This is a genomic window from Sphaerotilus sulfidivorans (assembly GCF_013426975.1).
GTDB lineage: Bacteria > Pseudomonadota > Gammaproteobacteria > Burkholderiales > Burkholderiaceae_C > Sphaerotilus > Sphaerotilus sulfidivorans.
The window spans coordinates 112780-166614 of sequence record NZ_JACCPY010000007.1; the positions used below are offsets into that span (position 1 = coordinate 112780).

The window sequence follows — 53835 nt, forward strand, 5'->3', positions numbered from 1 at the left end:
CGCGCGACGAGCGGCAGGAGGGTTCTGCCTGGAAGGTGCACGAGGAGCGGCTGCCGTCGGCCTGGCGGGCCTACTACGCCTGGCTGCCGCGCGGCACGCACACGGTCGAGTACACGCTGCGTCTCAACACCGCCGGCCGCTTCCAGCTGCCGCCGGCGCGGGTCGAGGCGATGTACGCGCCGGAGAACTTCGGCGAGGCCCCGGTCGGGGCGTTCGAGGTGGTCACGCGGAAAGAGTGAACGCTTGTGCGGCGATGGGCTGATGCGCTGGAGCTGAATCGCGCGCAGCCTGCGCCACACTGTCACCCGTTCTGCACAAATCACGGGGACGGCACCATGAGCGATCGGCGAACGCTGCGCATCCTGCATCTTTCGGACTTGCACATCGGCAAGGAGCGCACTTCTGGCTGGCGCATGCGGCGCGTGCTCGGTGAAGCGTGGACGCGCAACCTGCACGACATCGCCGCCGACGGTCCGGTCGATCTGGTGTGCTTCACCGGCGATCTGGCGCAGTCGGGGCAGGCGGCGCAGTACGAGGAGGCCTCGCGCTTCGTCGACGAAGTGCTGCGGGTGCTGAAGGTGCCCAAGGCGCGTTTCTTCTGCGTGCCGGGCAACCACGATGTTGACCGGACCATCGCGTCGGACGCCTGGCGCGAGATGCGCGATGGCGCCTGGGAGGTCAGCCCGCAGGCTTACGCTCGGTGGCTGGCGGGCGGTCGGGCGCCGCGTGGTTTCGACGCGGCGTGGCCCGACGCGCTGTTGCGGCGACAGGCGGCCTACCGCGACTGGCTCGACGCTGCCGGCCTGTCGGCACAGCGGCCCGAGCATGGCCCGCACGGCCGTTTCGGCTACCGCATCTCGCTGGACGACCTGGGGCTGGAGGCGCCGCTGCACGTCGTCGGGCTCGACAGCGCGTGGTTGGCTGGCGACGACGATGACGCGGGCAAGCTGCGGCTGACCGACGAACAGGTCGTGCGCCTGCTCACCGACGAGCGCGGCGAGCGATTGCCCGGCTGGACGATCGCGCTGGTGCATCACCCTCTGTCCGACCTCGCCGATGGCCGCGAGGCGCAGCGGCTGCTGAGCGAATTCGGTGTCAGCCTGCTGCTGCACGGCCACCTGCACGACGCCGAGGTGTCGCGCTGGACGACGCCGGCGGCGAGCCTGCATGTCTCTGCTGCGGGCAGCCTCTACGAAACCGACCAGTTTCCGAACGGCGTGCAGTTGCTGGATGTGCAACTGCCCAAGGGACGTCCGATCGAGCCGCGCCACCTCTGGGCTCGGTGCTGGTCGGGACGCTCGGGACGTGGGCACTGGCACAACGACGACGGCCTCTATCCGGGCAGCGTCGGCGGCAAGCTGCGGCTGGTGCCGCCGGATCCGCCGGATCACCCGTTCACGCCCGGCAAGTTCATCGGCCGCGATGACGAGCTGGCCAAGCTGCAGCGGGCGCTGCTGCCCGAGGATGGTTCGACGCGGCACCCCACGGTGCTGTGCTGCGCCATCGAGGGCATGGCGGGCGTGGGCAAGACGCGGCTGGCCGAGCATTTCATCGCCGAGCACTGGCTGCCGGCGCTCGGCCTGCCGGAAGACACGGATCCGGCGACGGTCTGCCAGCGCCTGATCCTCGACCCGCAGGCGCTCGAGCCGCCCACTGCGCTCGGCCTGGGCCGCACGCTGACCGACCGCCTGCGCGCCCACGGGCCGGACGAGGGGCTCTGGGATCGGCTCAAGGCGGCGCTGTCGATGGGCGGTCCGCAGGGCGGGCCGTGGCTGCTGCTGATCGAGAACGTCGATGCCGCCGCGCAGGCCCAGGCCGTCGGCGAACTCGTCAACCGCCTGCCCGGCGTGCCGATCCTCGTCACGGCGCGCTATCAGAAGCTCGGCAGCACCGGCTGGACACGCGTGCCGGTGGCGCCGATGTCGGCACACGACGCCCGCAAGCTGCTCTTGGCGGAGGTCGAACCGGACGGTCACCCGCTCACCGACGCCGAGGCCGACGACCTCGCCCAGCGCCTCGGCCGGCTGCCGCTGGCGCTGCACATTGCCGCCAGCCACCTGAGCCTGGGCCTGACGCCGCAGGCCTTCCTCGACGAGCTGCGCCGCGCCGGTCTGGACCTGCCGCCGGCCGAGCCTGGCGATCCCCGCCTGAGCGCTGACCGTGCCCGCGCCGTCGTGCGCAGTTCCTTCGAGCTGTCGTGGCGCCACTGGTGCGCGGGTGGGCCGGGCGCCGATCCGGCATGGCAGCAGGCCCTGGTCGCCCTGGCCCACGGCCCGGCCAACCCGACCGGCCTGTCGCTGTCGGCCGCCATCACCGCGATCGACGAGGCCCTCTACCCCGTCTTCGCCGTCGCGGCGGCGCGCCTGAGCCTGCTGCAGTACCAGCCGGCGGCGCGCATGACGCAACTGCACCCGCTGATCGCCGAGTTCCTGCGCCAGCAACCCGAGCCGACCGAGGCCACCGTGACCGAGCGGCTCGGCGGCTGGTTCCTGCCCCTGCTGCCCGAGACCGGCGACGAGCGCCAGCGCGACGCCTGGGCGCGGGTCGAGCAGGAGGTCGAGTCGCTGGCGCACTGGCTGGCGGCCGTCCCGGTCGAGCAGGGGCCTGCCGTCGAGCGCGCCGCCAAGGACTACGCCACGACACGCGGCCCTTATGCCCTGTGGCAGCAGTTCTGCGAGCGCCTGATCGCGTCCCATGACGACCCGGCGATCCTGAGCAACGTGCTGTGGACCCAGGCGCAGGTTCTGGAACGTGGCGGGCAGCTCTCGGCTGCACAGGATGCCGCACGCCGCAAAGCCGATCTCGACCAGGCCCGAGGCGAGGAGCACGGGGCTGCGCTGGCGCTGGGCCAGATCGCGGACGTGCTGCAGGCGAGAGGGGAGCTGGAGGAGGCGCTGAGGATCCGGCGGGAAGAGGCGTTGCCGGTTTACGAGAAGCTGGGCGACGTGCGCGAGCGGGCGGTGACGATGGGCAAGATCGCGGACGTGCTGCAGGCGAGAGGGGAGCTGGAGGAGGCGCTGAGGATCCGGCGGGAAGAGGAGTTGCCGGTGTACGAGAAGCTGGGCGACGTGCGCTCGCGGGCGGTGACGATGGGCAAGATCGCGGACGTGCTGCAGGCGAGAGGGGAGCTGGAGGAGGCGCTGAGGATCCGGCGGGAAGAGGCGTTGCCGGTGTACGAGAAGCTGGGCGACGTGCGCTCGCTGCTGGTCGGGCGGACGAATCTGGCGATCTGTCTGGCGATGCGGGGCCAGATCGAGGATGCGCCGGAGATGATCGACCTGCTGCGCAGGGCGTTCGGCGCGGCAAGGCGCTTGGGGTTGCCGGAGGCGAAGCAGATTGCTGATGTTTTTGAGCAGATTTTTGGCGTGGAGATTCCAGAGGTGTGAATTGAGGCACCCCATGCGCGTCATTCCCACGCAAGCGGGAACCCACCGTGCGAGCAGGCGGTGGCGTGGGTGGATCCCCGCTTTCGCGGGCATGACGGTGTGGGGGGCGAGTTCGGTGGCGCTGGCGCTGCCGCTGCCGACGTATCCGGAAGTCCGCGCCGCGCACCGCCCCTCCGACCTGATCCTGCTCGACCGCCACGGCGAGCCGATCCAGACGATCCGCGTCGATCCGACCGCCCGCCGCCAGCCCTGGGTCGCGCTGTCCGACTTCTCGCCCGCGCTGCGCACGTCGATCGTGCTCGCCGAGGACCACCGCTTCCACGCCCACACCGGCGTCGACTGGGCGGGTCTGGCGCGCAGCACCTGGGCCAATCTGTCGGGCAGCGGCGCCACGCAGGGCGCCTCCACGATCACGATGCAGCTGGCCGGCCTGGTCGACGGCGATCTGGTGCGCCCGGCCGGCGGACGCAGCGTCGCGGGCAAGCTCGGGCAGATCGCCGCGGCGCGGCAGATCGAGGCGCGCTGGTCGAAGGCGCAGATCCTGGAGGCCTATCTGAACCGCGTGCCGATGCGCGGCGAGCTGGTCGGCGTGCCGGCGGCGTCGCAGGTGCTGCTGGGCAAGCTGCCCAGCGGGCTGGACGCCGCCGAGGCGGCGATCCTGGCGGCGCTGGTGCGCGGGCCGAACGCGCCGCGCGAGGTGGTGGTGCGGCGAGCGTGCGCGCTGCTGACGGTGCAGCGGATCGACTGCGCGACGCTGGGGCCGGCTGCGGCCCGTGCGCTGGGGGCCGGCGCCACCGCACGCGCGCCGCAGCCGGCACCGCCGAACGACGCGCCGCACTACGCCCGGCAGGCGCTGCGGGCCTGGCAGGCGCTGCCGGCGCCGCGCCCGGCCACCTGGCGCACGACGCTGGACGCACCGATCCAGCGCCTGGCGGTGCACACGCTGCGGCGCCAGCTCGCCGAGCTGAGCCTGCGCCATGTCGAGGATGGTGCGGTCGTCGTGCTCGACAACGCCACCGGCGAGGTGATCGCCTGGGTCGGCTCGTCGGGCGCGGCGCTGTCGGACGCGGCGGCGGTGGACATGGCGCTGGCGCGGCGCCAGCCGGGCTCGACGCTCAAGCCCTTCGTCTACGCGATGGCCTTCGAGCGCCGCCTGATCACCCCGGCCAGCCTGCTCGAGGACGCGCCGACGCAGCTGATGGCCGGCGGCGGCGTCTACGCGCCGCAGAACTACGACCGCGACTTCCACGGCTGGGTCAGCGCCCGCGTGGCGCTGGCGTCGAGCCTGAACATCCCGGCGGTGCGCCTGGGCGTGATGCTGACGCCCGACGATCTGTTCGAGCGGCTCAATGCCTGGGGGCTGGGCCTGAGCCACAGCGGCGGCTTCCACGGCGCGGCGCTGGCACTCGGCAGCGCCGAGACGACGCTGGCGGCGCTGACGAACGCCTATCGCGGGCTGGCCAACGGTGGCCGCCTCGGGCCGGGGCGGCAGGTCGGCAGCGCCGCGGCGGCCTGGCTGGTCGGCGACATCCTGTCGGACAACGCGGCGCGCGCGGTCACCTTCGGGCTGGACAGTCCCCTGGTGACACGCGGCTTCGCGGCGGTCAAGACCGGAACCAGCAAGGATCTGCGCGACAACTGGTGCGTCGGCTGGACCGACCGCTACACGGTCGGCGTCTGGGTCGGCAACGCCGGCGGCGAGCCGATGCAGGCCGTCAGCGGCACGACCGGCGCCGCGCCGGTCTGGCGTGCGCTGGTGCAGGCCCTGCACGAGCGCGACGGGCGGCCGTCACGCGCGCCGCCCTTGCCGCCGGGCCTGGTGCGTCAGCTCGTCGCCGGCGACGCCCGGCCGGCGCGCGACGAATTCTTCATCGCCGGCACCGAGCAGGCCGAGATCCGGCGCGGCGAGCACGCCCGCGGCGGCGCCGACCTGCGCGGCATCGCCAGCCCGAAGCCGGGTGCGCTCTACGCGCTCGATCCGGACATGCCGCCGAAGGTGCAGCGCATCGTCTTCCAGGGCGAGCCGGGCACCTGGTGGCTCGACGGCCGCCGGATCGGGCAGGGCGCGCGGCTGGCCTGGGCGCCGTGGCCGGGGCGCCACCAGCTGGAGCTGCGGCTGCCGGGCGGGCGCGTCGACTCGGTGCGCTTCGAGGTGCGCGGCGCGACCCCGCGCGATGCGGTGTCATCGGTGCCGCGGCAGGTGCCGCCTCAATAGACGGTCGCGCCTTGCCCGATACTGCGGCCGCATGATCGTTCGCCCTCGTCCTCACTGGCTGCGCATGCTGTTCGTCGTGCGTGGCTCGATCCTGCACCGCATCACGCCGCAGCTGCTGTGCATCCTGCTGCTGTCGGTGCTGGTGGTGGCCTTTCATGGCCAGCTGCTGCATCACAAGATCACGCTGACGGCGGTGCCGTTCTCGCTGGTCGGCGTCGCGCTGGCGATCTTCCTGGGCTTTCGCAACAGCGCCAGCTATGACCGCTACTGGGAGGCGCGCAAGCTCTGGGGCCGGCTGCTGACGGACGCCCGCAGCGCCGCGCGCCTGGCGGTGACGATGACCGATGCCGCCACCGCGCGGCCCTTCGTGCTGGGCCTGGCCGCCTTCGTGCATGCGGCGCGCCACCAGTTCCGCGGCCGCAGCGGCGAGGACGATCTGCGCCGGCTGCTGCCGGCCGATGTCGCCGACGAGGTGCTGTCGCGGCGCTTCGTCGCGATGGCGGTGCTGCTGTGGCTGTCGCGCTGGGTGCGCGAGCAGCGTGACGCCGGCCGGCTCGATTCGGTGCTGGCGATGCAGATCGACCAGAGCCTGACCGGCCTGAACGACGCCTACGGCGGCTGCGAGCGCATCGCCTACACGCCGCTGCCCTTCACCTACTCCGTGATCCTGCACCGCACCGTCTACCTCTACTGCCTGATGCTGCCCTTCGGGCTGCTGGACTCGATCGGGGTGATGACGCCGCTGATGGTGACCTTCGTCGCCTACACCTTCTTCGCGATCGAGGCGCTGGGCGACGAGATCGAGGAGCCCTTCGGCACCTCGCCCAACGACCTGGCGCTGGACGCGATGAGCGTCAACATCGAGGCCTCGGTGCGTGAACTGCTCGGCGACCGCGATCTGCCGGCGCCGCTGCGGCCGGTCGACTGCGTGCTGACCTGAATCCCGGCTGGATCCGTCCATCTCCGACTTCCGTCACGGCAATTTTCCGCTGCCCCGAAACGAGGGGTTTCCGGTGCGGGAAAGTCCGGATAAGGTGCAGCCCATATCGTTTTTCCACTTATCGGCTCCATTCCATTCGTGTATGCGGGGTTGCAGTCCCCGCTCTTCTGCACCATGGACTCGGTCTGGCGACAGGTCGAATATGCATCCAGGGAGGCCCCGCCACACGTGGCGGGGTTCTTATTTGGCGACCAGCGGATCGCGCATCATCGGGACTCCAGAAACCCGAACTGCCGAGAGTCCTCGCCCATGTCCGACGTGCTGTCCTCACCCCCGTCTTCCTGCGTCTGGTCCCGTGACACGCGCACCGTGCTGATCACCGGTGCGGGCAGCGGCATCGGCCGCGCCTGCACGCTGACCTTCCTGCGCGCGGGCTGGTCGGTGGTGCTGGCCGGACGGCGCCTGGAGCGCCTGCAGGCGGTCATCGACGAGGCCGGGGCGGCCCAGCCCGAGGCCGGCGTGCGCGAGCGGACGCTGGCGGTGGCGGCCGACGTGACCGACGAGGCCGCGGTCGCGGCGCTGTTCGCCGCCGCGCGCGAGCGCTTCGGCCGCGTCGACGTGCTGTTCAACAACGCCGGCATCTTCACGCAGGGCGTCTCGATCGAGGATGTGACGCTGGCCGACTGGCAGCGCTCGGTCGACACCAACCTGACCGGCATGTTCCTGTGCACCCGCGAGGCTTTCCGCACGATGAAGGCGCAGGTGCCGCAGGGGGGGCGCATCATCCACAACGGCTCGATCTCGGCGCAGGTGCCGCGCCCCGGCTCGGTCGCCTATGCCGCGACCAAGCACGCGATCACCGGCCTGACCCGGACGGCGGCGCTCGATGGCCGCGCCTGGAACATCGCCGTCGGGCAGATCGACATCGGCAATGCCGCCTCCGACATGACCGCGGCGATGACCGCCGGCATCCGCCAGGCCGACGGCTCGCTGAAGGTCGAGCCGGTGATGGACGTGCAGCATGCCGCCGACGCGGTGCTGCAGATGGCTGCGCTGCCGCTGTCGGCCAATGTGCTGCAGATGACGGTGATGGCCAGCGCGATGCCCTTCGTCGGCCGCGGCTGAAGCGAGACCGCCTGCGCCTCAGTGGTTCGGGCAGCCGCCCGAATGCTCGTGGCGCAGATAGAGATCGAGATCGAGCGGGGCCAGCTGCTGGCGCATCACGTCGAAGGCCAGTTCGGCCAGCACCTGCGCGCTGCCGCATCGCCCGCCGTCGAGCCTGAGGGTCAGCACCGCCTCGTCCGGTCCGACCTCGATCGCATGCACCCGGCCGCTGCTGACGATGTCCGGACCGTCTCCCCGCTCGCGCACGGTGCGCAGCGCCTCGAGCACCTGGGCGGCGATCGCCGCATCGCCGCCCAGCCGCGGGGGCTCGGGGGGCGGCGGCGCGAGATCCGCCGGTGCGGTGCGCATCCAGATGGGACGACGGGTGACTGCCATGGATTCATCATGCCAGTCGCATTCCGGTACCGGTCTTGATCCGACTCAATCTTCAGGGTTGTCAGGTCGGCGCAAGGGCAGACCCCGCTCGGTTTCCGGATGGAAGTCGGGCAGCCCGCCGAGGCGGTGCCGCAGCGCGGTGCTGGCGCGTCGCGGACTCCATTCGACCGCGTGATCCTGGGTCAGGTAGATGTCGGTGTCCGGCAGGGCCTGCTGGATGGCGCGGAAGGCCGCGTCGGCGGTCAGGTCGCTGCACGGGCAGCTGGCCCCGGGCGTGACCAGGCAGAGCTCGGCCTCGCCGTCGCGCAGCCGCAGCGACTCGACCAGGCCCAGCTCGAGAATGCTGGCGCCGACGCCGGGATCACGCACGCCGCGCAGCGCATCGAGGCTGCGCAGCAGCGCATCGGCCGGGCCGGCCAGCAGCAGCTCCGGCGGGGCGGAAGCTTGGGACGGGTTCATGGCAGCACCTTTCGTTCCAGCGAGTGACCAGCGCGTGATGCCGGGGTGGAAGCCCACTATCTCCAGCCCCGCGTGGCCGGCCCTTGCGTCGGGTCAACGTCGATCGATTTCTCATTTCAGGTTCGTCAAGTTGTTCACCACAAGCTGATGCGGCGCACATGGATTTGCCCTTGCGCGCACCGCCCGGCCGGCGCAGAGTCGGTGGCTCCGAGGAGAGAGCGGCCGGTGCGGCCAGGAGAACGCTGAATGACGACGGATGTGAGCCGGGACGAGCGGACCCGGGACGAGACCCCGCTGCCCGCGCAGCCGATCAGCGCCGAGGTGCTGGTCGAGAAGTACGCCAAGGGCGGCGAACGCAGCGCCGCCGAGGTGCGCCGGCGCGTCGCACGTGCGTTGGCGGCCGGCGAGGCGCCGGAATCTCGCGCCCACTGGGAGGCCCGCTTCGTCGACGCCCAGGAGCGCGGCTTCGTGCCGGCCGGGCGCATCGCCTCGGCGGCGGGCACGCCGCTGGGCGCGACGCTGATCAACTGCTTCGTGCAGCCGGTGGGCGACTCGATCGCCGAGCCGGAAGAGGGTTTTCCCGGCATCTACACCGCGCTGACCGAGGCGGCCGAGACCATGCGCCGCGGCGGCGGCGTCGGCTACGACTTCTCGCGCATCCGGCCGAAGGGCGCCTGGGTCGGCTCGACCGACAGCCACGCCTCCGGGCCGGTGAGCTACATGCGGGTGTTCGACCGCAGCTGCGAGACGGTCGAGTCGGCCGGCAGCCGGCGCGGCGCGCAGATGGGCGTGCTGCGCTGCGACCATCCCGACATCGAGGAGTTCATCCACGCCAAGGACCAGGGCGACCTGCGCAACTTCAACATCTCGGTCGGCGTCACGAACGAGTTCATGCGCGCGGTCGAGGCCGACGACGACATCGAGCTGGTCCACAAGGCCGAGCCGGGCCGCAAGATCAAGGCCGCCGGCGCCTGGCGCCGCGACGACGGCCAGTGGGTCTATCGCCGGATTCGCGCGCGCGAGCTGTGGGACCAGATCATGCGCTCGACCTACGACCATGCCGAGCCGGGCATCCTGTTCATCGATCGCATCAACGAGGACAACAATCTCGGCTATTGCGAGACGATCACGGCGACCAATCCGTGTGTCGTCGGCGAGACCCGGCTGGCCACCCAGTACGGACTGATCCCGATCCGCCAGCTGCATCAGAGCGGCGTCGACCTGCAGGTGACGGTCGACCGCCGGGTGTTCGACGAGCAGACGCGTGGCACCGAGGTGCGCCCTGCCGTTCCGGCCTTCATGACGGCACCGCAGGCGCAAGTGTTCCGGGTCGTCACCCGCGAGGGCTACGAGATCACCGCCACCGCCTGGCATGACTTCCACACCACCCGCGGGCGCCTGAAGCTCTCCGAGTTGCAGGTGGGCGACGAGCTGCTGGTCCAGTCCGGCAAGGGCCAGTTCGGCCTGCAGGGCTCGGAGGAACTGGGCTGCCTGCTCGGCCTGATGGCCGGTGACGGGCATTTCACGAACCGTGGCCATGGCCAGGAGGCGGCGGTCATCACGCTCTGGAACGAGGAGCGGGCGCTGGCGAACACGGTGGCCGCCTTCGTCAACCGGGTGCTCGGCGCGATGCAGGAGGGGGGGCGGCTCTATCAGGTCGCGCCGGTCGCGGTGCCGCAGCGCCAGAGCGTGTCGATCCGCTCGACGCTGCTGGCGCGCTGGCTGCGCACGCTGGGCTTCACCCGCGAGACCAAGCTGCAGGTGCCCGAGGTCGTCTGGCAGGGCAGCGAGGACTGCGTGCGCGGCTATCTGCGCGGCCTGTTCCAGACCGACGGCACGGTCAACACCCAGCCGGGCGCCGACACCTGCTCGGTGCGGCTGAGCTCGGTCCACCGGCCCCTGCTGCGCGAGGTCCAGCAGCTGCTGGCCAACTTCGGCGTGCTGTCGCGCATTCACGCCCGGCGCCCGGCGGGAGATCGCCTGCTGCCGGATGGTCGCGGAGGCCATCGCGCCTATGCCTGCCAGGCCTCGCACGAGCTGATCATCGATGGCGAGTCGCGCGATGTCTTCATGCGCGAGATCGGCTTCCTGCTGCCGCTGAAGAACGGCAAGTACCAGGCCTGGGCTGCCGACAAGGTGCTGCGCAAGTCGCAGCGCTTTACCGCCCGCATCAGCGCGATCGAGCCGGCGGGCAGCGCCCCGGTCTACGACACCACGCAGGTCGACCGCAACACCGTCATCTTCAACGGGCTGGTGACCGGACAGTGCGCCGAGCAACCTCTTCCGTCCTACGGCTGCTGCTGCCTGGGCTCGGTGGACCTGACGCGCTTCGTGCGCGATCCGTTCGCCTCGACCGCCTCCTTCGACGAGACCGCATTCTCCGAGGTCTGCGCGGTGGCGGTGCGCATGCTCGACAACGTGCTCGACGAGACGGTCTGGCCGCTGCCGCAGCAGCAGGAGGAGGCCGCGAACAAGCGCCGCATCGGCCTGGGCTTCACCGGGCTGGGCGACGCGCTGATCATGCTGGGCCTGCGCTACGACACGCCGGCGGCGCGTGCGATGGCGCGGCGCATCTCCGAGGTGATGCGCGACGCGGCCTACGGCGCCTCGGTCGAGCTGGCGAAGGAGCGTGGCGCCTTCCCGCTGTTCAACGCCGACCTGTACCTGAGCCGCGGCAGCTTCGCCTCACGGCTGCCGGCCGACCTGAAGGAGCGCATCCGCGCCCACGGCCTGCGCAACTCGCATCTGCTGTCGATCGCGCCGACCGGCACGATCAGCCTGGCCTTCGCCGACAACGCCAGCAACGGCATCGAGCCGCCGTTCAGCTGGACCTACACCCGGCGCAAGCGCGAGGCCGACGGCAGCTTCCGCGAGTATGCGGTCGAGGACCACGCCTGGCGGCTCTACCGCCATCTGAAGGGCCACAACGCGCCGCTGACCGAGGCCTTCGTCACCGCGCTCGAGATGAGCGCCGAGGCGCATGAGGCGATGGTCGCGGCGGTGGCGCCCTTCATCGACACCTCGATCAGCAAGACGGTCAACGTGCCGGCCGACTACCCGTACGAGGACTTCCAGGATCTGTACTTCATCGCCTGGAAGTCCGGGCTGAAGGGGCTGGCGACCTATCGCCCCAACAGCGTGCTGGGCGCGGTGCTGAGCGTCGATCCGCCGGCGGCTGCGCCGGCCCCGGCTGCCGCGCCTGCCGCCGCCGCACCGGCGCTGCCCGCCGCGCCTCAGCCTCAGCCGCTGACGGTGGCCGAGGCGGGCGACGACGGCACCAACCGCCGCCTGCGCCTGGACCGGCTGCCGCAGCCGGTGCTGGCCAGCCTGCGCTGGCCGGGCCGGCCGGAACTGGCCGCCGGCAATCCGGCCTGGAGCTACCTGATCCAGCATCCGCACGGCGACTTCGCGCTCTTCATCGGCGAGCTGCCGGCCGAGGCCGGGCCGGACGCGGGCCTGTTCGGCCAGACGCTGCCCTTCGAGGTCTGGTTCAACGGCGCCGAGCAGCCGCGCGGGCTGGCGGCGCTGGCCAAGACGCTGTCGATGGACATGCGTGCCAACGACCCGAGCTGGCTCAAGCTCAAGCTCGACGCGCTGGCGACGGTGGCCGAGGAGCGCGCCTTCGACATGCCCTTCCCGCCGACCGGCGAGCGTCGGCGCTTTCCCGGCGTGGTCGCCGCCACCGCCGCGGTGATCCGCTGGCGCTGCGAGCAGCTCGGCGCGCTGCAGGAGGGCGGCCCGACGCCGGTGCTCGACGCGATGTTCAGCCGCGAGGAGCCGCGCACCGGCGTCGACGGCACGCTGGCCTGGGCGGTCGACATCGACAATCCGGCCAGCGGCGAGGCCTTCACGCTGACGCTCAAGGAAGTTTCGCTGCCGACGCCCGAGGGCGGCCATGTCACGCGACCCTGCGCGATCGGCTTCGCCGGCAACTATCCGCGCGCCTTCGACGGGTTGGCGCGGCTGCTGTCGCTGGACATGCGCGTCATCGATCCGGGCTGGATCGGCATGAAGCTGCGCAAGATGCTGAGCATCGGCGAGCCGCTGGGCCACTTCATGGCGCCGGTGCCGGGCCTGCCGCCGGGCCAGCGGCGCCAGCAGGTCTGGCCGAGCACGGTGGCCTATGTGGCGCGGCTGATCATTCACCGCTACGCGATGCTGGGCATCCTGGACGAGGCGGGCCATCCGGTCAGCGAGATGGGTGTGCTGGCCCAGCCGGGCAGTGCAGGCGAGGGTGATGCGGCGGCCTCGGCGCCGGCAGCCACGTCGGTGAGCAGCGGCATGCAGGCGGTCGACCGGGTGATGGCCGGCAAGCCGTGCCCGGAATGCGGCAACGCCGCGATGATCCACAAGGACGGCTGCGAGTTCTGCACCGCCTGCGGCTTCGTCGGCGCCTGCGGCTGATCAGAACAGCTCGATCGGCGGCTCGTCCGGCGCTCGGGCTGCACTGGCATCGCCGGTGGCTGCGGCGTGGGCCTTGCGCTGGCTGTGCATCACATAGCCTTCGCGCCAGGTGCCGATCGTGCGGCTCAGCGCCTGCTGACGCTGCAGGTCGGGGCCCTGGCCCGCAGCCTCGCAGTGGCGCGCCAGATGCTCCAGCCCCTTCTGCACCTGCTCGAGCAGCTGCCGGTTGATGTCCTGGAACTGCATCCGCCCGAGCGCCTCGAGAATGTCGTCGCGCACCTCGCGGGTGGTCTGCTCCATCTCGCGCGACAGCTCGTCGACCTGCCGTGCCACCGCGCCGGGCGTGCGCGCGAGCAGGTCGATCTCCTCGCTGATCAGGCCGAGCTCGTCGGCGCCGTGATCGCGGGCCTGCCCGCCGAGCCGGACCCGGCTGCGCGTCTCGATCGCCAGCCGGATGCCGCTGCTGATCTCGCCGGCCGCCTCGGCCGTCATGCCCGAGAGATTGCGCACCTCGCCGGCGACGATCTTGAAGCCGCTGCCGGCCTCGCCGGCGCGGGCGGCCTCGATTGCGGCGTTCAGCGCCAGCAGGTTGGTGTGACGGGCGATCTCGGCGATGCGGTCGGCCCAGGGGGCGAGTGCCTCGACCTGCTGCAGCAGCGAGCGGATCTCGCTCTGGTGGCGCTCGTCGGCCGATCGGCCCGCCTCGCGATGGCGGCCGATCGCCTCCAGCGCGAGCGTCTGCCGGCCGGCCTGCTCGAGCGCCTCGCTCGACAGGGTGCGCGAGGTCTGCAGCAGCCGGTCCATCTCGTGCTGCAGCGCGTCGCAGCGCTGCTGCACCCGCACCAGGCGGTCGGTCATGTCGAGCACCGCCTCGGCCGACGAGCGCTCGGCCGCCGCGAGCTGGCCGCGCAGGATGTCGAGGCCCTGGCGCAGGGTGTCGAGTTCGGCCAGGCTGCCCGCATCGGGCCGGCGCTGCGGCCGCAGGCGATCCCAGAGGCGGCGCATCAGCGTGTCAGGACCTGGTTGACCACCTTCAGCAGGTCGCTGCCGCCCACCGGCTTGACCAGCCAGCCGGTGGCGCCATGCCGCTTGGCCTCGTCGCGCTTGTCGCGCTGGCTCTCGGTGGTCAGCGCCAGGATCGGCGTGAAGCGCAGCAGCTTGCGGGCCTCGCGGATCAGCGACAGGCCGTCCATGTGCGGCATGTTGATGTCGGTGATGATCAGGTCAGGGCGCAGGCCGGAGGTCAGCCGGCGCAGCGCGGCGGCGCCGTCGGGCGCGGTCTCCACCCGGAAACCGCTGATCTCCAGCGATCCCTTCAGGCTCATCAGCATCGTGGCCGAGTCGTCCACCAGCAGCACGCTCTTCATCGCGAATCCTAGTTGTCGCCGAGGTTCGGGCTGGAGCGGGGCTGCTCCGGCCGCATCGGTCACAGATCGACGAAGGCGATGCCGTCTTGACGCACCGGCATGACAAAGAAATTTCGTCTAGCTTCTGTCCATGTCAAATGAACAAGAAAGTCGCGGCTAGCCCGCGTACCGCGGGCACTTTGCATGTCAGCGCAGGCGCCGTGCCGGTGCGGGCGCGCTGAACCAGATGCCCCGCGGCAGGCCGCTGGAGGTGCGGCTGAAGACCTGTCCGCCATGCTCGGTCTGCATGTGATCGAGCAGCTGGGCCGGCAGCACCCGGCGCTGGCAGACGCTGCAGCAGACCGGGCGCATGCGCGCCGAGCCGAGGCTGCCTTGCTGCACCGGCGCGCTGCGGGTGCTGCGCGGCGGATGGTCGAGCTCGCGCAGCACCGCGTCGATGATGGTCGGATTGCGGAAGTCGGGGAGATCGCCGAACTGGGTGTTCATGGCCGGGTTGCCAATGGTTGTCGAGGTGAGGGCATCGTAGGCCCCGACCCGCCCAGCGTCCGCAACCTGGTCGGCTCAAATTGCCGAAATTGAAATAACTGTCAGCGTTCGGATGCGATCGGTACGCGGCAGGCTGGGAATCCCGCCGATTCCATCACGACCGGCTCAGACCTGCCCGCTCAGCCCCTCGACCCAGCGCACGATCTGCGCGGCCGGCATCGCGCCGCTGAGGCGGCCGATTTCCCGTCCCGAGCGGAAGGCCACCAGCGTCGGGATGCTGCGGATCGCATGGCGGGCGCTGGCCTCGGGGCAGGCATCGCTGTCGACCTTGGCGAACAGCGCGCGGCCCTGCAGCTGGGCCGCCGCGGCCTGGAACTGCGGTGCCATCTGCCGGCACGGACCGCACCAGGCGGCCCAGAAGTCGACGATGACCGGCCGGTCGCTGTGCCGCAGCACCGCATCGAGGTTGAGGTCATCGAGCGCGACCGGCCGGCCGTCGAGCAGCGGCTGGTGGCAGCGGCCGCAGCCGGGCTGTTCGCCCAGGCGTGCTTCGGGAATGCGGTTGCTCGCCTGGCAGTGCGGGCAGCTGACCAGGACGGACGGGGACGAGGCGGTGGTGCTCATGGGCAGGGCTCCGGATACGGGTGGGTGCATCGATGCCCTTCAACTGAGGGCGCTGCCCCGTGCTTCAACCGCCGGACGAGGGCAGGGCGGTGTGGAAGCGTCCGCCGTGGAAGATCAGCGGCGCGGCCTCGCCGCGGTAGCGGCACTGCTCGACCTCGCCGACCAGGATCACATGGTCGCCTTCCTCGTGACGGCTGCGGTTGCGGCATTCCAGCACCGCCGCCGCGCCGTCGAGCAGCGGTGCGCCGCCGGCGCCGGCGCTCCAGGCCAGATCGGCAAAGCGGTCGATGCCGCGGGTGGCGAAGCGTTCGGCCAGCTCGCGCTGCTCGGCGGCGAGAATGTGAATGGCGTAGTGCGAACAGGTGCGGAAGACCGGCATCGAGCCGGCCTGCAGCCCCAGGCTCCACAGCACCAGCGGCGGCGTCATCGACACCGAGTTGAAGGAATTGGCGGTCAGGCCGACCGGCGTGCCGTCTTCCGCGCGGGCGGTGACGATGGTGACGCCGGTGGCGAACAGGCCGAGCGCGGCTCGGAAATCCTGTCGGGTGAACGGTGCAGCTTGCATGGGAGGGCATTGTGAGCGATCGCCGTGCATCGTGCGTCCGCCCGGTGCCGGCCGGGTGACGCCTCCTAGAATCGGTGCATGACCGCGTCTGCCCCCACCCCGAACCCGCCTCTCCTGCCTGTCTTGGCGCCCGCCGGGCCGGGCTGGCGGCTGTGGCGGCTGGCGGCGGTGCTGATGCTGGGCTTTGCCTCCGGGCTGCCGCTGGCGCTGACCGGGCAGGCGATGCAGGCCTGGCTGAGCCTGGAGGGCATCGATGTCGCGACCATCGGCTTCCTGAGCCTGGTCGGGCTGCCCTACACCTTCAAGTTCCTGTGGGCGCCGCTGATGGACCGCTTCGATCCGCCGTGGCTGGGCCGGCGGCGCGGCTGGCTGGTGCTGACGCAGCTGCTGCTGGCCGGTGCGCTGCTGCTGATGGCCGGCACCTCGCCGAAGGAGTCGATGCGGCTGTATGCGCTGCTGGCGGTGGCGATCGCCTTCCTGTCGGCCTCGCAGGATGTGGTGATCGATGCCTACCGCACCGACCTGCTGCCCGCGCCCGAGCGGGGCCTGGGCGCCTCGCTGTCGGTGCTGGGCTATCGGCTGGCGATGATCCTGTCGGGCGGCATCGCGCTGATCTGGACCGATCCGGTCAATGCGGGCGGGCCGGCCGGCTGGACCTGGCCGGAGGTCTACCGGCTGATGGCGCTGCTGATGGTGGCCGCTGCCGGTGTCTCGGCGCTGCTGCTGCCGCGGCTGCCCCGGCTGGAGCGGCCCGAGAGCGTCGCGCGCAATGACCTGATCGGCTTCGCCGCGGTGCTGGCGGCGGCGGCGGTCGGCTACCTGCTGACCGACCGGGTGCTGGGGCCCTTGTCGAGCACGCTGCTCGGGCCGCTGCTGGAGCAGACCACGCTGGCCCCGACGCTGCGCCAGCGCTGGGCCGATCTGCTGGCGCTGCTGGCCGGCATCGCCATCACGCTGCCGCTGGGCGCCTGGGCGGCGCGGGTGGCGCGCTTCGAGACGCTGCTGGGCGGCATGGCCAGCTACTTCGCGCAGCCCGGCGCCTGGGCCTTCCTGGGCTTCATCGTGCTCTACAAGCTGGGCGACGCCTTCGCCGGCAGCCTGATGACGCCTTTCCTGCTGAAGGCGATGGCCTTCGGCTCGGCCGAGGTCGGCGTGGTCAACAAGGTGATCGGGCTGTGGCTGACGATCGGCGGCGCGCTGCTGGGCGGCGCGCTGATGCTGCGCCTCGGGCTGTGGCGTTCGCTGATGCTGTTCGGCGTGCTGCAGATGGCCAGCAATCTGGGCTTCTGGTGGCTGGCGGTGCATGGCCAGGGCGCGCTGCCCGGGCTGACGGTGCCGGCCTTCGACTGGGGCTTCCTGAAGCTGGCGCAGGCCACGCCGGTCGACGGCGGGCTGCTGATGGTGATCGCCTTCGAGAACATCTCCGGCGGCATGGGCACCGCGGCCTTCGTGGCCTTCCTGATGAGCCTGACCAGCCAGCGCTTCACCGCCACACAATACGCGATGCTGTCGGCCTTCGCCTCGATCGGCCGGGTCTGGGTCGGCCCGCTGGCCGGGGTGCTGGCCGAGTCGATCGGCTGGCCGAGCTTCTTTCTCGTGTCGACGCTGGCGGCGCTGCCGGCGTTGTGGATGCTGATGCGGCTGCGTCCGACCGTGCAGGCGCTGGAGATCGCGCCGGGCGCGGCGGCGGCCGACGATTGAAGCGGGCCCGCCCCGGCCCCAAGTTCGAGTCTGAGTCTGAAGAGGAGTCCTGACCGTCATGAGCACCCCGATCCCGGAGTTCGTCCACGACGCCACGATCACCACCCCGATCGACCTGCACCGCGGCGACTGCCGCTGCCCGCTGCATCGCCGGCGCCTGTTCACCGGCCTGCTGGCGGGCGCGGCCGCCACCGCCGCCTGGCCGGCCCTGGCCCGCGACGGCGTCGAGGTGGGCGGCAACTCCAAGTTCACCAAGCTGGTCTCGGCCGAGGAGATCGAGGGCGCGGCGGCGGCCCAGTACCAGCAGATGCGCACCGAGGCCTCCGGCAAGAAGGCGCTGGCACCGGCCAGTCATCCGCAGCAGCAGCGTCTGCAGGCGATCGCCGACCGGCTGATTCCGTTCACCTACGAGTGGAACCGGCGCGCGCGCGACTGGCAGTGGGAAGTCAGCCTGATCGGCTCGAAGGAGATCAACGCCTTCTGCATGCCCGGCGGCAAGATCGCCTTCTACTACGGCATCCTGCAGCAGCTGCAGCTCAGCGACAGCGAGGTGGCGATGATCATGGGCCACGAGATGGCGCATGCGCTGCGCGAGCATGCCCGCGAGCGCATGGGCAAGCAGATGGCGACCCAGGGCGTGATCGGCATCGGTGCGGCGCTGCTCGGTCTGGGCGATGTCGGGCGCACGGTCGCCAACATGGGCGGCCAGCTGCTGACGCTGAAGTTCGGTCGCGAGGACGAGTCCGAGGCCGATCTGGTCGGCATGGAGCTGGCGGCGCGCGCCGGCTATGACCCGCGCGCGGGTGTGACGCTGTGGCAGAAGATGATGGAGGCCAGCAAGGGCGCGCCGCCCGAGTTCCTGTCGACCCATCCGGCCGGCAACACCCGGATTCGCGACATCGAGGCCAGCCTGCCCAAGGTCGAGCCGCTCTACGTGCGTGCGCCCCGACCGGCGCGCCAGTTCGGGCCGCCATCGCTGCGCAACTCGGCCGGTTGAGCGCTCACCAGCGCAGCGGCAGCGGGCGGCGCAGCGTCAGGCGCTGGCCGGCCTGATCGATGTAGCCGCCGCGCTCCAGATCCTTCAGCAGCCGGCTGACCATCTCGCGCGAGCAGCCGATGCGGCTGGCGATCTCGGAGTGCGTCAGCCGGGCGTCGATCGGCCGGGTGCCGTCCGCGGTCGGCTCGGCCAGTTCGTCGAGCAGCATCGACAGCCGGCCGTAGCTGTCGAGCAGCGCCATGTTGCGGGCGTCGCGGGTGGCGCTGCGTGCCCGCGCGATGACCCGCATCAGCAGCTCCAGGGCCAGCTCGGGATGCAGCCGCATGTGCTCGAGCAGCAGGCTGCGGGTGAACACGCCGGCGGAGGTGGCCTCGGTGGTGATCACGCTGGTGGCCCGCGGGCCGCCGTCCAGGCTCATCTCGCCGACCATCTCGCCGGGGCCGTGCAGGCCGAAGGTGATCTGGCGTTCGTGGCTGCCGCTGCCCGGGCTCTGCCCGCTCGAGTAGACCCGCACCCGGCCCGACAGCAGCAGATAGATCGTGTCGCCGACATCGCCTTCCTGGATCAGCAGCACGCCCTTGCGGTAGCGGCGCAGCACGGACTGCCGCGCCAGCGCCTTCAGCGCGGGCGACAGGGCCAGACTGTCGAGCAGGCTGTCCGGCGGCGCGGCAGAGCGGGGCGGAGAGATCGACATCGCCGCCGACGATAGGCCAGCGGGTACCGCGGCGCAAGGCGGCTGTCCCGGTGCGCGGCGGGTTTCATCCCAACGGACGAAGGCGATGCACCGCCTCAGTGCGTCCGGGTGTGGCTCAGTACCGACACGATCGGCGGCAGCAGCGCCACCTGGCGCACCAGCGCGCGCAGGCTGCTGCTGCGTGTCTTCTGCCGGATGCTGGAGATCTGCGTGCGCACCGTCGACAGCGCCACGCCGAAGCGCCGCGCGATGCCGGCCGGATCCTCGCCGTCGCACAGCGCTGCCAGCACCATGCTCTCGGCATGGGTCAGGCCGTGCAGCCGCGCGAAATGCTCGATGCTCAGCAGCTCGCAGACCTGGCGCCGGCCGAACACCACCAGCGCGGCATCCTGACCGGGCAGCGGCACCACCGCCACCGTCTCGGGCTGCTCGGTGCCGCCCAGTCCGAGCAGGCGCCTCAGGCCCTGGTGTGCCGCCTGGGCCAGGGCCCGCAGCAGTTCGGCCTCGTCCTGCGGCAGCCGCGCGTGCAGCAGGCCGTCGCGCAGCTGCAGTGCGCCTTGCGGCTGCGTGCAGTGCCGGCGGCCGGTCTGGTTGGCCTGCACGAGCAGGCCGTCGGGCCGCACGATCAGCAGACCGTAGTCGATCTCGTCGAAGGCCTGGCTCAGCAGCGCGACCGACGGCAGACCGCGCAGGCTGGCATCCAGGCGCCCGATCCAGGCCAGCGTGTCGGTGTCGGTGCTGCTGTCGGCCTCCGGTTCGGGCGCGGTCGGTATCGGCTCGCGCCGCATCGCGGATCTCCTCGCGACATCGCAACATCCAGCCGCCCCCCGGCGGCCGATTCCGTCGACATCACGAAGAATCTATCAATTCACGGCGGCGCGCAGGGGGCCAGCATTCACCACCTGGATGTGATGCATTGACCGTCTGACGGTTACGTTGCGCCGTCAGGTGCCGCGCACATAGGGATTGCCCAGGCGCTCCTCGCCGAAGCTGCTCTCCGGGCCGTGGCCGGGAATGAAGACGGTGTCGTCGCCCATCGGCCACAGGCGCTGGGTGATCGAGTCGATCAGCGTCTGGTGGTGGCCGCCGGGAAAGTCGGTGCGGCCGATGCTGCCGGCGAACAGCACGTCGCCGACGAAGGCGCGCTTCATCTCCGGGCTGTGGAAGACGACATGGCCGGGCGTGTGGCCGGGGCAGTGGCGCACGTCCAGCGTGTGCGTGCCCAGCGTCACGGTGTCGCCGTCCTCCAGCCAGCGCGTCGGCGTGAAGGGCTCGGCCACGGGGAAGCCGAACATCCTGCTCTGCTGAGGCAGGCCGTCGATCCAGAACTGGTCGCCGCGGTGCGGGCCGATGATCGGCAGGCCGCGGGTGCGCGAAAGCTCGCCGGTGCCGCCGGCGTGGTCGATGTGGGCGTGGGTGAGCCAGATCTGCTCGAGCTTCAGGCCGAGCCGCTCGACGGTGGCGAGCAGTTCGGGCAGGTCGCCGCCGGGGTCGATGACGGCGGCCTGCTTCGTCTGGTCGTCCCAGACGATGGAGCAGTTCTGGGCGAAGGCGGTGACGGGGAGGGTGTGGTAGCGCAGCATGGCTGGAATCTTGCCAGCCTCGGGAACCGAATCCGGTCCGTGATGTCTCCAAGCCGCAGCCCGCGTTGTTTTCCGATCTCCTGTCGATCCTCCCTGGAGCCGTTCATGCCGCCGATCCTGCCCGCCTCCCGCCGCTCCCTGCTGCTGCAGGGCGCCGGCGTGGTGATCGCCTCTTCCCTGCCGCTCGGGTGGGGTGCCGCCCGGGCGCAGGCCGCTGCCCTGCGCCCGACGCCGTCGCAGACCGAAGGGCCGTTCTATCCGATCGCCCTGCCTGCCGACCGCGACGCCGACCTGCTGCGCAACGGTCGGGCCGTCTACACCCCGCGCCAAGTCGCCTGGGTCGGCGGCACGGTGACCGACACCCAGGGCCGCCCGCTGGCCGGTGGCGTCGTGGAGATCTGGCAGTGCGACGAGGCCGGCCATTACCACCACCCCGGCGATGGTGACCGGGCCGACGCCGCCTTCCAGGGCTTCGGCCAGGTCACGCTGGCCCGGGACGGCCGCTTCCGTTTCCGCACGCTCAAGCCCGCGCCCTACACCGGTCGCACGCCGCACATCCATGTCAAGGTCAAGCTCGGCGGTCGCGAGCTGCTGACGACGCAGTTCTATGTGCAGGGCGATCCGGGCAATGCCCGCGACGCCCTGTGGCGTCGGCTGGACGCCGAGGCGCAGGCGGCGCTGACCCGACCGTTCGTGCCGGGGCCGGACGGCTTTTCGGCCGACTATGCCGTCGTCGTGCGCACCTGAGCCCGCATGGATTCGCTCACTCAGATCGCGCTGGGTTCGGCGGTGGCTGTTGCCGTCATGGGCCGGCGCACGTCGGTGCGCCGCTCGGCCGCGTGGGGCGCGGTGGCCGGCACGCTGCCCGACCTGGACGTGCTGATCGATCATGGCGATGCCCTGCTCGACAGGGTGCTGCACCGCGCCGAGAGCCATTCGCTGTTCTATCTGACGCTGCTGGCGCCCCTGCTGGCCGGACTGGTCTGCCGCCTGCACCACGAGCGCACCCTGTTCCGGCACTGGTGGCTGGCGCTGTGGCTGGTGCTGCTGACGCACCCGCTGCTGGACGCGATGACGGTGTATGGCACGCAGCTGCTGCTGCCCTTCACCCGCCATCCGTTCGGCGTGGGCAGCGTGTTCATCATCGATCCGGCCTACACCTTGCCGCTGGTCGTGGGCGTGCTGCTGGCGCTGCGCAGGCGTGAGGGCGGACCTGGCCTGCGCTGGAACCTGGCGGGGCTGGCGCTGTCGACCGCCTATCTGGGCTGGAGCGTGCTGGCGCAGGACCGCATCGAGCAGGTGGCGCGAGCATCCCTGCAGGCCCAGGGCCTGGCCGCCCAGCGCCTGCTGGTCACGCCGATGCCGCTGCAGACCCTGCTGTGGCGCGTGGTCGCGCTGCCCGAGGATCCGGCCGATCCGCATTTCCGCGAGGCCTTCGTGTCGGTCCTCGACGGGGACCGGCCGGTGAGCTGGGCCGCACATGACCGGGGCGCCGCCCTGATGGCCCGCCACGGGTCGGCGCCGCCGGTGGCCCGGCTGACCGCCTTCTCGCAAGGTTTCGTCAAGCTCGCCGTCACCGCGGACGGCCAGTTGCGCATCACCGACCTGCGCATGGGGCGCGAGCCCGAGTACGTCTTCAACTTCGATCTCGGGCCGCTGCACGCGGTCGGCAGCGTGCCCGCCACCCAGCTCAGCGAGCGGCCGGACTTGGGTCCCGCGCTGCGCGAGCTGTGGCTGCGCCTGCGCAGTCCGTAGACTGCGCCACCGGTCCGGCCACTGTCATGGCGGCCGGCCTTTTTCCTTTCCCCTTTCCCCTGTCCTGTCGTGCTGGAGACCGAGCTTGAAACTGAACTGGAAGATGTCCGAGAACTCGCTGTTCGCGATCCTGCTGCGCTCGCCGTGGTGGATCAGCGTGGCCATCGGTGCGGTGATCGGGCTGGTGGCCTCGGCCGCGCTGCCGGCGGATTTCCAGACGGCGGGCGCCCTGTCGGGATTTCCGTTCTTCGTCATCGCCGTGATGGCCGCACGGCGCCAGCGCGGCCAGCCCAGCGCGGCCCAGGTGGCTGAAACCGCCCAGGCGCTGGGCGCCCTGACCTGGCCGGCCTTTGCCGACCGGCTCGAGACCGCCTTCCAGCGCGCCGGCTACCAGGTGCAGCGCGGCACCGCGCCGGGCGTGGACTTCATGCTGGAGCGCCAGGGCCGCACCACGCTGGTCGGCGCGCGTCGCTGGAAGGCCGCGCGCACCGGGCTGGAGCCGCTGCGCGAGCTGCAGGCCGCACGCGAGGCGGCGGATGCGCAGGCGGCGCTGTACATCGCGCTGGGCGCGGTCACCGACAACACCCGCCCCTTCCTGCGCGAGCACGGCATCACGCTGTGGCAGGCGGCCGAACTCGCGAAGGCCCTGCGCGGCATCTCGCTGGCGCCTTGAGCCGCTCTGGCCCGGCCCTCACGGCCCCGGCGGCGCCCCCAGCCCCCACCAGCGCGGCAGCAGCGCCCGCACCTCCGCCCGCCCGAAGCGGTCGTCGATCAGGTGCACCACGCCGCGGTCCTCGGGCGTGCGGATCACCCGGCCGGCGGCCTGCACCACCTTCTGCAGGCCGGGGTAGAGGTAGGCGCAGTCGAAGCCGCTGCCGGTGTCCTGGCTGACCAGCGTGTCCAGGCGCTGGCGGATCTGCTCGTTGACCGGATTGACCTGCGGCAGGCCCAGCGTGGCGATGAAGGCGCCGATCAGCCGGTCGCCGGGCAGGTCGATGCCCTCCGAGAAGGCGCCGCCCAGCACCGCGAAGCCCACGCCGCGCCCGCCTGCGACGAAGCGCGCCAGAAAGTCGGCCTGCTCCGCCTCGCTCATGCGCCGGGCCTGGCGCCAGACCGGCACCTCGGGATGCGCGGCCTCGAAGGCGGCGGCCACCCGGTCGAGGTAGTCGAAGCTGCTGAAGAAGGCGAGGTAGTTGCCCGGCCGCTCGGCATGCTGCGCGCCGATGCGGGCGACGATCGGCGCCACCGAGGCCTCGCGGTGCTGCCAGCGCGTCGAGATGTCGCGGGCGATGTGGATGTCGAGCTGCGAGCGCTCGAAGGGCGAGTCCACGTCGATCCAGGCGGTGCGCTCGGGCAGCCCGAGCAGCTCGCGGTGAAAGGCCGGCGGCTGCAGCGTCGCCGAGAACAGCGTCGCGGTGTGCGCTGCCGCCCAGCGCGGGCCCAGGAAGGGCGCCGGCACCACATTGCGCAGGCACAGCACCGAGGTGCGCCCGTCGCGCGAGCGGCTCAGGTCGCACAGCGAATGCGGCCCGAAGCTCTCGGCCAGCTTCGTCAGGTGCAGCGCGTCGAACAGGAAGCCCTGCAGGCCCGCGTCCACCGTGGTCGGATGCTCGGCGAGGTGGTCGAGCACCGCGGTGGCCGCCTGCTGCAGCGCGCCCATCAGCTCGTCGGGCAGCGCGGGCAGCACGCGGTAGCCGGGCGTCGCGCCGGTCTTGTCCTCGCCCTCGTCGGAGGCGCTGGCGTTCAGGGCCTTCCAGGCGCGCTCGAGCTTGTCGAGCGGCTTGCGCAGCGCCTTCGGCGCGGTGTGGCGCAGGCCGCGCACGCGGATCTGGTCCAGCTCGCCGGTGTGCATCAGCCGGGCGCGGTCCACCAGGTTGTGCGCCTCGTCGAGCAGCAGCGCCACCCGCCAGCCGTGCAGCTGGGTCAGCGCGTGCAGCATCGCGCTCGGATCGAGAAAGTGGTTGTAGTCGCCGATGACCAGATCGGCCCAGTGCGCCAGCTCCTGGCCAAGGTAGTAGGGGCAGACGCGGTGCGCCTGCGCCAGCGCGCGCACCGCGGCGCGGTCCCAGACCGGCTCCGCCAGCGCCGCCGCGCGGGCCTCGGGCAGCCGGTCGTAGAAGCCCTGCGCCAGCGGGCAGGACTCGCCGTGGCAGGCCTTGTCCGGATGCTCGCAGGCCTTCTCGCGGGCGACCAGCTCCAGCGCGCGCAGCGGCAGCGCCGGCTCGGCCCGGCGCAATGCCGCCACCGCGTCGAGCGCCAGCGCGCGGCCGGAGGTCTTGGCGGTCAGGAAGAACACCCGGTCGATCTGCTGGCCGGGCAGGGCGCGCAGCAGCGGGAAGACGGTGCCGATGGTCTTGCCGATGCCGGTGGGCGCCTGCGCCATCAGCGTGCGGCCGGCGCGCGCGACCCGGAAGACCGCCTCCGCCAGCGGGCGCTGGCCGGTGCGGAAGTCGCCGTGCGGAAAGCGCAGCGCCGCCAGCGCGGCGTCGCGCGCGCTGCGGTGCTGCTGCTCGCTGCGCGCCCAGGCGAGATAGGCCTCGCAGCATCGGACGAAGTGCTGGCGCAGCGCCCCGGCGTCGAGCGTGCGGGTGAACACCGTCTCGCGGCGGCTGCCGATGTCGAAGTAGACCAGCGCCAGCTCGATCTGCGCCCGCCCGTCGCGCTCGCACAGCAGCCAGCCGTAGATCATCGCCTGCGCCCAGTGCAGCGCGCGGTGGTTGGCCGGCTGGCGGGCCAGCGCGCCGGCGCCGCGGTGGGTCTTGATCTCCTCCAGCCGGCCACGATCGGGGTCGAAGCCGTCGGCGCGGCCGCGCACCCGCAGCTCGCCGTGCTGCCCCGACAGGCTGATCTCGCGCTGGTAGCCCGCGCCGCGCCGGGCGGCGACGGCCGCATGACCTTCCTGCCCCTCGAGCGCGGTCGGCGCGGGCGTGAAGCGCACGTCCAGGTCGCCCGTCTTGGCGGTGAAGGCGCACAGCGTGCGGACGGCGACGTTCATCCGGCGCTGCGCTCGGCCATCGCCCGGGCGATCTCGCCGATGCGGCGCAGCGCGGCGCGGTGGGCCTCGTCCCAGCGCCCGCCCACGCCCAGACGGATGCAGTGGCGGTAGCGGCCGGTGGCGCTGAACATCGTGCCCGGCGCGATGCAGATGCGCTCGGCCAGGCAGGCCTCGAACAGCGCGGTCGAGTCCAGGCCGCCGGGCAGCTCGATCCACAGGATGAAGCCGCCGGCCGGATCGGTCACGCGGGTGCCGCGCGGAAAGCTCTCGGCGATCAGGCCGCGCGCCTCGTCGACCCGAGCGGCGATGGTGGTGCGCAGCTGGCGGTAGGCCGAGCCGTGGCCGGGCTGGGTCAGCAGGTCGGCCATCGCCAGCTCGAGCAGCTCGGTGTGGCCGCCCGAATGCACCGCCTTGAGCCGGCGCACCTGCGCGCCCCAGCGCCCGGCCTCGACCCAGCCCAGGCGGATGCCCGGCGCCACCGTCTTCGAGAAGGAGCCGCAGACCATCACATGGCCGCTGGTGTCGAAGGCCTTGACCGCGCGGCGGCGGTCGTCCTGCTCGGCCAGGTCGTTGTAGAGCACATCCTCGATCAGCGGAATGCCGCGCTCGGCCACCATCTGCGCCAGCCGGCGGCGCTCGGCCAGCGGCATCGAGGCGCCCAGCGGGTTGGAGAGCGTCGGCACCGCCAGCACCGCCTTGACCGGCTGGGTGTCGAAGGCCAGCTGCAGCGCGTCCAGCGACAGGCCGGTGCGCGGATGCGTGGGGATCTCCAGCGCGCGCAGGTGCATGCTCTCGAGGATCTCCAGGAAGCCGAAGTAGGTCGGCGACTCCAGCGCCACCACATCGCCGGGCTGGGTGACCGCACGCAGGCACAGGCTGATCGCCTCCAGGCAGCCGTTGGTGACCAGGATGTCGCGGGCGTCGAGCTGGCAGCCCAGGCCGAGCGCATGGCGCGCGACGGCGCGGCGCAGCAGCTCGTGGCCCGGGCCGATCGGGTAGCGGCACAGCGAGGCGCGGTGGCGCTGCGCGGCGCGGCTGACCGCGCGGCGCACCCGGTCCTGCGCGAACAGCTCGCCGCTCGGGCAGGCGGCGCCGAAGGAGATGTAGCGCGGATCGGTGGCCAGGCGCATCACCTGCTCGCCCAGCGAACTGACATCGACCGGGCGCGAATCGGGCGGCGGCAGCGAGGGCTCGGGCTCGGGCAGGCGCGGCGCGCGCGCGGCCACGAAGTAGCCCGAGCGCGGGCGGGCCTCGATCAGCCGGGCGTCCTCCAGCGTGCGGTAGGCCTGCACGACGGTCGACAGCGACACGCCCTGCTGGCGCGCCAGCTCGCGCACCGACGGAATGCGCTCGCCGCGCGCCAGCGTGCCGGCGCGGATCGGCTGCGCGATGCGCTCGGCGATCTGCAGGTAGAGCGTGTCGTTGGCGGACGTGGGCGCGGGAAGCGACGAAGGCATAGGCGCGGGGAGGAGGGCAGGCTGCGGCGGCATGAGAAGTCCCGTTCGAGCCCCATTCTGTCGGGACCTGCGCTGCGGCGACTAGTACAGATCCGGCGCATCCCGACCGGAACAGTCGAGGCTGGAACCGTCGTTGTCGCGGCTGTGCTGGTCGGTGCGTGTCGCTGTGCGGTGCGCGTCCGCTCGCCTAAGGTGCAGTCATGGACAGCGACCTCTCACCCCTTTCGCCCCGCCGGGTGCTGCCCCGCGGCCATGTGACCTCTCTGAGTCGTCCGCATGACGGCATCCTGCGCATCGCGGTCGAGCACGGCCGGCTGTGGCTGACGCAGGAAGGCGATCCGGACGATCATTTCATCGCTGCCGGCGAGGACCTCGCGCTGTGCGGGCCGGGCGCGGTGGTGCTCGAGTCCGACGGCGCGGTCGATGCGGTCTTCTCGGTGGGCTTCGGCTCGGCGCCGGTTCCGGTGATTGCTCAGGCGTCGGCCGCGTCGGTCAGCGCGACGACCGGCGCTTCAGGCGCGGCGCCCGCCCGGCCGCTGCTGGCCGCGACCGGAGGCTGAGCGCTGACGACCCGGTTGCCGCCGGCGCCCTTGCCCTCGACCAGCGCGCGCTCGGCGCGGCGGATCGCCGCGCTCAGGCTCTCGCCCGGCACGATCTCGGCCAGGCCGATCGTCGCCGACACCGGCAGCTGGCCATAGGCATGCGGCACGCCGAGCTGGGCGATGCGGTTGCGCAGCGCCTCGACCCGCTCGAAGGCCTCGGGCATCTCCAGCCCGCTCATCATCACGATGAACTCCTCGTCGCCCCAGCGGCCGACCAGGTCGGTGGTGCGCAGGTTGTCGCGCAGCACCCGGGCGATGCCCGACAGCGAGCGGTCGGCGGCCTCGTGGCCGCAGCGCTCGTTGATGAGCCGGAAGCCGTCCAGATCGGCCACCGCCACGGTCAGCAGGCCCTCGGGCGGCAGCTCGCCGTCCTCGCCGGCGGCCGGGCGCTCGTCGAGCCGGGCCTGGGCCAGCATCGTCCAGTGGCGGCGGTTGTCGAGTCGGGTCAGGCTGTCGCGCTGCAGCAGTTCGCCGAGCTGGGTGCTCGTCTCGTCGGTCAGCCGGCGGCTCACCTTGGCCAGCGTCATCAGCATGAGCAGCGCCATCAGCAGATTGGCCTGCATCAGCGTCTCCAGCACCACTGGCGGCAGTTCGTGCAGCGGCGCGGCGAGCTGGCTGCCCAGGCGCAGCGTCACGCAGCCGGCGATCAGGCAGACCGCGGCGCGCCAGCGGATCTCCTCGGTCAGCCGGGTGTGCAGGATGATGGCCGGCAGCAGCCCGACCAGCGGCCACCACAGCCCGCTGTCCCAGCCCAGCGCCCACACGCCGAAGAGCGCATGCGCCGCCACGCCGCCCAGCAGCACCCAGAACGAGCCCTGCGTGCGGCCGATGCGCTGCAGCACCGTGGCCACCGCCAGCAGGCCGACGCTGCCGACGCTGGCCGCGGCCAGCGTGCGTGCGCCGAAGCTCAGGAACAGCGGGATGTAGAGCAGATGCAGCGCCGCGCCAGCCCAGCTGAACTGGCGCAGCAGTTGCCAGAAGGCGGTGTCGACCACCGCTTCCTGCGGGGTCAGGACACGGCCGGAGGGGGTCAGGATCGAGGGCGTGCTCATCGCGTAGGCTCGGGGTCAGGACGGAATCTCCCGGCGCTATCGACCAGGAATGGAAAAAACTGAAGTCGGGTGGCTCTGCCTAGAATCCGGCGCATCGCCAACCCGACATGACGAGTCTTCCGATGAGCGAACATTCCCCGCGCCCGGCCCTGTCGCCGGTGGTGGCCGGCTGCTGGCGCCTGGCCGAATGGGGCTGGAGCGCGCCCGAGCGGCTGCGCTGGATCGAGCAGTGCCTCGAGCGCGGCGTCACCACCTTCGACCATGCCGACATCTATGGCGGCTACCGCGTCGAGGCGCTGTTCGGCGAGGCGCTGGCGCTGGCGCCGCATCTGCGCGCGCGTCTGCAGCTGGTGAGCAAGTGCGGCATCCGGCTGGTCGACGCGGCGCGGCCGGCGCATCGCGTCAAGTCCTACGACACCTCGGCGGCGCATCTCATGGCCAGCGTCGACAACAGCCTGCGGGCCTTGAGGACCGACCATCTCGACCTGCTGCTGATCCATCGCCCCGACCCGCTGATGCGACCGGGCGAGATCGCCGATGCGGTGGCGAGACTGAAGGCGGCCGGCAAGATCCTCGACTTCGGCGTCTCGAACTTCACGATGTCGCAGTTCGCGATGCTCAACCAGTGGGTGCCGCTGGCCACCAACCAGATCGAGCTGAGCCCGCTGCACCGCGCGCCGCTGCATGACGGCACGCTCGACCAGATGCTGGCGCTGGATCTGCGGCCGATGATCTGGTCGCCGCTGGCCGGCGGGCGGCTGTTCTCGGGGCAGGAGCCCGACGCGCTGCGGGTGCGCGCGGTGCTGGAGGCGGTCGCGCAGCGCCACGGCGTCGCGCCCGCCACCGTGGCCTACGCCTGGCTGCTGCGCCATCCGAGCCGCCCGCGGCCGATCGTCGGCAGCCGCCGCCTCGAGGCGCTCGACGAGGCGCTGGCCGCGCAGGCGCTGACGCTCGACGCCGAGACCTGGCATGAGATCTGGAGCGCCGGCGCCGGCGTGGAGGTGCCCTGATGAGCGCGGCCGACATCGACAGCCCGCGCCTGCGCAGCGAGCGCGAGCGCCTCTTCGGCCCCGGCGAGAACGGTCAGGTGCGTGCGCTGGTGCTGGCGCTGGCCCGGCCGGCCGACTGGGAGGTGCTGGGTCGGGTCTGGAAGGGCGTGCAGGACGAGCTGGGCTGGCCGGCGCCGGGCATCGCCGTCTCGGGCACCGACGCCTGCCAGCTCTGGTTCTCGCTGGCCGATCCGCTGCCGCCCGCGCAGGCCCATGCGCTGCTCGAGCGGCTGCGCCTGCGCTATCTGGCCGAGGTGCCGGCGCACCGGGTCGAGCTGATTCCCTCGGCCGACGGCGAGCGCCAGGTGCCGCGCATTCCGGCCGCGCTCGGCGAGGAGGCCTGGTCGGCCTATGTCGCGCCCGACCTCGCGCCGGTCTTCGCCGAGACGCCGTGGCTGGACGTGCCGCCGCGCGCCGAGGGCCAGGCCGAGCTGCTGTCGCGCCTGCGCCCGATCAGCGCGGCCGAATGCGCCGTGCTGCTGCCCGAGGTGGCCGCGCGCGCTGAAGCTTCAGCGCGCGCGGCCGCAGCTGCATCCGCACCCGCCGCTGCGCCCGCCAGCGTCTTCACCGATCCGCAGGCCTTCCTGCTGCAGGTCATGAACGACGAGCGGGTCGAGATGGCGCTGCGCATCGAGGCGGCCAAGGCGCTGCTGGGCGCCTCGCCGGCCCGAGCGACGCCGCGCAGGAAGAGTGCTGCGCCCGAGGCGGGCTGAGCCGCCCGCCGGACGCGTCAGAGCGTCGGTGCCGCGCCGAACACGCGGCCCGAGTGCTCGCGCATCGCGTGGAACTGGATGTCGGGCATGCGCTCCTGCGCCACGCGCAGGTCCGAGCTGTACTGCACCAGGAAGGCCGGCGCGCCGACCACGTCGTAGGCGATGCGCAGCGGCTCGGAGTCGATGAACTTCTTCAGCTTGGCCTCGTCGTCGCAGGTGATCCAGCGCGCGATGGTGAAGCGGCAGGGGTCCAGGCGCGCATCGACGCCGTACTCGCTCTTCAGGCGGTGCAGCACCACCTCGAACTGCAGCTGGCCGATCGCGCCCAGCATCAGCGAGCCGCCGGAGACCGGGTTGAAGACCTGGATCGCGCCTTCTTCGCCGAGCTGCTGCAGGCCCTGGCGCAGCTGCTTGGAGCGCAGCGGATCCTTGATCTCCACCGTGCGGAAGCTCTCCGGCGCGAAGAAGGGCAGGCCGGTGTAGTGCAGCGCCTCGCCCTCGGTCAGCGTGTCGCCGAGCTGCAGCACGCCGTGGTTCGGGATGCCGATGATGTCGCCGGCCACCGCCTCGTCGACCAGCTCGCGGCGCTGCGACAGGAAGCTCACCACCGTCTGCGGGCGCATTTCCTTGCCGTTGCGCACCACCTTCAGGCGCATGCCGCGGGTGAACTTGCCCGAGGACACCCGCACGAAGGCGATGCGGTCGCGGTGCGCCGGGTCCATGTTGGCCTGCACCTTGAAGACGACGCCGGAGAACTTGGCCTCGTCGGGCTGCACGGTGCGCTCCAGCGCCTGGCGGCTGCCCGGCGGCGGGGCCAGCTCGACCAGCGCGTCCAGGATCTCGCGCACGCCGAAGTTGTTGATCGCCGAGCCGAAGAACATCGGCGTCTGTTTTCCCGAGAGGAAGGCCGAGTGGTCGAACTCCGGCGCCGCTTCGCGCAGCAGCTCGACCTCGCCGAGCGCCTGCTCGAACGGGCCGCCGAAGCGCTCGACATGGGCCGGGTTCTCCAGGCCGTGCAGCACTTCCTCGTCGCCGCCGGCGCGGTCCTCGCCGGGCGCGAACAGGCGCATCTGGTCGGCGCGCAGGTCCATCACGCCGTGGAAGAACTTGGCCATGCCGACCGGCCAGGTGAAGGGCACGACGGTCATGCCCAGCTCCTGCTCGATCTCGTCCATCAGCGCCAGCGGATCCTTCACCTCGCGGTCCATCTTGTTGATGAAGGTGAGGATGGGCGTGTTGCGGGCGCGGCAGACCTGCAGCAGGCGCCGGGTCTGCGGCTCCACGCCGTTGGCGGCGTCGATCACCATCAGCGCGGCGTCCACGGCGGTCAGCACGCGGTAGGTGTCTTCCGAGAAGTCCTGGTGGCCGGGCGTGTCGAGCAGGTTGATGACGCAGTCGCCATATTCCATCTGCATGACGCTGGAGGCCACCGAGATGCCGCGCTGCTTCTCGATCTCCATCCAGTCCGAGGTCGCGTGGCGGCTGGCCTTGCGCGCCTTGACGGAGCCGGCGATCTGGATCGCGCCCGAGAACAGCAGCAGCTTCTCGGTCAGCGTGGTCTTGCCCGCGTCGGGGTGGGAAATGATCGCAAAGGTGCGACGGCGGCGGATCTCGGGGGTGAGGTCGGACATGGCGGTGAGGAAGAACGGCGCGGTTCGGGTGCGCTGCAAGCGCGAACCCGCGATTGTCGCCTGTGGCGCTGTCGTGTGTCGCTCAATTGCCCGGGGCGGACCTCAGCCCGCCTGCCCGCGCTGCCAGAGCTGCGGCGTGAGCTCGACGCTGGCCTTGTCGCCGGCCAGCAGCAGGTGGCCGTCCTGGATCGTCGCGCCCAGGCGCATCGTGCGCTCGACCAGCGGCAGCAGCGCCTCGCACTCGTCTTCCGGCAGGTACCAGATGGTGAGCTTCGACAGCCTGGCCAGCGCCGTGGCGTTGTCCTGGCGCCAGGCCTCGGCCTTGCGGCCGCCGTAGGTGTAGAGCACCACCTCGTCGGAGCGGCCGCTGGCCTTGCGCAGCAGGCGCTCGTCGGGCAGGCCGACCTGCAGCCACAGCTGGATCGAGCCGGTATCGTCGAGATGCCAGAAGTCGGGCTCGTCCTCGGTGGAGATGCCGCCGGCCGGAGTCAGGCGCTCGTCGGCGTGCATCGCGAAGGCGACCAGGCGCACCATCAGGCGCTCCTCGGTCTCGGAGGGGTGCCGCGCCAGCGTCAGGCTGTGGTCGGCATAGTGGTGACGATCCATGTCGGCGATCGACAGGTCGGCTTTGTGGACGGTGGAGCGAATGGCCATCGGTCGATTCTAGGTCTGCAGGACCGCGGTCAGGCCGGCGCGCCACCCGCTACGATGCGGTATCCCCACCGATGGAGATCCTTCCGATGATTCTCGAAGTTGCCGACATCCGCATCCAGCCGGGCCGCCAGGCCGAATTCGACGCCGCGATCCAGCATGGCGTGAACACCGTCATCAGCCAGGCCAAGGGCTTCGCCGGCTTCAAGGTGAACAAGGGCATCGAGTCGCCCGAGCGCTACCTGCTGATGATCTGGTGGGAGACGCTGGAGAACCATACGGTCGACTTCCGCGAGTCGCCGGCCTTCCTGGAATGGCGCGGCATCGTCGGCCCGTTCTTCGCGCAGCCGCCGCAGGTCGAGCACTTCGAGCTGCTGGCCAGGTCGGCCTGAGCCCGGGTCGCACGATCGACCCGCCAAGAAGGAAGGGCCTGCCATTCCTGGCAGGCCCTTCCTGGCGGTCTGTCTCCTCCGCCTCTCTCTTGTGTGTCGGAGGCGGCGGCGGCGATCAGGCCTCGAGCTGGGCGAGGATCTTCTCGCGGGTGGCCTTCAGCTCGACCGGCAGGTGGTAGGCCAGCTGCTCGAACAGCTCGCCGTGCAGCTTCATTTCCTGCACCCAGGCGTCGCGGTCGATGCTGATGACGCTCTGGAACTGGGCTTCGCTGAAGTCCAGTCCCGACCAGTTCAGGTCACGGTAGTTCGGGCTGACGCCGAAGATATGCTCGCTGCCGGCGCCGGCGGTGCCGTCGATGCGGCCCAGCATCCACTGCAGCACGCGGGCGTTGTCGCCGTAGCCCGGCCAGACGAACTTGCCGTCGGCGCCCTTGCGGAACCAGTTGACGCAGAAGATCGCCGGCAGCTTGGCGCCTTCGGCCTGCAGCCTGGCGCCCACGTTCAGCCAGTGCTGGAAGTAGTCGCTCATGTTGTAGCCGGCGAAGGGCAGCATCGCGAACGGATCGCGGCGCACCACGCCCTGCGCGCCGAAGGCGGCAGCGGTGGTTTCCGAGCCCATCGTTGCGGCCATGTAGACGCCCTCCACCCAGTCGCGCGCCTCGGTGGCCAGCGGCACGGTGGTCGAGCGGCGGCCACCGAAGATGAAGGCGTCGATCGCCACGCCGGCCGGATCGTCCCAGGCCGGGTCCAGCGCCGGGTTGTTGGTCGCGGCGATGGTGAAGCGGGCGTTCGGGTGAGCGGCCGGGCGCAGCTTGCCGTCGGGCAGGCGGGCGGTCTCGGGCGTCCAGTCCTTGCCCTGCCAGTCGACCAGGTGCGAGGGCAGCTCGTCGGTCATGCCTTCCCACCAGACGTCGCCGTCATCGGTCAGCGCGACGTTCGTGAAGATGACGTCCTTGTCCAGCGACGCCATGCAGTTCGGGTTGGTCTTGAAGTTCGTGCCCGGGGCGACGCCGAAGTAGCCGGCTTCCGGGTTGATCGCGCGCAGCTTGCCGTCGACCGGCTTGATCCAGGCGATGTCGTCGCCGATCGTGGTGACCTTCCAGTCGCCCAGCGCCGCCGGCGGGATCAGCATCGCGAAGTTGGTCTTGCCGCAGGCCGACGGGAAGGCGGCGGCGACATGGCTCTTCTTGCCTTCCGGCGAGGTCACGCCCAGGATCAGCATGTGCTCGGCCAGCCAGCCCTGGTCGCGACCCATCGTGGAGGCGATGCGCAGCGCGAAGCACTTCTTGCCCAGCAGCGCGTTGCCGCCGTAGCCCGAGCCGTAGGACCAGATTTCCTGGGTCTCGGGATAGTGGACGATGTACTTGGTCTTCGGGTTGCACGGCCAGCTGGTCGTGTCCTTCTGGCCTTCGGCCAGCGGGGCGCCCACGGTGTGCACGCACGGCACGAACGCGCCGTCGGTGCCCAGCACGTCATAGACGGCCTTGCCCATGCGGGTCATCAGCTTCATGTTGACCGCGACATAGGCGCTGTCCGACAGCTCGATGCCGATGTGGGCGATCGGCGAGCCCAGCGGGCCCATCGAGAACGGCACGACATACATCGTGCGGCCCTTCATGCAGCCCTTGAACAGCGCGTTCTCGCCGGTCTGCAGCAGGCTGCGCATCTCGGCCGGGGCCATCCAGTTGTTGGTCGGGCCGGCTTCTTCCTTGGTGGCCGAGCAGATGTAGGTGCGGTCCTCGACGCGCGCCACGTCCGACGGATCGGTCCAGGCCAGGTAGCTGTTGGCACGCTTGGCCGGGTTGAGTTTCTTGAAGGAACCGGCGTCAACCAGCAGCTGGCACAGGCGGTCGTACTCTTCCTGCGAGCCGTCGCACCAGTAGATGGCGTCCGGCTGGGTCAGGGCGGCCACTTCGGCGACCCAGGCGATCAGCTTGGCGTTCTTGACGTAGGCGGGTGCGTTCACAGTGACGCCGGCCATCAGCGGTTGGTTCATCGGAAGGGCTCCTAGGTTGAAAAAGGCATCTCGAAAGCCGATCGCGGACGCGCTGTCCTACGTGGTTTTCGGGATGCCTCCCGCGGGGCAGTGTAGGGGTGGGGGTCTGTCCATTACAGCCGGGTTACATGCGTTTTTTGCATGACCTTGTGCTGTCCAGAACCTAGAAGGGGGTGAAATGTCCTGCTTTGTGAATTTCGACCCGCAGCCGCGGGGGCAGGACAATCACGGCTTTTGCATGGAAGGAAGACGCGAGTGTTCAAGAACCTGACGGTGTTCCGCATCGGCCCGGACTGGGCCGCCGATCTGCTGCAGGCCGAGGCGGCGCTGGACAAGGACCGCTTCGTCGAATGCGGCGCGACGCAGCAGCAGTCGGCCGGCTGGGTGGCGCCGCGCGGCCCGGCCGAGGCGCCGCTGCTGGAGTCGATCGCCGGCCAGTGGCTGATGCGGCTGATGGTCGAGCAGCGGGTGGTGCCCGGCGCGGTGGTCAAGCGCCGCACCGACGAGATCGCCGACCAGCTCGAGCAGTCCACCGGCCGCCGCCCGGGCCGCAAGCAGACCAAGGAGCTCAAGGAGCAGGCGCTGCTGGAGCTGCTGCCGCAGGCCTTCACCAAGCGCGCCAGCATCGGTGTCTGGCTGTCGCCGACCGACCGCTGGCTGATCGTCGACACCGGCAGCGCCACCCGCGCCGACGAGGTGGTCACGCTGCTGGTCAAGGCGCTGCCGGGTCTGTCGGTGCAGGCGCTGCACACGAACGAGTCGCCGGCGGCGGTGATGTCCGACTGGCTGCTGAGCGGCGAGCCGGCCGCCGACTTCACGGTCGACCGCGAGTGCGAGCTCAAGACGCCCGACGAGATGAAGTCGGTGGTGCGCTACGCCCGCCATCCGCTCGACATCGAGGAGGTGCGCGAGCACATCCGCCAGGGCAAGGTGCCGACCCGGCTGGCGCTGACCTGGAACGCGCGCATTGCCTTCATGCTGACCGATCTGCTGCAGATCCGCCGCATCGAGTTCCTCGATGGTGTGTTCGAGGACGACGCCAGCGTGTCGAAGGAGGAGCGCTTCGACGCCGATGCGGCGATCGCCACCGCCGAGCTGCGCCGGTTGCTGCCCGCCCTGGTCGAGGCGCTGGGCGGCGAGCATCTGCCGGCGTCCTGATCCGAGGTCGGGGTGGGATGCGCGAATGCATGTCAAAAGGCCCCGATTCCTGTGGATTCCTCTGGAACTTCAGCGTTTTTGGGGGAATGGCCCACAAATGTTGCGGTCAGTTGCAACAGGAATCGACAAAAGGGGTCGGAGTCCGCAGGCAGCGCTAGACTGAATTGCCAGATCAGGGTGGATCCGATGTCCTTGCACAGGAAACCGAAGACCCAGCAGGCTTTCCTGCTGGAGGCCATGCAGCGCATGGGAATGGATGCCGACCAGTTCGCGCGGCGCCTGGGCGCGTCGCGGCGTCGGCTCGACGACTGGCTGCGTGCACCGGGCGAATCCGGCTATGTCGAGCTTGACCCTGTGATCTGGACCTTCGTGCGCGAGATTCTCGAGCGCCTCGACGAGCGCGACACCGTGCGTGATGCACTGCTGCCGAACGATCCGCCGACGGCGGCGCTGTCCGCGCCGATCCACGCCGCCACCCCGATCGTGCCGACGACGACCTGGCTGACCTGATCCGGCTCAGGCTCCCAGGCGCTCCTGCAGGCCCAGCGCGGCCAGCACCGCCAGCGGCGCGGTCTCCGAGCGCAGCACCCGGGCGCCGAGGCTGACCGCCACCGCACCGGCCGCGCGCGCGGCCGCCTCCTCGGCCGGCGACAGCCCGCCCTCCGGCCCGCTGATCACCCGAACCCGGCCGCCTGTGCGCAGCGCGGTGGCCCGCTCGGCCAGCGGTCGTGCCTCGCCCAGACTCAGCAGCCACAGCGGCGCTCCGGTGTCGGCCTTGGCCTCACCCAGCGCCTGCGCCAGCGTGCGCACCGGCGCGATGAGCGGCACGCGGGTGCGGCCGCACTGCTCGGCCGCGGCGCGGGCCACGCCCTGCCAGTGCTCGCGCCGGCGCTCGGCACGTTCGCCCGACAGCCGCAGCACCGAGCGCTCGCACACCAGCGGCTCGATCGCCGCCACGCCCAGCTCGGTGGCCTTCTCGACCAGCCAGTCGAAGCGGTCGTTGGCCGGCATGCCTGCCAGCAGCACGATGTCGAGCGGCAGCTCGCGGTCGACCGGGTCATGCGCGCCGATGCGCACCTCGACCGACTGCCGGCCCATCGCCAGGATCTCCGCCGACCATTCGCCGCCACGGCCGTCGAACAGCGTGATCGTCTCGCCGGGCTGCATGCGCAGCACCTGGACGTGGCGGGCCGGGCCGGGCGGCAGCGCGATCTCGGCGCCGGTGCTCAGTGCGGTGTCGGTCTCGATGTGCAGGCGTGCGGGCATGGGGCGGGCAAAAGGGAAAGAAAAGCAGAAGGAGAAAGGGCGAACCGGGCCGGCTCAGGCGCGGATGCGCCGTACCAGCGCGGTGGTCGAGTAGCCGTCGACGAAGGAGATCGCGCGGGCGTCGCCGCCCCAGCTGCGCACCAAGCGGGTTTCCTCGAGCGTCTCGATGTCGTAGTCGCCGCCCTTCACATAGAGATCAGGACGGATCTCGGTCAGCAGCTCGCACGGCGTCTGCTCGTCGAACAGCACCACCAGCGAGACGCTCTCGAGCGCGGCCAGCAGGCAGGCGCGGTCGGCCTCTGCATTGAGCGGGCGGTCCGGCCCCTTGCCGAGCTTGCGCGCCGAGGCGTCGCTGTTGAGCCCGAGCACCAGGCTGGCGCCCATTGCGCGCGCCTGCGCAAGATAGGTCGCATGACCGCGGTGCAGGATGTCGAAGACCCCGTTGGTGAAGACCATCGGGCGGGGCAGGGCTGCCAGCCGCGCCGGCAGGTCGCGGCGCAGGCAGAGCTTGTCGAGAAAGGCGGGCGGCGTCATGGGGCGCGATTGTCGCCGCTCGGGCGCCCGGTGTGCGTGCGGGTCAGCGGCCGGGCAGCGCCCGGCGCAGCTGGATCGCCTCGGCGACATGGATCACGCCGAGCGTGTCGGCCTCGGCCAGATCGGCGATGGTGCGTGCCACCCGCAGCACCCGGTGCAGGCTGCGGCCCGACCAGCCCAGCCGGCTGGCGGCGGTGTTGAGAAAGCGCGTCGCCTCGGGCTCGGCGCGCACCTGCTCGTTGAGCTGGCCGGCTTCCAGCTCGGCATTGCTGCCGCCCTGGCGGGCCTGCTGGCGCCGGCGCGCCTCGGCCACCCGCTCGGCCACCGCCCGGCTGGGCTCGCCGTCGGGCGCGCCGGTCAGCTCCTCGGGCGGGATGGCCAGCACCTCGACACGCAGGTCGATGCGGTCGAGCAGCGGCCCCGACAGCTTGTTCTGGTAGCGCTGCACCGCCTCGGGCGTGCAGCGGCAGGGCTTGGCGGTCGAGCCGAGCATGCCGCAGGGACAAGGGTTCATCGCGGCGACAAGCTGGCAGCGCGCCGGGAACTCGGCCTGCTGCGCCGCGCGCGAGATGGTGATGCGGCCGTTCTCGAGCGGCTCGCGCAGCGCCTCGAGCGCGCCGCGCGGGAATTCGGGCAGCTCGTCCAGGAACAGGATGCCATGATGCGCCAGGGAAATCTCGCCGGGTCGCGGCGGCGAGCCGCCCCCCACCAGCGCGACCGACGAGGCGCTGTGGTGCGGCGAGCGCAGCACCCGCCGCGCCCAGTCGGCCGGCTCGAAGCGCCCGGCCAGGCTCAGCACCGCGGCCGACTCCAGCGCTTCTTCTTCGGACAGCGGCGGCAGCAGCCCGGCCAGGCGCTGCGCCAGCATCGACTTGCCGGTGCCGGGCGGTCCGACCAGCAGCAGCGAATGCCGCCCGGCCGCGGCGATCTCGAGCGCGCGCTTGGCCGCGGCCTGGCCGCGCACGTCCTGCAGGTCGGGCAGGCCGGCGCCCTCGCGCACCTCGACCGGGCGCGGCCGCGGCAGCACCGGGGTGGGTGGATCGCCCGGCTCGACCGGCTGCAGCGCCTCGACGATCTCGTCGAGGTGGTCGGCGCAGCGCAGCGCCAGGCCGGGGACCAGCGCAGCCTCCTCGGCGCTGCGCCGCGGCAGCACCAGGGTGCGGCCGCGCCCGCTGCGCTGCAGCGCCAGCGCCATCGGCAGCGCGCCGCGCACCGGGCGCAGGTCGCCCGCCAGCGAGAGTTCGCCGGCGAACTCCAGCCCGTCGAGCGCCGCCGCGTCGATGTGGCCAGCCGCGGCCAGGATGCCCAGCGCGATCGGCAGGTCGAAGCGACCGCCCTCCTTGGGCAGATCGGCCGGCGCGAGATTGACGGTGATGCGCCGGTTGTGCGGGAAGTCCAGCCCGCTGTGCTGCATCGCCGCGCGCACCCGCTCGCGTGCTTCCTTGACCTCGGTGTCGGCCAGGCCGACCAGCGTGAACGAGGGCAGGCCGTTGGCGAGGTGGACCTCGACCGTGACTTCGGGGGCCTGCAGCCCGAGCAGGGCGCGGCTGTGGACGATGGCAAGCGACATGGTGGTGCGCGGCAGCAGGTGTCTGTGCGCGGACGGTGCACCGGCCGCGGGCCTGTGCGGATTGTGCGAAGCGCATCACGGGCTGCATCTCGCCCCGATGGGGGTGTGGAACCAGCTTGGTGCATTTCCATGGCACCGAAATGGGTCGACATGCCGGCTCGTGTGGCATCGCGGGCCGGTCCGGGGCGTGGTCCTGATGCGTATCAATGGCGCGTCGGCGTGCGCATGGCATGGCACGGAAGATGCAGCAGGGGCTCCCAGCCACTTCCATCACCAGTCAGTCAGATCAACCAGGAGCTGCCATGAAGATGGTCACTGCCATCATCAAGCCCTTCAAGCTCGACGAGGTCCGCGAGGCTCTCGGCAACATCGGCGTGCAGGGCATCACCGTCACCGAGGTGAAGGGCTTCGGACGTCAGAAGGGTCACACCGAGCTGTACCGCGGTGCCGAGTACGTCGTCGACTTCCTTCCGAAGGTCAAGATCGAGGCCGCCGTCGACGACGGCATCGTCGACCGGGTCATCGAGGCGATCGAGGGCGCGGCCCGCACCGGCAAGATCGGTGACGGCAAGATCTTCGTGACGCCCCTGGAGCAGGTTCTGCGCATCCGCACCGGCGAGACCGGCAAGGACGCGCTCTGATCAACCGCCCGACGAGACAACCATGTCAATGAACAAGAAACTGCTCGCCGGTCTGCCGCTGGTGCTGGCCGCCCTGGGTCTGACCGATCTCGCTCTCGCACAGGACGCCGCGGCGTCCGCGCCTGCCGTGGCCGAGGCCGCCTCCGCGGTGGCCGAGGCGGCTTCTGCCGTCACCGAGGCTGCCGCCGCCGCACCGGCACCGACCTTCGACAAGGGCGACGTGTCGTGGATGATGCTGTCCACCCTGCTGGTCATCATGATGGCCGTGCCGGGCCTGGCCCTGTTCTACGGCGGCCTGGTGCGCGCCAAGAACATGCTGTCGGTGCTGATGCAGGTGATGGTCACCTTCTCGCTGGTCGTCGTGCTGTGGTTCGTCTACGGCTACAGCCTGGCCTTCACCGAGGGCAATGCCTTCATCGGCGGCTTCGATCGCCTGTTCATGAACGGCGTCTGGGACAACGTCGCCGGCACCTTCGCGCCGGCGGCCACCTTCAGCAAGGGTGTCTACATTCCCGAGATCGTCTTCGCGGCGTTCCAGGCGACCTTCGCGGGCATCACCTGCGCGCTGATCGTCGGCGCCTTCGCCGAGCGCGCGAAGTTCTCTGCGGTGCTGATGTTCATGGTGCTGTGGTTCACCTTCAGCTATGCGCCGATCGCGCACATGGTCTGGTTCTGGATGGGGCCTGACGCCTATGCCTCGAAGGACGTGGTCGACGCGATGAACGCCAAGGCCGGCCTGATCTGGCAGCACGGCGCGCTGGACTTCGCCGGCGGCACCGTCGTGCACATCAACGCCGCGGTGGCCGGTCTGGTGGGCTCCTACATGATCGGCAAGCGCATCGGCTACGGTCGCGAAGCCTTCATGCCGCACTCGCTGACGCTGACGATGGTCGGTGCCTCGCTGCTGTGGGTGGGCTGGTTCGGCTTCAACGCCGGCTCGGCCCTGGAGGCCAACAACTTCGCCGCGCTGGCCTTCATCAACACCTTCGCTGCCACCGCCGCCGCGGTGCTGGCCTGGTGCCTGGGCGAAGGCCTGATGAAGGGCAAGGCCTCGATGCTGGGTGCCGCCTCCGGTGCGGTCGCCGGTCTGGTCGCGATCACCCCGGCCGCCGGCAACGTCGGCATCGTCGGTGCGCTGATCATCGGCCTGATCGCCGGCTTCGTCTGCCTGTGGGGCGTGCATGGCCTCAAGCGCATGCTGGGCGCCGACGACTCGCTCGACGTGTTCGGCGTGCACGGCGTGGGCGGCATCCTGGGCGCGCTGCTGACCGGCGTGTTCAACTCGCCGAACCTGGGCGGCCCGAGCATCGTCGCCGACTGGGTCACCGTCGGCATGGTCGCCCCGGACGCCTACTCGATCGCCTCGCAGGTCTGGATCCAGGCCAAGGGCGTGCTGATCACCATCGTGTGGTCGGCGGTGGTCTCGGTGATCGCCTTCAAGATCGTCGACCTGGTCATCGGCCTGCGCGTGCCGGAAGACGACGAGCGCGAGGGCCTGGACATCACCTCGCACGGCGAGACCGCCTACTCGAAGTGATGCCGGTCTGCTGACCGCACCCGCAAGGGGCCGCCTCAGGGCGGCCCCTTTTGCTTTGGACCCCTGCCCGCATCTGCAGACCTTCCTAGAATCGTCGACATTCCCTTCATCCGTCCTTCCCTTTCCTCTTCCTGAGCAGGTCGTCCACCATGGTTCCCCATCTCGTCACCGCCCTGAACGGCCCGATCAACGAACTGGAAGCGCGCATGCTGGACTCGGTGCCGGCGATCGAGCGCTGGTTCCGTCTGGAGTGGATGGAGCACACCCCGCCGCTCTACACCTCGGTGGACGTGCGCAATGCCGGCTTCAAGCTCGCGCCGGTCGACACCAATCTCTTTCCGGGCGGCTGGAACAACCTGACGTCCGAGATGCTGCCGCTGGCGGTGCAGGCGGCGATGGCCGCGATCGAGAAGATCTGTCCCGAGGCGAAGAACCTGCTGCTGATTCCCGAGAAGCACACCCGCAACAGCTTCTATCTGACCAATGTCGCGCGGCTGGTGCAGATCTTCACGCAGGCCGGGCTGAACGTGCGCCTGGGCACGCTCGACCCCGAGATCACCGCGCCGACCGAGCTGGCGCTGCCCGGCGGCGACACGCTGACCATCGAGCCGCTGATCCGCAGCCAGCGCCGCCTGGGGCTGAAGAACTTCGATCCCTGCACCATCCTGCTGAACAACGACCTGTCGGCCGGCATCCCGCCGGTGCTCGAGGGCCTGCACGAGCAGTACCTGCTGCCGCCGCTGCACGCCGGCTGGGCGGTGCGTCGCAAGACGAACCACTTCCAGGCCTATGAGGAAGTGGCCAAGAAGTTCTCCAAGCTGATGGGCATGGATCCGTGGCTGATCAACCCGATGTACACCCGCTGCGGCGAGGTCAACTTCGGCGAGGGCAGCGGCATCGAATGCGTGCAGACCAATGTCGACGCGCTGCTGGGCAAGATCCGTCGCAAGTACAAGGAGTACGGCATCAACGAGAAGCCCTTCGTGATCGTCAAGGCCGACAACGGCACCTACGGCATGGGCATCATGACGGTGCGCGATGCCAAGCAGCTCGAGGAGATCAACCGCCGCACGCGCAACAAGATGAGCGTCATCAAGGACGGCCAGGAGGTCACCGAGGTGATCATCCAGGAGGGCGTGCCGACCTGCGAGCGCATCAACGAGGCGGTGGCCGAACCGGTGGTGTACATGCTCGACCGCTATGTGGTGGGCGGCTTCTACCGGGTGCACGCCGACCGGGGCATCGACGAGAACCTGAACTCGCCGGGCGCGCAGTTCGTGCCGCTGGCCTTCGCGGAGTCGGGTCACATGGCGCGTGCCGGCGCCAAGCCGGGCGCCAGCGCGCCGAACCGCTTCTACATGTATGGCGTCGTCGGGCGGCTGGCGATGCTGGCGGCCAGCTACGAGCTGGAGGCCACCGATCCTGACGCTGAGGTGTACACCTGAGCGCCGGCATCGCCGCCCTGGCGTCGGCTGGACCGGGCTTGTTGACATGAGTCCGAAATGGCGGCATACTCCGTGATTCTTCTGGCTTGCGCGCGTGCCTAGCCGTACGTGGCGCAATCTGGTTTCGCCCCAAACGCAGAACCTCGATGGAGACGTCGAGAGGCTGTGACGGGCCCAAGACTGACCGCGAGCGGTGGCCGAGTGGGGCTGTTAGCGCGGGATAAGTTGGGGATTCCACATGATCCAAATGCAATCGCGACTCGACGTCGCGGACAACACCGGTGCGAAGTCCGTCATGTGCATCAAGGTGCTCGGCGGCTCGAAGCGTCGTTATGCCGGCATCGGCGACGTGATCAAGGTCAGCATCAAGGATGCGGCCCCGCGTGGTCGTGTCAAAAAGGGCGAGGTCTACAACGCCGTCGTCGTGCGCACCGCCAAGGGCGTGCGTCGTCAGGACGGCTCGCTCGTCAAGTTCGATGGCAATGCAGCCGTGCTGCTCAATGCCAAGTTGGAGCCGATCGGCACCCGCATCTTCGGCCCGGTGACGCGTGAACTGCGTACCGAGCGCTTCATGAAGATCGTGTCGCTGGCTCCGGAAGTGCTCTAAGCCGACCGCGAAGGACTGGCCATGAACAAGATTCGCAAGGGCGACGAGGTCATCGTGCTGACCGGTCGCGACAAGGGCAAGCGCGGTACGGTTTCTCTGCGCGTCGATGCCGACCACCTGGTGGTCGATGGCGTCAACGTCGTCAAGAAGCATGTGCGCCCGAACCCGCTGAAGGGCACGACCGGTGGCATCGTCGACAAGACCATGCCGATCCACCAATCCAATGTGGCGATCTTCAACCCCGCGACCGGCAAGGCCGACCGCGTGGGCATCAAGCTGCTTGACGACGGCAAGAAAGTGCGCGTCTTCAAGTCCAGCGGCGAAGAGATCAAGGCCTGAGGCGGGGTAGAGAAGACATGTCTCAACAGCAAGCTCGTCTGCAGACCTTCTATCGCGAGAAGGTCGTCGCCGATCTGATGGCCAAGTTTGGCTACAAGTCGGTCATGGAAGTGCCACGCCTGACCAAGATCACCCTGAACATGGGTGTCTCGGAAGCCGTGTCGGACAAGAAGGTCATGGACCACGCCGTCGGCGATCTGACCAAGATCGCTGGCCAGAAGCCGGTCGTCACCAAGTCGCGCAAGGCGATCGCGGGTTTCAAGATCCGCGAGAACGTGCCCATCGGCTGCATGGTGACCCTGCGCGGCGTGCGCATGTACGAATTCCTGGATCGCTTCGTCACGATCGCGCTGCCGCGCGTTCGCGACTTCCGTGGTATCTCGGGCCGTTCGTTCGACGGTCGCGGCAACTACAACATCGGCGTCAAGGAACAGATCATCTTCCCGGAAATCGAGTACGACAAGGTGGATGCTCTGCGTGGTCTGAACATCAGCATCACGACGACCGCGACGACCGACGACGAGTGCAAGGCGCTGCTGGCTGCCTTCCGCTTCCCGTTCAAGAACTGAGGCCGAGGCTCACCATGGCAAAAGTTGCCCTCATCCAGCGCGAAGAAAAGCGCGAGAAGCTGGTCGCCAAGTACGCCAAGAAGTTCGCTGAACTGAAGGCGATCATCGACGACCAGAGCAAGTCGGAAGAAGAGCGTTACATGGCTCGCCTGGCGCTGCAGAAGCTGCCGCGCAATGCCAACCCGACCCGTCTGCGCAGCCGCTGCGAGATCACCGGTCGTCCGCGTGGCACCTTCCGCAAGTTCGGTCTGGCGCGCAACAAGATTCGTGAACTGGCCTTCCGTGGCGACATCCCCGGTGTCGTCAAGGCGAGCTGGTAAGCCGGCCCCAGGGCACGAACAGGAGTTATTCCATGAGCATGAGTGATCCGATCGCCGACATGCTGACCCGCATCCGCAACGCTCAGATGGTCGAGAAGACCAGCGTCGCGATGCCGTCGTCCAAGCTGAAGACCGCGATTGCGCAGGTCCTGAAGGACGAGGGTTACATCGATGGTTTCCAGGTGAAGACCGAGAGCGGCAAGTCGCAGCTCGAGATCTCGCTGAAGTATTACGCTGGTCGTCCGGTCATCGAGCGCATCGAGCGCGTGAGCCGTCCCGGTCTGCGCATCTACAAGGGCCGTCACGACATTCCCCAGGTCCAGAACGGTCTGGGTGTGGCCATCGTCACCACGCCGAAGGGCGTGATGACCGACCGCAAGGCGCGCGCTGCCGGCATCGGCGGCGAAGTGCTCTGCTACGTCGCCTAACCGCAGGAGACACACACAATGTCCCGCGTTGGAAAAATGCCGATCGCCATCCCGCAAGGCGTGGATGTGGCGATCACCGAGGACCAGATCAGCGTCAAGGGTGCCAAGGGCACGCTGGTGCGTCCGGCCCATCGCCTGGTCAAGGTGAGCAACGAGTCCGGCAAGCTGTCGTTTGCTCCGGCGGATGAATCCGCTGAAGCCAACGCCATGTCCGGCACCGTGCGTGCCCTGGTCAACAACATGGTCGAGGGTGTCAGCAAGGGCTTCGAGCGCAAGCTGAACCTGGTGGGCGTGGGCTTCCGTGCCCAGGCTCAAGGCCAGAAGCTGAACCTGCAGATCGGTTTCTCGCATCCGGTGGTCAAGGAAATGCCGGAAGGCATCAAGGTCGAGTGCCCGACGCCGACCGAAATCCTGATCAAGGGTGCAGACCGTCAGGTCGTCGGCCAGCTCGCCGCTGAAGTGCGTGCCTTCCGTCCCCCCGAGCCCTACAAGGGCAAGGGCATCCGTTATTCGGATGAGAAGGTCACCCTGAAAGAGACGAAGAAGAAGTAAGGAGCCGCACCATGTTGAACAAGAAAGAACAGCGCCTGCGCCGCTCCCGTCAGACCCGTGCCCGCATTGCCCTGCAGCGCGTGGCCCGTCTGACCGTCTTCCGCTCGAATCTGCACATCTACGCCAGCGTCGTCTCCGAAGACGGCTCGAAGGTGCTCGTCAGCGCCTCGACCGCCGAGAAGGACGTGCGCGAGCAGCTGGGCGCCGCCGGCAAGGGTGGCAATGTCGATGCAGCCACGCTGATCGGCAAGCGCATCGCCGAGAAGGCCAAGGCCGCCGGCATCGAGAAGGTTGCATTCGACCGTTCCGGTTTCGCCTATCACGGCCGCGTCAAGGCGCTGGCCGAGGCGGCCCGCGAAGCGGGTCTGCAGTTCTGACGCCCCGGCTCGCACACGAAGGAACACGAAATGGCTAAGTTTCAACCGAAGGTTGCGGACGAGGGTCGCGACGACGGCATGCGCGAGAAGATGATCCAGGTGAACCGCGTGACCAAGGTGGTCAAGGGCGGTCGGATCATGGCGTTTGCTGCGCTGACGGTGGTCGGCGATGGCGACGGTCGCGTCGGCATGGGCAAGGGCAAGGCGCGCGAAGTGCCGGCCTCGGTCCAGAAGGCGATGGAGTCTGCTCGTCGCAACATGGTCAAGGTCCCGCTGCGCAATGGCACCGTGCCGCACAACGCGACCGGTGAGCATGGCGCTGCCAAGGTGCTGCTGGCACCGGCTCCTGCCGGTACCGGTATCATCGCCGGCGGTCCGATGCGCGCGGTCTTCGAAGTCATGGGCATCACCGATGTCGTCGCCAAGAGCCTGGGTTCGTCGAACCCGTACAACATGGTTCGTGCGACCTTCGACGCCCTGTCGCGCATGACGACCGCCTCCGAGGTGGCCGCCAAGCGTGGCAAGACGATCGAAGAGATCTTCAACTGAAGCGTCGATCGGCAAGGAAAGACACCATGTCTGAAAATACCGACAAGAAGACCGTCAAGGTCAAGCTGGTCAAGAGCCCGATCAGCACCCGCGCTTCGCACCGTGCCACGGTCCGCGGCCTGGGTCTGCGCAAGCTCAACAGCGAGTCCGTGCTGGAAGACACCCCGGCGGTGCGCGGCATGATCAACAAGATTTCGTACCTGGTGAAGGTGCTCTAATCATGGAACTCAATTCGATCAAGCCGGCAGAAGGCGCCAAGCACGCCAAGCGCCGCGTCGGTCGCGGCATCGGTTCCGGTCTGGGCAAGACCGCCGGTCGTGGTCACAAGGGTCAGAAGTCTCGTGCAGGCGGCTACCACAAGGTCGGCTTCGAAGGCGGTCAGATGCCGCTGCAGCGTCGCCTGCCCAAGCGTGGCTTCAAGTCGCACCTGCTGAAGTTCAATGACGAAGTCACCCTGGCTCAGCTGCAGGATCTGTCGGTCGAGGAAATCGATCTGGCCGTCCTGAAGAACGCCGGTCTGGTGAGCGTGCGTGCACTGAACGTCAAGGTCGTCAAGTCCGGCGAACTGTCGAAGAAGGTTGTCCTGAAGGGCATCGGCGCGACCGCCGGCGCCAAGGCAGCCATCGAGGCGGCAGGCGGATCGATCGCGGCCTGATCGGTCACGACGTCGGCTACATCTCGACTCGAGCAACAGGTTCCAAGTGGCATCCAACGCAACACAACTGGCCAAGAGCGGAAAGTTCGGCGACCTGCGTCGTCGCCTTGTCTTCCTGCTGCTTGCACTGGTGGTCTACCGCATCGGCGCCCATATTCCCGTTCCAGGCATCAATCCTGACCAGCTGGCACAGCTGTTCAAGAGCCAGGAGGGCGGGATACTGAACCTGTTCAACATGTTCTCCGGCGGTGCGCTGTCGCGCTTCACCGTCTTCGCGCTGGGCATCATGCCCTACATCTCGGCCTCGATCATCATGCAGCTCATGGGCTATGTGGTGCCGACGCTGGAGGCGCTGAAGAAGGAAGGCGAGGCCGGTCGTCGCAAGATCACGCAGTACACCCGCTACGGTGCCCTGGCGCTGGCTCTGTTCCAGTCGATCGGCATCGCGGTGGCGCTGGAAGGCTCCCCGGGCCTGGTGATCGATCCGGGTCCGATGTTCCGCATCACGGCAGTGGTCAGTCTGACGGCTGGCACGATGTTCCTGATGTGGCTGGGTGAGCAGATCACCGAGCGGGGTCTGGGCAACGGCATCTCGATCCTGATCTTCGCGGGTATCGCGGCGGGCCTGCCCAGCGCGATCGGCGGCCTGATCAACCTGGTCAACACCGGCGCGATGAGCATCATCGTATCGCTGCTGATCATCGCGATCGTGATCGCCGTGACCTATGTGGTGGTCTTCGTCGAGCGGGCTCAGCGCAAGATCCTGGTCAACTACGCCAAGCGCCAGGTCGGCAACAAGGTCTATGGTGGCCAGTCGTCGCACCTGCCGCTGAAGGTCAACATGGCCGGCGTGATCCCGCCGATCTTCGCCTCGTCGATCATTCTTCTGCCCGCCACGGTCGTTGGCTGGTTCGCCACCAGCGAAAGCATGAGCTGGCTGAAGGATGTGTCTGCGGCACTGTCGCCAGGTCAGCCGATCTATGTGCTGCTGTACGCAGCGATGATCGTGTTCTTCTGCTTCTTCTACACGGCGCTCGTGTTCAACAGCCGCGAGACTGCTGACAATCTGAAGAAGAGTGGCGCGTTCATTCCGGGCATCCGTCCGGGTGACCAGACCGCACGCTACATCGACAAGATCCTTGCTCGTCTGACGCTGGGTGGCGCGGTCTACATCACGCTGGTGTGTCTGCTGCCCGAGTTCCTGGTCCTGAAGTACAACGTGCCGTTCTACTTCGGTGGCACTTCGCTGCTGATCATCGTGGTCGTCACGATGGACTTCTGGGCGCAGGTGCAGTCGTACGTGATGTCGCAGCAGTACGAGGCTCTTCTGAAGAAGTCGAGCTTCAAGGCAGGCTGAGGACATCACGGACCAGGAAAGACATCCATTCGGAGAGCAACGTCAGAGTCAACGTGGTGAGCCGACGAGATGGCCAAAGACGACGTTATCCAGATGCAGGGGGAGGTCATAGAGAACCTCCCCAACGCCACCTTCCGGGTCAAGCTGGAAAACGGCCATGTGGTGCTGGGGCACATCTCCGGGAAGATGCGCATGCACTACATCCGCATCCTGCCCGGTGACAAGGTGACCGTTGAACTGACCCCCTACGACCTGAGTCGTGCTCGCATCGTTTTCCGGGCGAAGTGAGCGAATCCATCAACACAGTCCGGAAGAGAAGCGCAAGCCGCCGATCAAGGAGAAGACCATGAAAGTCTCGGCATCCGTCAAGACGATCTGCCGCAATTGCAAGATCATCCGTCGCAAGGGTGTGGTCCGCGTGATCTGCACCGATCCGCGCCACAAGCAGCGCCAGGGCTGAGTTTCTCGCTCGACTGCTGCAACCGTTTAGAGGACGCACATGGCACGTATTGCTGGTATCAACATTCCGCCGCACAAGCACGCCGAGATCGGTCTGACCGCGATCTACGGCATCGGCCGCACCACCGCGCAACAGATCTGCACGACCTGCGGCATCCCGTTCGACAAGAAGGTCAAGGACCTGACGGACGGTGATCTTGAAAAGATCCGCGAAGAAGTCGGTCGCATGACGATCGAGGGCGACCTGCGCCGCGAGATCTCGATCAACATCAAGCGCCTGATGGATCTGGGCTGCTACCGTGGCTTCCGCCACCGTCGCGGTCTGCCGATGCGCGGTCAGCGCACCCGCACCAACGCCCGTACCCGCAAGGGTCCGAAGAAGGGCGCTGCTGCGCTGAAGAAGTAAGCGCCACTTCGTCGCGCTGGAAAGACTCGAGTCATGGCAAAAGCACCCGTCAACAACGCTGCTCGCCGCGTGAGCAAGAAGGTCCGCAAGAACGTTGCGGATGGCGTCGCGCACGTGCACGCATCGTTCAACAACACCATCATCACGATCACCGATCGCCAGGGCAACGCCCTGTCGTGGGCATCGAGCGGTGGCCAGGGCTTCAAGGGTTCGCGCAAGTCGACCCCGTTCGCCGCCCAGGTCGCAGCCGAAGTCGCCGGTCGTGCTGCTCAGGAACAGGGCATCAAGAACCTGGACGTCAAGATCAAGGGCCCGGGCCCGGGTCGCGAGTCGTCGGTTCGCGCGCTGGCCTCGCTGGGCATCCGCATCGCGTCGATCTCCGACGTGACGCCGGTCCCGCACAACGGCTGCCGTCCGCAGAAGCGTCGCCGCATCTGAGGCTGCCTGCATGAGGTGTGCGTGACTCTTGCAGTCACGGCATCGGATTGCCTTATAATCGCAGGTTCGCCGGCGAGCGCCATAGCGTGCTCGCCGGCAATCTCGTTGAAGAGCCGCGCTGTGCGGCTCCTCTCATCCCTGAAGACCACCGTCATGGCGCCTGGCGCGCACATGACTCGCGCACGATCCGCGTGCGTCAGACATTCTCACAAGGACACCGTCCGTGGCACGTTATCTCGGCCCGAAGGCCAAACTTTCCCGCCGTGAAGGCACCGACCTGTTCCTGAAGAGCGCCCGCCGCTCGATCAGCGACAAGGCCAAGTTCGACACCAAGCCGGGCCAGCACGGCCGCACCTCGGGCAGCCGCACCTCCGACTACGGCCTGCAGCTGCGCGAGAAGCAGAAGGTCAAGCGCATGTACGGCGTGCTGGAGAAGCAGTTCCGCCGCTACTTCGCCGAGGCCGAGCGCCGCAAGGGCAACACCGGCGCCACGCTGCTGTCGCTGCTGGAATCGCGTCTGGACAACGTCGTCTATCGCATGGGCTTCGGCTCGACCCGCGCGGAAGCCCGCCAGCTGGTCTCGCACAAGTCGATCACCGTCAACGGCCAGGTCGTCAACATCCCGTCGTTCATGGTCAAGGCCGGTGATGTCGTCGCCGTGCGCGAGAAGGCCAAGAAGCAGCTGCGCATCGCTGACGCGCTGAAGCTGGCGGACTCGATCGGCCTGCCGGGCTGGGTTGCCGTCGACATCGCCAAGATGGAAGGCACCTTCAAGAAGTCGCCGGACCGCGACGAGTTCGGTGCCGAGATCAACGAATCGCTGATCGTCGAACTGTACTCGCGCTGATGTGCGAGAGGGCGCTTGCGGTCGTGCCGCAGGCGTCATCGGCCTCCTTGCGTCCCGGGCGCACGGAGGCTTTTCAATGCCCGGTGGGTCCATCAGCCTTATCGGTGTAACGAGCCGAGGGTATTGACAGGAACTTTGAATGCAAACCAATCTGCTGAAGCCCAAGGCCATCAACGTCGAACCGCTGGGCGGTCACCGTGCGAAGGTGACACTGGAGCCGTTCGAGCGTGGCTATGGTCACACCCTGGGCAACGCGCTGCGCCGCGTGCTGCTGTCGTCGATGGTCGGCTATGCGCCCACCGAAGTGACGATCGCCGGCGTGCTGCACGAGTACTCGACGGTGGATGGCGTTCAGGAAGACGTGGTCCACATCATGCTCAACCTGAAGGGCGTGGTGTTCCGTCTGCACAACCGCGACGAGGTCACGCTGGTCCTGCGCAAGGAAGGCGAAGGCCCGGTCACCGCGCGCGACATCCAGACGCCGCATGACGTCGAGATCATCAACCCGGATCTGGTGATCGCTCACCTGGCCCAGGGTGGCAAGCTCGACATGCAGATCAAGGTCGAGAAGGGCCGCGGCTATGTGCCGGGCACGATGCGCCGCTACGCGGACGAGCCGACCAAGTCGATCGGCCGCATCGTGCTGGATGCCTCGTTCTCGCCGGTCAAGCGTGTCAGCTACACGGTCGAGAGCGCCCGCGTCGAGCAGCGCACCGATCTGGACAAGCTGGTGATGGAGATCGAGACCAACGGTGCGATCTCCCCGGAAGAGGCCGTGCGTGCCTCGGCCAAGATCCTCGTCGAGCAGCTGGCGGTGTTCGCGCAGCTGGAAGGCAACGATCTGGCCGGCATCGTCGAGCCGGCGCCGCGTGCCCAGCACTTCGACCCGATCCTGCTGCGTCCGGTCGACGAGCTCGAGCTCACCGTGCGCTCGGCCAACTGCCTGAAGGCCGAGAACATCTATTACATCGGCGACCTGATCCAGCGCACCGAGACCGAGCTGCTGAAGACCCCGAACCTGGGTCGCAAGTCGCTCAACGAGATCAAGGAAGTCCTGGCTTCCCGTGGTCTGACCCTCGGCGCGCGCCTGGAGAACTGGCCGCCGCAAGGTCTGGACAAGCGCTGATCCAGCGCTGACCCGGACTCATTCGGGCGAGCCGTTCCGGCGGCCGCCCGGTCCCCCGGTGGTACCTGATCCGGCCATCGGCATTAATTCAACGAAAGGACTTCACCATGCGTCACGGCAACGGCCTCCGCAAGCTCAACCGCACCTCGTCGCACCGTCTGGCGATGCTGCGCAACATGGCCAACTCGCTGATCGAGCATGAGGCCATCAAGACCACCGTGCCCAAGGCCAAGGAACTGCGTCGCGTCGTCGAGCCGCTGATCACCCTGGCCAAGGAGCCGACGCTGGCCAACAAGCGCCTGGCTTTCGACCGTCTGCGCAACCGCGACAACGTCGTCAAGCTGTTCAACGTGCTGGGCCCGCGTTTCCAGACCCGTCCGGGCGGCTACACCCGCATCCTGAAGATGGGTTTCCGCGTCGGCGACAACGCGCCGATGGCCTTCGTCGAGCTGGTCGACCGTCCTGATGTGGACGCGGCTGCTCCGGCCGAGCAAGCGGCCGAGTGATCGGCCTGATGCCGCTGGGCAAAGATTTTCTTTTCGAAAACTCTTGCCGCGGCGGCGTCTAAAGGTTTAGAATCTGATTCTTCAGTCGCGGGGTGGAGCAGTCTGGTAGCTCGTTGGGCTCATAACCCAAAGGTCGTCGGTTCAAATCCGGCCCCCGCAACCAGATTCAGTCGTGGTCAGGATATTCGCCAGAAACCTGATGACGTGAAAGACAAGCCAAAAGTTGCTGTCTTTCGAAGCGATTTCAGTCGCGGGGTGGAGCAGTCTGGTAGCTCGTTGGGCTCATAACCCAAAGGTCGTCGGTTCAAATCCGGCCCCCGCAACCAAGTCAAAAAAAGCCGATTCGATCAAATTCGAATCGGCTTTTTTATTTCCTCTTCAGAAGAATTCGACACCGCCGTCCTGATTCTTGGCCTGGAGCAGGCCGCAGGCGGTCAGGGTCTCGTACGACAGCGCCAGATTGCGGCCATTTTCCTTGGCGTGATAGACCGACTGGTCCGCCCGCTCGAAGGCGCTGCCCGGGGTGTCGCAGGCATCGATGGCGGTGAATCCGATGCTGACCGTCAGGTGCTCCACCCGCGGAAACGGTGTCTTCTCGACCTTGTCCCGAAAGCGCTCGAACGCGGCCTCTGCGCCTTGGGCATCGCTGCAGCGCAGCAGCACCACGAACTCCTCGCCGCCGAAGCGGTAGAGTCTGTCGCTGGCGCGGAAGGTGCTCTTCATCAATTGGGCGACCAGGATCAGCACCTCGTCACCGATCAGGTGGCCGTGAACATCATTGACGCGCTTGAAGTGGTCGATGTCGATGACGCCGAGCCAGTGGCCACCTTCCGTGCCCTGGCGGCGGCGCTCCATGCCCTCGGCGGCCGAGGTGCTGCCTGCATCGAGATTCAGTGCGGCACGAACGAAGGTCTCGTCGAAGGACTTGCGGTTGA

At 69.4% G+C, this 53835-nt stretch carries 58 protein-coding genes and 2 tRNA genes (2 of these 60 cut by a window edge); 40 read left to right on the top strand and 20 right to left on the bottom strand.

The genetic code is table 11. The features are described 5' to 3' along the window. From HZU84_RS06790 to HZU84_RS06810, 5 genes are all read left to right on the top strand, one after another. Positions 1-239, top strand: the 3' end of a protein-coding gene (locus HZU84_RS06790; protein WP_149504704.1) for an alpha-2-macroglobulin family protein. Its footprint begins 5677 nt before the window's first position; the window shows 239 of its 5916 coding nt (coding positions 5678-5916); the start codon falls outside the window, past its left edge; the stop codon is at positions 237-239. A 6-nt stretch (positions 240-245) separates the two neighbouring features. Continuing rightward, a complete protein-coding gene (locus HZU84_RS06795) occupies positions 246-3386 on the top strand; it encodes a metallophosphoesterase (protein ID WP_180692833.1) in 3141 nt (1046 codons plus the stop codon). A 91-nt stretch (positions 3387-3477) separates the two neighbouring features. Next, positions 3478-5601 (top strand): penicillin-binding protein 1C, encoded by a 2124-nt coding sequence (pbpC, locus tag HZU84_RS06800; RefSeq protein WP_149504702.1) that lies wholly within the window; start codon positions 3478-3480, stop codon positions 5599-5601. 31 nt (positions 5602-5632) lie between these two features. Continuing rightward, positions 5633-6541, top strand: a complete 909-nt coding sequence (locus HZU84_RS06805; protein ID WP_149504701.1) for a bestrophin family protein — start codon at positions 5633-5635, stop codon at positions 6539-6541. A gap of 309 nt (positions 6542-6850) precedes the next feature. Beyond that, on the top strand, positions 6851-7666 hold the full coding sequence (locus HZU84_RS06810) for an SDR family oxidoreductase (protein ID WP_149504700.1): 816 nt from the start codon (positions 6851-6853) through the stop codon (positions 7664-7666). A gap of 18 nt (positions 7667-7684) precedes the next feature. Here HZU84_RS06810 and HZU84_RS06815 read toward each other — a convergent pair whose 3' ends face one another. After that, positions 7685-8041, bottom strand: coding sequence for an iron-sulfur cluster assembly protein (locus HZU84_RS06815; RefSeq protein ID WP_149504699.1), 357 nt, complete (start codon positions 8039-8041; stop codon positions 7685-7687). Positions 8042-8086: 45 nt separating this feature from the next. Then, positions 8087-8500, bottom strand: coding sequence for an iron-sulfur cluster assembly protein (locus HZU84_RS06820; RefSeq protein WP_149504698.1), 414 nt, complete (start codon positions 8498-8500; stop codon positions 8087-8089). Between the two features lie 246 nt (positions 8501-8746). On the opposite strand from HZU84_RS06820, the gene HZU84_RS06825 reads away from it, so the two are divergent. Then, positions 8747-12904 carry an LAGLIDADG family homing endonuclease gene (locus HZU84_RS06825; RefSeq protein ID WP_149504697.1) on the top strand — a complete coding sequence of 1386 codons (4158 nt, stop codon included), beginning with the start codon at positions 8747-8749 and terminating at the stop codon, positions 12902-12904. Here HZU84_RS06825 and HZU84_RS06830 read toward each other — a convergent pair whose 3' ends face one another. The 5 genes from HZU84_RS06830 to HZU84_RS06850 all read right to left on the bottom strand — a co-directional run bounded on the left by HZU84_RS06830 (position 12905) and on the right by HZU84_RS06850 (position 15946). Then, entirely contained in the window at positions 12905-13909 is a 1005-nt protein-coding gene (locus HZU84_RS06830) for a methyl-accepting chemotaxis protein (RefSeq protein ID WP_180692834.1), read from the bottom strand. Next, positions 13909-14271, bottom strand: coding sequence for a response regulator (locus HZU84_RS06835; RefSeq protein WP_149504696.1), 363 nt, complete (start codon positions 14269-14271; stop codon positions 13909-13911). The genes HZU84_RS06830 and HZU84_RS06835 overlap by 1 nt, the downstream gene beginning before the upstream one ends. Positions 14272-14457: 186 nt before the next feature. Next, complete coding sequence (locus tag HZU84_RS06840) at positions 14458-14757, bottom strand: hypothetical protein (RefSeq protein WP_149504695.1); 300 nt, start codon at positions 14755-14757, stop codon at positions 14458-14460. A gap of 165 nt (positions 14758-14922) precedes the next feature. Further along, positions 14923-15381: a thioredoxin TrxC gene (gene trxC / locus HZU84_RS06845; RefSeq protein WP_149504694.1), complete on the bottom strand. Its 459-nt coding sequence runs from the start codon at positions 15379-15381 to the stop codon at positions 14923-14925. Positions 15382-15445: 64 nt separating this feature from the next. After that, positions 15446-15946: a flavin reductase family protein gene (locus HZU84_RS06850; protein WP_149504693.1), complete on the bottom strand. Its 501-nt coding sequence runs from the start codon at positions 15944-15946 to the stop codon at positions 15446-15448. Between the two features lie 78 nt (positions 15947-16024). On the opposite strand from HZU84_RS06850, the gene HZU84_RS06855 reads away from it, so the two are divergent. After that, positions 16025-17647: an AmpG family muropeptide MFS transporter gene (locus HZU84_RS06855; RefSeq protein WP_149504692.1), complete on the top strand. Its 1623-nt coding sequence runs from the start codon at positions 16025-16027 to the stop codon at positions 17645-17647. 58 nt (positions 17648-17705) lie between these two features. Continuing rightward, positions 17706-18644, top strand: coding sequence for a M48 family metallopeptidase (locus HZU84_RS06860; protein ID WP_149504691.1), 939 nt, complete (start codon positions 17706-17708; stop codon positions 18642-18644). Between the two features lie 4 nt (positions 18645-18648). Here the strand turns inward: HZU84_RS06860 and HZU84_RS06865 are convergent, their stop codons facing one another. From HZU84_RS06865 to HZU84_RS06875, 3 genes are all read right to left on the bottom strand, one after another. Beyond that, positions 18649-19338, bottom strand: coding sequence for a Crp/Fnr family transcriptional regulator (locus tag HZU84_RS06865; RefSeq protein WP_149504690.1), 690 nt, complete (start codon positions 19336-19338; stop codon positions 18649-18651). A 95-nt stretch (positions 19339-19433) separates the two neighbouring features. Continuing rightward, positions 19434-20126, bottom strand: a complete 693-nt coding sequence (locus tag HZU84_RS06870; protein WP_149504689.1) for a helix-turn-helix transcriptional regulator — start codon at positions 20124-20126, stop codon at positions 19434-19436. A 156-nt stretch (positions 20127-20282) separates the two neighbouring features. Further along, positions 20283-20921: an MBL fold metallo-hydrolase gene (locus tag HZU84_RS06875; protein ID WP_149504688.1), complete on the bottom strand. Its 639-nt coding sequence runs from the start codon at positions 20919-20921 to the stop codon at positions 20283-20285. A gap of 105 nt (positions 20922-21026) precedes the next feature. Between HZU84_RS06875 and HZU84_RS06880 the strand changes: the two genes are divergently transcribed. The 3 genes from HZU84_RS06880 (at position 21027) to HZU84_RS06890 (ending at position 23349) form a co-directional block, all read left to right on the top strand. Further along, the gene (locus HZU84_RS06880) at positions 21027-21668 is read left to right on the top strand and encodes a dioxygenase family protein (protein ID WP_149504687.1); all 642 of its coding nucleotides are present in this window, start codon (positions 21027-21029) and stop codon (positions 21666-21668) included. 6 nt (positions 21669-21674) lie between these two features. Beyond that, the gene (locus HZU84_RS06885) at positions 21675-22676 is read left to right on the top strand and encodes a metal-dependent hydrolase (protein ID WP_149504686.1); all 1002 of its coding nucleotides are present in this window, start codon (positions 21675-21677) and stop codon (positions 22674-22676) included. 85 nt (positions 22677-22761) lie between these two features. Continuing rightward, complete coding sequence (locus HZU84_RS06890; protein ID WP_244954341.1) at positions 22762-23349, top strand: restriction endonuclease; 588 nt, start codon at positions 22762-22764, stop codon at positions 23347-23349. Positions 23350-23367: 18 nt separating this feature from the next. Here HZU84_RS06890 and HZU84_RS06895 read toward each other — a convergent pair whose 3' ends face one another. Next, positions 23368-25671: an ATP-dependent DNA helicase gene (locus HZU84_RS06895; RefSeq protein ID WP_149504685.1), complete on the bottom strand. Its 2304-nt coding sequence runs from the start codon at positions 25669-25671 to the stop codon at positions 23368-23370. After that, positions 25668-27128 carry an aminotransferase-like domain-containing protein gene (locus HZU84_RS06900; protein ID WP_149504684.1) on the bottom strand — a complete coding sequence of 487 codons (1461 nt, stop codon included), beginning with the start codon at positions 27126-27128 and terminating at the stop codon, positions 25668-25670. Before HZU84_RS06900 ends, HZU84_RS06895 begins: the two co-directional genes overlap by 4 nt. A gap of 200 nt (positions 27129-27328) precedes the next feature. On the opposite strand from HZU84_RS06900, the gene HZU84_RS06905 reads away from it, so the two are divergent. Further along, positions 27329-27688, top strand: a complete 360-nt coding sequence (locus HZU84_RS06905; RefSeq protein WP_149504683.1) for a DUF2917 domain-containing protein — start codon at positions 27329-27331, stop codon at positions 27686-27688. On the opposite strand, the gene HZU84_RS06910 is transcribed toward HZU84_RS06905, so the two are convergent. Next, on the bottom strand, positions 27601-28782 hold the full coding sequence (locus HZU84_RS06910; RefSeq protein ID WP_149504682.1) for a GGDEF domain-containing protein: 1182 nt from the start codon (positions 28780-28782) through the stop codon (positions 27601-27603). The genes HZU84_RS06905 and HZU84_RS06910 overlap by 88 nt on opposite strands. Before the next feature lie 122 nt (positions 28783-28904). Between HZU84_RS06910 and HZU84_RS06915 the strand changes: the two genes are divergently transcribed. Further along, a complete protein-coding gene (locus tag HZU84_RS06915; protein ID WP_219340877.1) occupies positions 28905-29792 on the top strand; it encodes an aldo/keto reductase in 888 nt (295 codons plus the stop codon). Continuing rightward, complete coding sequence (locus tag HZU84_RS20505) at positions 29792-30544, top strand: hypothetical protein (protein WP_244954340.1); 753 nt, start codon at positions 29792-29794, stop codon at positions 30542-30544. Before HZU84_RS06915 ends, HZU84_RS20505 begins: the two co-directional genes overlap by 1 nt. A 17-nt stretch (positions 30545-30561) precedes the next feature. Here the strand turns inward: HZU84_RS20505 and HZU84_RS06925 are convergent, their stop codons facing one another. Both HZU84_RS06925 and HZU84_RS06930 read right to left on the bottom strand, forming a co-directional pair. Next, entirely contained in the window at positions 30562-32175 is a 1614-nt protein-coding gene (locus HZU84_RS06925; protein ID WP_149504680.1) for a peptide chain release factor 3, read from the bottom strand. Positions 32176-32277: 102 nt separating this feature from the next. Then, positions 32278-32829, bottom strand: a complete 552-nt coding sequence (locus tag HZU84_RS06930) for a YaeQ family protein (protein ID WP_149504679.1) — start codon at positions 32827-32829, stop codon at positions 32278-32280. An 86-nt stretch (positions 32830-32915) separates the two neighbouring features. Here HZU84_RS06930 and HZU84_RS06935 point away from each other — a divergent pair, with 86 nt between their 5' ends. Beyond that, positions 32916-33218 carry an antibiotic biosynthesis monooxygenase family protein gene (locus tag HZU84_RS06935; protein ID WP_149504678.1) on the top strand — a complete coding sequence of 101 codons (303 nt, stop codon included), beginning with the start codon at positions 32916-32918 and terminating at the stop codon, positions 33216-33218. A gap of 115 nt (positions 33219-33333) precedes the next feature. Here HZU84_RS06935 and HZU84_RS06940 read toward each other — a convergent pair whose 3' ends face one another. Next, positions 33334-35214: a phosphoenolpyruvate carboxykinase (GTP) gene (locus HZU84_RS06940; RefSeq protein ID WP_149504677.1), complete on the bottom strand. Its 1881-nt coding sequence runs from the start codon at positions 35212-35214 to the stop codon at positions 33334-33336. Between the two features lie 255 nt (positions 35215-35469). Between HZU84_RS06940 and HZU84_RS06945 the strand changes: the two genes are divergently transcribed. Both HZU84_RS06945 and HZU84_RS06950 read left to right on the top strand, forming a co-directional pair. After that, positions 35470-36372: a recombination-associated protein RdgC gene (locus HZU84_RS06945; protein ID WP_149504676.1), complete on the top strand. Its 903-nt coding sequence runs from the start codon at positions 35470-35472 to the stop codon at positions 36370-36372. Between the two features lie 192 nt (positions 36373-36564). Then, positions 36565-36882, top strand: a complete 318-nt coding sequence (locus tag HZU84_RS06950; RefSeq protein ID WP_149504675.1) for a hypothetical protein — start codon at positions 36565-36567, stop codon at positions 36880-36882. A 6-nt stretch (positions 36883-36888) separates the two neighbouring features. Here the strand turns inward: HZU84_RS06950 and HZU84_RS06955 are convergent, their stop codons facing one another. Genes HZU84_RS06955 through HZU84_RS06965 form a run of 3 tightly spaced genes read right to left on the bottom strand, consistent with a single transcriptional unit; the run spans position 36889 to position 39742 of the window. Next, a complete protein-coding gene (locus HZU84_RS06955; protein ID WP_149504674.1) occupies positions 36889-37638 on the bottom strand; it encodes a 16S rRNA (uracil(1498)-N(3))-methyltransferase in 750 nt (249 codons plus the stop codon). A 54-nt stretch (positions 37639-37692) separates the two neighbouring features. Then, the gene (gene rfaE2 / locus HZU84_RS06960) at positions 37693-38172 is read right to left on the bottom strand and encodes a D-glycero-beta-D-manno-heptose 1-phosphate adenylyltransferase (protein ID WP_149504673.1); all 480 of its coding nucleotides are present in this window, start codon (positions 38170-38172) and stop codon (positions 37693-37695) included. A 43-nt stretch (positions 38173-38215) separates the two neighbouring features. Then, on the bottom strand, positions 38216-39742 hold the full coding sequence (locus tag HZU84_RS06965) for a YifB family Mg chelatase-like AAA ATPase (RefSeq protein WP_149504672.1): 1527 nt from the start codon (positions 39740-39742) through the stop codon (positions 38216-38218). 302 nt (positions 39743-40044) lie between these two features. Here HZU84_RS06965 and HZU84_RS06970 point away from each other — a divergent pair, with 302 nt between their 5' ends. The 23 genes from HZU84_RS06970 (at position 40045) to HZU84_RS07080 (ending at position 53226) form a co-directional block, all read left to right on the top strand. Continuing rightward, positions 40045-40383 carry a P-II family nitrogen regulator gene (locus HZU84_RS06970; protein ID WP_149504671.1) on the top strand — a complete coding sequence of 113 codons (339 nt, stop codon included), beginning with the start codon at positions 40045-40047 and terminating at the stop codon, positions 40381-40383. Between the two features lie 28 nt (positions 40384-40411). Continuing rightward, positions 40412-41920, top strand: a complete 1509-nt coding sequence (locus HZU84_RS06975; protein WP_256365858.1) for an ammonium transporter — start codon at positions 40412-40414, stop codon at positions 41918-41920. Positions 41921-42069: 149 nt separating this feature from the next. Further along, positions 42070-43365, top strand: coding sequence for a glutamate--cysteine ligase (gene gshA, locus HZU84_RS06980; protein ID WP_149504669.1), 1296 nt, complete (start codon positions 42070-42072; stop codon positions 43363-43365). A gap of 238 nt (positions 43366-43603) precedes the next feature. Continuing rightward, positions 43604-43972: a 50S ribosomal protein L14 gene (gene rplN, locus HZU84_RS06985; protein WP_012348938.1), complete on the top strand. Its 369-nt coding sequence runs from the start codon at positions 43604-43606 to the stop codon at positions 43970-43972. Positions 43973-43993: 21 nt separating this feature from the next. Beyond that, positions 43994-44311, top strand: coding sequence for a 50S ribosomal protein L24 (gene rplX, locus HZU84_RS06990; protein WP_149504668.1), 318 nt, complete (start codon positions 43994-43996; stop codon positions 44309-44311). A 17-nt stretch (positions 44312-44328) separates the two neighbouring features. Next, positions 44329-44880 carry a 50S ribosomal protein L5 gene (rplE, locus tag HZU84_RS06995; RefSeq protein WP_037485088.1) on the top strand — a complete coding sequence of 184 codons (552 nt, stop codon included), beginning with the start codon at positions 44329-44331 and terminating at the stop codon, positions 44878-44880. A gap of 14 nt (positions 44881-44894) precedes the next feature. After that, entirely contained in the window at positions 44895-45200 is a 306-nt protein-coding gene (gene rpsN / locus HZU84_RS07000) for a 30S ribosomal protein S14 (RefSeq protein ID WP_037485082.1), read from the top strand. A gap of 32 nt (positions 45201-45232) precedes the next feature. After that, positions 45233-45628 (top strand): 30S ribosomal protein S8, encoded by a 396-nt coding sequence (gene rpsH / locus HZU84_RS07005; protein WP_037485079.1) that lies wholly within the window; start codon positions 45233-45235, stop codon positions 45626-45628. A gap of 18 nt (positions 45629-45646) precedes the next feature. Beyond that, entirely contained in the window at positions 45647-46180 is a 534-nt protein-coding gene (gene rplF, locus HZU84_RS07010; RefSeq protein WP_149504667.1) for a 50S ribosomal protein L6, read from the top strand. Between the two features lie 11 nt (positions 46181-46191). Further along, on the top strand, positions 46192-46557 hold the full coding sequence (gene rplR, locus HZU84_RS07015) for a 50S ribosomal protein L18 (protein WP_037485073.1): 366 nt from the start codon (positions 46192-46194) through the stop codon (positions 46555-46557). A gap of 30 nt (positions 46558-46587) precedes the next feature. Next, positions 46588-47106, top strand: coding sequence for a 30S ribosomal protein S5 (gene rpsE, locus HZU84_RS07020; protein ID WP_037485069.1), 519 nt, complete (start codon positions 46588-46590; stop codon positions 47104-47106). 26 nt (positions 47107-47132) lie between these two features. Continuing rightward, the gene (gene rpmD, locus HZU84_RS07025; RefSeq protein ID WP_037485067.1) at positions 47133-47324 is read left to right on the top strand and encodes a 50S ribosomal protein L30; all 192 of its coding nucleotides are present in this window, start codon (positions 47133-47135) and stop codon (positions 47322-47324) included. A gap of 2 nt (positions 47325-47326) precedes the next feature. After that, positions 47327-47761, top strand: coding sequence for a 50S ribosomal protein L15 (gene rplO, locus HZU84_RS07030; RefSeq protein ID WP_037485065.1), 435 nt, complete (start codon positions 47327-47329; stop codon positions 47759-47761). Between the two features lie 46 nt (positions 47762-47807). Continuing rightward, a complete protein-coding gene (secY, locus tag HZU84_RS07035; RefSeq protein ID WP_037485064.1) occupies positions 47808-49118 on the top strand; it encodes a preprotein translocase subunit SecY in 1311 nt (436 codons plus the stop codon). A gap of 69 nt (positions 49119-49187) precedes the next feature. Next, on the top strand, positions 49188-49406 hold the full coding sequence (gene infA / locus HZU84_RS07040; protein ID WP_004521905.1) for a translation initiation factor IF-1: 219 nt from the start codon (positions 49188-49190) through the stop codon (positions 49404-49406). A gap of 58 nt (positions 49407-49464) precedes the next feature. Next, entirely contained in the window at positions 49465-49578 is a 114-nt protein-coding gene (rpmJ, locus tag HZU84_RS07045) for a 50S ribosomal protein L36 (protein WP_037485061.1), read from the top strand. 39 nt (positions 49579-49617) lie between these two features. Further along, the gene (gene rpsM, locus HZU84_RS07050; protein ID WP_037485059.1) at positions 49618-49983 is read left to right on the top strand and encodes a 30S ribosomal protein S13; all 366 of its coding nucleotides are present in this window, start codon (positions 49618-49620) and stop codon (positions 49981-49983) included. A 33-nt stretch (positions 49984-50016) separates the two neighbouring features. Beyond that, on the top strand, positions 50017-50421 hold the full coding sequence (gene rpsK, locus HZU84_RS07055) for a 30S ribosomal protein S11 (protein WP_037485057.1): 405 nt from the start codon (positions 50017-50019) through the stop codon (positions 50419-50421). A 223-nt stretch (positions 50422-50644) separates the two neighbouring features. Further along, a complete protein-coding gene (gene rpsD / locus HZU84_RS07060) occupies positions 50645-51268 on the top strand; it encodes a 30S ribosomal protein S4 (RefSeq protein ID WP_037485055.1) in 624 nt (207 codons plus the stop codon). Between the two features lie 139 nt (positions 51269-51407). Further along, positions 51408-52394 (top strand): DNA-directed RNA polymerase subunit alpha, encoded by a 987-nt coding sequence (locus tag HZU84_RS07065; protein WP_037485052.1) that lies wholly within the window; start codon positions 51408-51410, stop codon positions 52392-52394. A gap of 107 nt (positions 52395-52501) precedes the next feature. After that, complete coding sequence (gene rplQ, locus HZU84_RS07070) at positions 52502-52900, top strand: 50S ribosomal protein L17 (protein WP_149504666.1); 399 nt, start codon at positions 52502-52504, stop codon at positions 52898-52900. Positions 52901-52986: 86 nt separating this feature from the next. Continuing rightward, a tRNA-Met gene (locus HZU84_RS07075) sits at positions 52987-53063 on the top strand. Positions 53064-53149: 86 nt separating this feature from the next. Beyond that, positions 53150-53226, top strand: a tRNA-Met gene (locus HZU84_RS07080). A gap of 52 nt (positions 53227-53278) precedes the next feature. On the opposite strand, the gene HZU84_RS07085 is transcribed toward HZU84_RS07080, so the two are convergent. Next, a protein-coding gene (locus tag HZU84_RS07085) for a GGDEF domain-containing protein (RefSeq protein ID WP_180692835.1) crosses the window boundary here: on the bottom strand, positions 53279-53835 show its 3' portion. Its footprint extends 442 nt past the window's final position; only the last 557 of its 999 coding nucleotides appear in the window; its start codon lies off the right edge, out of view; its stop codon occupies positions 53279-53281.

Coding starts and splice junctions, on each gene's coding strand:
- rpsK (WP_037485057.1), top strand. CDS start 50,017: ATGGCAAAAGCACCCGTCAACAACGCTGCTCGCCGCGTGAGCAAGAAG.
- rpsE (WP_037485069.1), top strand. CDS start 46,588: ATGGCTAAGTTTCAACCGAAGGTTGCGGACGAGGGTCGCGACGACGGC.
- HZU84_RS06810 (WP_149504700.1), top strand. CDS start 6,851: ATGTCCGACGTGCTGTCCTCACCCCCGTCTTCCTGCGTCTGGTCCCGT.
- rpsH (WP_037485079.1), top strand. CDS start 45,233: ATGAGCATGAGTGATCCGATCGCCGACATGCTGACCCGCATCCGCAAC.
- rplQ (WP_149504666.1), top strand. CDS start 52,502: ATGCGTCACGGCAACGGCCTCCGCAAGCTCAACCGCACCTCGTCGCAC.
- rplE (WP_037485088.1), top strand. CDS start 44,329: ATGTCTCAACAGCAAGCTCGTCTGCAGACCTTCTATCGCGAGAAGGTC.
- rpmD (WP_037485067.1), top strand. CDS start 47,133: ATGTCTGAAAATACCGACAAGAAGACCGTCAAGGTCAAGCTGGTCAAG.
- HZU84_RS06970 (WP_149504671.1), top strand. CDS start 40,045: ATGAAGATGGTCACTGCCATCATCAAGCCCTTCAAGCTCGACGAGGTC.
- HZU84_RS20505 (WP_244954340.1), top strand. CDS start 29,792: ATGAGCGCGGCCGACATCGACAGCCCGCGCCTGCGCAGCGAGCGCGAG.
- HZU84_RS06975 (WP_256365858.1), top strand. CDS start 40,412: ATGAACAAGAAACTGCTCGCCGGTCTGCCGCTGGTGCTGGCCGCCCTG.
- rplO (WP_037485065.1), top strand. CDS start 47,327: ATGGAACTCAATTCGATCAAGCCGGCAGAAGGCGCCAAGCACGCCAAG.
- HZU84_RS06860 (WP_149504691.1), top strand. CDS start 17,706: ATGAGCACCCCGATCCCGGAGTTCGTCCACGACGCCACGATCACCACC.
- HZU84_RS06930 (WP_149504679.1), bottom strand. CDS start 32,829: ATGGCCATTCGCTCCACCGTCCACAAAGCCGACCTGTCGATCGCCGAC.
- pbpC (WP_149504702.1), top strand. CDS start 3,478: ATGACGGTGTGGGGGGCGAGTTCGGTGGCGCTGGCGCTGCCGCTGCCG.
- HZU84_RS06915 (WP_219340877.1), top strand. CDS start 28,905: ATGAGCGAACATTCCCCGCGCCCGGCCCTGTCGCCGGTGGTGGCCGGC.
- rpsN (WP_037485082.1), top strand. CDS start 44,895: ATGGCAAAAGTTGCCCTCATCCAGCGCGAAGAAAAGCGCGAGAAGCTG.
- HZU84_RS06940 (WP_149504677.1), bottom strand. CDS start 35,214: ATGAACCAACCGCTGATGGCCGGCGTCACTGTGAACGCACCCGCCTAC.
- HZU84_RS06870 (WP_149504689.1), bottom strand. CDS start 20,126: ATGCGGCGCGAGCCGATACCGACCGCGCCCGAACCGGAGGCCGACAGC.
- HZU84_RS06965 (WP_149504672.1), bottom strand. CDS start 39,742: ATGTCGCTTGCCATCGTCCACAGCCGCGCCCTGCTCGGGCTGCAGGCC.
- HZU84_RS06955 (WP_149504674.1), bottom strand. CDS start 37,638: ATGCCCGCACGCCTGCACATCGAGACCGACACCGCACTGAGCACCGGC.
- HZU84_RS06820 (WP_149504698.1), bottom strand. CDS start 8,500: ATGAACCCGTCCCAAGCTTCCGCCCCGCCGGAGCTGCTGCTGGCCGGC.
- HZU84_RS06805 (WP_149504701.1), top strand. CDS start 5,633: ATGATCGTTCGCCCTCGTCCTCACTGGCTGCGCATGCTGTTCGTCGTG.
- HZU84_RS06875 (WP_149504688.1), bottom strand. CDS start 20,921: ATGCTGCGCTACCACACCCTCCCCGTCACCGCCTTCGCCCAGAACTGC.
- gshA (WP_149504669.1), top strand. CDS start 42,070: ATGGTTCCCCATCTCGTCACCGCCCTGAACGGCCCGATCAACGAACTG.
- rplF (WP_149504667.1), top strand. CDS start 45,647: ATGTCCCGCGTTGGAAAAATGCCGATCGCCATCCCGCAAGGCGTGGAT.
- rpsM (WP_037485059.1), top strand. CDS start 49,618: ATGGCACGTATTGCTGGTATCAACATTCCGCCGCACAAGCACGCCGAG.
- HZU84_RS07065 (WP_037485052.1), top strand. CDS start 51,408: ATGCAAACCAATCTGCTGAAGCCCAAGGCCATCAACGTCGAACCGCTG.
- HZU84_RS06895 (WP_149504685.1), bottom strand. CDS start 25,671: ATGAACGTCGCCGTCCGCACGCTGTGCGCCTTCACCGCCAAGACGGGC.
- HZU84_RS06830 (WP_180692834.1), bottom strand. CDS start 13,909: ATGCGCCGCCTCTGGGATCGCCTGCGGCCGCAGCGCCGGCCCGATGCG.
- HZU84_RS06885 (WP_149504686.1), top strand. CDS start 21,675: ATGGATTCGCTCACTCAGATCGCGCTGGGTTCGGCGGTGGCTGTTGCC.
- HZU84_RS06815 (WP_149504699.1), bottom strand. CDS start 8,041: ATGGCAGTCACCCGTCGTCCCATCTGGATGCGCACCGCACCGGCGGAT.
- rpmJ (WP_037485061.1), top strand. CDS start 49,465: ATGAAAGTCTCGGCATCCGTCAAGACGATCTGCCGCAATTGCAAGATC.
- HZU84_RS06850 (WP_149504693.1), bottom strand. CDS start 15,946: ATGCAAGCTGCACCGTTCACCCGACAGGATTTCCGAGCCGCGCTCGGC.
- HZU84_RS06935 (WP_149504678.1), top strand. CDS start 32,916: ATGATTCTCGAAGTTGCCGACATCCGCATCCAGCCGGGCCGCCAGGCC.
- rplR (WP_037485073.1), top strand. CDS start 46,192: ATGTTGAACAAGAAAGAACAGCGCCTGCGCCGCTCCCGTCAGACCCGT.
- rplX (WP_149504668.1), top strand. CDS start 43,994: ATGAACAAGATTCGCAAGGGCGACGAGGTCATCGTGCTGACCGGTCGC.
- HZU84_RS06900 (WP_149504684.1), bottom strand. CDS start 27,128: ATGCCTTCGTCGCTTCCCGCGCCCACGTCCGCCAACGACACGCTCTAC.
- HZU84_RS06835 (WP_149504696.1), bottom strand. CDS start 14,271: ATGAAGAGCGTGCTGCTGGTGGACGACTCGGCCACGATGCTGATGAGC.
- infA (WP_004521905.1), top strand. CDS start 49,188: ATGGCCAAAGACGACGTTATCCAGATGCAGGGGGAGGTCATAGAGAAC.
- HZU84_RS06925 (WP_149504680.1), bottom strand. CDS start 32,175: ATGTCCGACCTCACCCCCGAGATCCGCCGCCGTCGCACCTTTGCGATC.
- HZU84_RS06840 (WP_149504695.1), bottom strand. CDS start 14,757: ATGAACACCCAGTTCGGCGATCTCCCCGACTTCCGCAATCCGACCATC.
- trxC (WP_149504694.1), bottom strand. CDS start 15,381: ATGAGCACCACCGCCTCGTCCCCGTCCGTCCTGGTCAGCTGCCCGCAC.
- rplN (WP_012348938.1), top strand. CDS start 43,604: ATGATCCAAATGCAATCGCGACTCGACGTCGCGGACAACACCGGTGCG.
- HZU84_RS06905 (WP_149504683.1), top strand. CDS start 27,329: ATGGACAGCGACCTCTCACCCCTTTCGCCCCGCCGGGTGCTGCCCCGC.
- HZU84_RS06855 (WP_149504692.1), top strand. CDS start 16,025: ATGACCGCGTCTGCCCCCACCCCGAACCCGCCTCTCCTGCCTGTCTTG.
- HZU84_RS06910 (WP_149504682.1), bottom strand. CDS start 28,782: ATGAGCACGCCCTCGATCCTGACCCCCTCCGGCCGTGTCCTGACCCCG.
- HZU84_RS06880 (WP_149504687.1), top strand. CDS start 21,027: ATGCCGCCGATCCTGCCCGCCTCCCGCCGCTCCCTGCTGCTGCAGGGC.
- rfaE2 (WP_149504673.1), bottom strand. CDS start 38,172: ATGACGCCGCCCGCCTTTCTCGACAAGCTCTGCCTGCGCCGCGACCTG.
- HZU84_RS06865 (WP_149504690.1), bottom strand. CDS start 19,338: ATGTCGATCTCTCCGCCCCGCTCTGCCGCGCCGCCGGACAGCCTGCTC.
- HZU84_RS06825 (WP_149504697.1), top strand. CDS start 8,747: ATGACGACGGATGTGAGCCGGGACGAGCGGACCCGGGACGAGACCCCG.